49 protein-coding genes, 2 tRNA genes and 1 pseudogene (1 of these 52 running past the window's edge) are annotated in these 57671 nt (G+C 53.6%); 23 read left to right on the forward strand and 29 right to left on the reverse strand.

All coding sequences use genetic code 11. The features are described 5' to 3' along the window. Window positions 1-219 precede the first annotated feature (219 nt). Window positions 220-1077 (forward strand): bifunctional methylenetetrahydrofolate dehydrogenase/methenyltetrahydrofolate cyclohydrolase FolD, encoded by an 858-nt coding sequence (gene folD / locus OXG10_03275; GenBank protein MCY3826392.1) that lies wholly within the window; start codon window positions 220-222, stop codon window positions 1075-1077. A gap of 13 nt (window positions 1078-1090) precedes the next feature. Here the strand turns inward: folD and folK are convergent, their stop codons facing one another. After that, window positions 1091-1609 carry a 2-amino-4-hydroxy-6-hydroxymethyldihydropteridine diphosphokinase gene (folK, locus tag OXG10_03280; GenBank protein MCY3826393.1) on the reverse strand — a complete coding sequence of 173 codons (519 nt, stop codon included), beginning with the start codon at window positions 1607-1609 and terminating at the stop codon, window positions 1091-1093. Between the two features lie 39 nt (window positions 1610-1648). Here folK and OXG10_03285 point away from each other — a divergent pair, with 39 nt between their 5' ends. Continuing rightward, window positions 1649-1927 (forward strand): 4a-hydroxytetrahydrobiopterin dehydratase, encoded by a 279-nt coding sequence (locus OXG10_03285; protein MCY3826394.1) that lies wholly within the window; start codon window positions 1649-1651, stop codon window positions 1925-1927. A 28-nt stretch (window positions 1928-1955) separates the two neighbouring features. Here the strand turns inward: OXG10_03285 and OXG10_03290 are convergent, their stop codons facing one another. The 4 genes from OXG10_03290 to OXG10_03305 form a co-directional block, all read right to left on the reverse strand. Continuing rightward, on the reverse strand, window positions 1956-2222 hold the full coding sequence (locus OXG10_03290) for a hypothetical protein (protein ID MCY3826395.1): 267 nt from the start codon (window positions 2220-2222) through the stop codon (window positions 1956-1958). 22 nt (window positions 2223-2244) lie between these two features. Beyond that, entirely contained in the window at window positions 2245-5100 is a 2856-nt protein-coding gene (gene secA / locus OXG10_03295) for a preprotein translocase subunit SecA (GenBank protein MCY3826396.1), read from the reverse strand. A gap of 104 nt (window positions 5101-5204) precedes the next feature. Beyond that, window positions 5205-8741 (reverse strand): chromosome segregation protein SMC, encoded by a 3537-nt coding sequence (gene smc, locus OXG10_03300; GenBank protein MCY3826397.1) that lies wholly within the window; start codon window positions 8739-8741, stop codon window positions 5205-5207. A gap of 256 nt (window positions 8742-8997) precedes the next feature. Further along, window positions 8998-10590: a SurA N-terminal domain-containing protein gene (locus OXG10_03305; GenBank protein MCY3826398.1), complete on the reverse strand. Its 1593-nt coding sequence runs from the start codon at window positions 10588-10590 to the stop codon at window positions 8998-9000. Between the two features lie 151 nt (window positions 10591-10741). Between OXG10_03305 and cofD the strand changes: the two genes are divergently transcribed. Next, a complete protein-coding gene (gene cofD, locus OXG10_03310) occupies window positions 10742-11695 on the forward strand; it encodes a 2-phospho-L-lactate transferase (GenBank protein ID MCY3826399.1) in 954 nt (317 codons plus the stop codon). Between the two features lie 7 nt (window positions 11696-11702). On the opposite strand, the gene OXG10_03315 is transcribed toward cofD, so the two are convergent. Both OXG10_03315 and OXG10_03320 read right to left on the reverse strand, forming a co-directional pair. Continuing rightward, window positions 11703-12638, reverse strand: a complete 936-nt coding sequence (locus tag OXG10_03315) for a hypothetical protein (protein MCY3826400.1) — start codon at window positions 12636-12638, stop codon at window positions 11703-11705. Window position 12639: 1 nt separating this feature from the next. After that, window positions 12640-13932 (reverse strand): MltA domain-containing protein, encoded by a 1293-nt coding sequence (locus OXG10_03320; GenBank protein ID MCY3826401.1) that lies wholly within the window; start codon window positions 13930-13932, stop codon window positions 12640-12642. 216 nt (window positions 13933-14148) lie between these two features. Between OXG10_03320 and OXG10_03325 the strand changes: the two genes are divergently transcribed. Then, a complete protein-coding gene (locus OXG10_03325) occupies window positions 14149-15093 on the forward strand; it encodes an ROK family protein (GenBank protein MCY3826402.1) in 945 nt (314 codons plus the stop codon). Here OXG10_03325 and tilS read toward each other — a convergent pair. Genes tilS through pheT form a run of 4 tightly spaced genes read right to left on the reverse strand, consistent with a single transcriptional unit; the run spans window position 15090 to window position 19867 of the window. Then, window positions 15090-16502, reverse strand: a complete 1413-nt coding sequence (tilS, locus tag OXG10_03330; protein ID MCY3826403.1) for a tRNA lysidine(34) synthetase TilS — start codon at window positions 16500-16502, stop codon at window positions 15090-15092. The genes OXG10_03325 and tilS overlap by 4 nt on opposite strands. Beyond that, a complete protein-coding gene (locus tag OXG10_03335) occupies window positions 16471-17172 on the reverse strand; it encodes a DUF502 domain-containing protein (GenBank protein MCY3826404.1) in 702 nt (233 codons plus the stop codon). Before OXG10_03335 ends, tilS begins: the two co-directional genes overlap by 32 nt. Next, entirely contained in the window at window positions 17150-17437 is a 288-nt protein-coding gene (locus tag OXG10_03340) for an integration host factor subunit alpha (protein MCY3826405.1), read from the reverse strand. The genes OXG10_03335 and OXG10_03340 overlap by 23 nt, the downstream gene beginning before the upstream one ends. Window positions 17438-17452: 15 nt before the next feature. Then, complete coding sequence (pheT, locus tag OXG10_03345) at window positions 17453-19867, reverse strand: phenylalanine--tRNA ligase subunit beta (protein ID MCY3826406.1); 2415 nt, start codon at window positions 19865-19867, stop codon at window positions 17453-17455. Between the two features lie 737 nt (window positions 19868-20604). On the opposite strand from pheT, the gene OXG10_03350 reads away from it, so the two are divergent. Continuing rightward, window positions 20605-21468 (forward strand): hypothetical protein, encoded by an 864-nt coding sequence (locus tag OXG10_03350; GenBank protein MCY3826407.1) that lies wholly within the window; start codon window positions 20605-20607, stop codon window positions 21466-21468. 126 nt (window positions 21469-21594) lie between these two features. Here the strand turns inward: OXG10_03350 and mnmE are convergent, their stop codons facing one another. From mnmE to OXG10_03400, 10 genes are all read right to left on the reverse strand, one after another. Further along, window positions 21595-22989 carry a tRNA uridine-5-carboxymethylaminomethyl(34) synthesis GTPase MnmE gene (gene mnmE, locus OXG10_03355; GenBank protein MCY3826408.1) on the reverse strand — a complete coding sequence of 465 codons (1395 nt, stop codon included), beginning with the start codon at window positions 22987-22989 and terminating at the stop codon, window positions 21595-21597. A 123-nt stretch (window positions 22990-23112) separates the two neighbouring features. Then, on the reverse strand, window positions 23113-23796 hold the full coding sequence (locus tag OXG10_03360; protein MCY3826409.1) for a carboxymuconolactone decarboxylase family protein: 684 nt from the start codon (window positions 23794-23796) through the stop codon (window positions 23113-23115). A gap of 170 nt (window positions 23797-23966) precedes the next feature. Next, a complete protein-coding gene (locus OXG10_03365; GenBank protein MCY3826410.1) occupies window positions 23967-24596 on the reverse strand; it encodes a TetR/AcrR family transcriptional regulator in 630 nt (209 codons plus the stop codon). Window positions 24597-24687: 91 nt separating this feature from the next. Continuing rightward, a complete protein-coding gene (locus OXG10_03370; GenBank protein ID MCY3826411.1) occupies window positions 24688-25815 on the reverse strand; it encodes an SAM-dependent methyltransferase in 1128 nt (375 codons plus the stop codon). Window positions 25816-26265: 450 nt separating this feature from the next. After that, the gene (gene folE2 / locus OXG10_03375) at window positions 26266-27096 is read right to left on the reverse strand and encodes a GTP cyclohydrolase FolE2 (protein ID MCY3826412.1); all 831 of its coding nucleotides are present in this window, start codon (window positions 27094-27096) and stop codon (window positions 26266-26268) included. Window positions 27097-27222: 126 nt separating this feature from the next. Further along, a complete protein-coding gene (locus tag OXG10_03380; protein MCY3826413.1) occupies window positions 27223-27561 on the reverse strand; it encodes a nucleotide pyrophosphohydrolase in 339 nt (112 codons plus the stop codon). A 63-nt stretch (window positions 27562-27624) separates the two neighbouring features. Continuing rightward, on the reverse strand, window positions 27625-28434 hold the full coding sequence (locus tag OXG10_03385; GenBank protein ID MCY3826414.1) for an aminotransferase class IV: 810 nt from the start codon (window positions 28432-28434) through the stop codon (window positions 27625-27627). Between the two features lie 9 nt (window positions 28435-28443). After that, complete coding sequence (locus tag OXG10_03390; protein MCY3826415.1) at window positions 28444-29667, reverse strand: anthranilate synthase component I family protein; 1224 nt, start codon at window positions 29665-29667, stop codon at window positions 28444-28446. A gap of 49 nt (window positions 29668-29716) precedes the next feature. Then, complete coding sequence (locus tag OXG10_03395) at window positions 29717-31717, reverse strand: heterodisulfide reductase-related iron-sulfur binding cluster (protein ID MCY3826416.1); 2001 nt, start codon at window positions 31715-31717, stop codon at window positions 29717-29719. A 233-nt stretch (window positions 31718-31950) separates the two neighbouring features. After that, window positions 31951-33303, reverse strand: a complete 1353-nt coding sequence (locus OXG10_03400; GenBank protein ID MCY3826417.1) for a hypothetical protein — start codon at window positions 33301-33303, stop codon at window positions 31951-31953. A 295-nt stretch (window positions 33304-33598) separates the two neighbouring features. On the opposite strand from OXG10_03400, the gene OXG10_03405 reads away from it, so the two are divergent. Both OXG10_03405 and OXG10_03410 read left to right on the forward strand, forming a co-directional pair. Next, window positions 33599-36127: a TonB-dependent receptor gene (locus OXG10_03405; GenBank protein ID MCY3826418.1), complete on the forward strand. Its 2529-nt coding sequence runs from the start codon at window positions 33599-33601 to the stop codon at window positions 36125-36127. Window positions 36128-36235: 108 nt separating this feature from the next. Then, window positions 36236-36835 carry a DsbA family protein gene (locus OXG10_03410; GenBank protein ID MCY3826419.1) on the forward strand — a complete coding sequence of 200 codons (600 nt, stop codon included), beginning with the start codon at window positions 36236-36238 and terminating at the stop codon, window positions 36833-36835. Between the two features lie 34 nt (window positions 36836-36869). On the opposite strand, the gene OXG10_03415 is transcribed toward OXG10_03410, so the two are convergent. The 3 genes from OXG10_03415 to thiL are packed head-to-tail and all read right to left on the reverse strand — an operon-like array spanning window position 36870 to window position 40407. Then, window positions 36870-38096: a hemolysin family protein gene (locus OXG10_03415; protein ID MCY3826420.1), complete on the reverse strand. Its 1227-nt coding sequence runs from the start codon at window positions 38094-38096 to the stop codon at window positions 36870-36872. After that, window positions 38086-39423 (reverse strand): hemolysin family protein, encoded by a 1338-nt coding sequence (locus tag OXG10_03420; protein ID MCY3826421.1) that lies wholly within the window; start codon window positions 39421-39423, stop codon window positions 38086-38088. The genes OXG10_03415 and OXG10_03420 overlap by 11 nt, the downstream gene beginning before the upstream one ends. Window positions 39424-39447: 24 nt before the next feature. Further along, window positions 39448-40407 (reverse strand): thiamine-phosphate kinase, encoded by a 960-nt coding sequence (gene thiL / locus OXG10_03425; protein ID MCY3826422.1) that lies wholly within the window; start codon window positions 40405-40407, stop codon window positions 39448-39450. 261 nt (window positions 40408-40668) lie between these two features. Here thiL and dnaA point away from each other — a divergent pair, with 261 nt between their 5' ends. The 9 genes from dnaA to msrB all read left to right on the forward strand — a co-directional run bounded on the left by dnaA (window position 40669) and on the right by msrB (window position 50208). Beyond that, on the forward strand, window positions 40669-42090 hold the full coding sequence (gene dnaA / locus OXG10_03430) for a chromosomal replication initiator protein DnaA (protein MCY3826423.1): 1422 nt from the start codon (window positions 40669-40671) through the stop codon (window positions 42088-42090). A gap of 381 nt (window positions 42091-42471) precedes the next feature. Then, the gene (gene dnaN, locus OXG10_03435) at window positions 42472-43632 is read left to right on the forward strand and encodes a DNA polymerase III subunit beta (GenBank protein ID MCY3826424.1); all 1161 of its coding nucleotides are present in this window, start codon (window positions 42472-42474) and stop codon (window positions 43630-43632) included. 16 nt (window positions 43633-43648) lie between these two features. Next, window positions 43649-45115 carry a hypothetical protein gene (locus tag OXG10_03440; protein ID MCY3826425.1) on the forward strand — a complete coding sequence of 489 codons (1467 nt, stop codon included), beginning with the start codon at window positions 43649-43651 and terminating at the stop codon, window positions 45113-45115. Between the two features lie 2 nt (window positions 45116-45117). Then, window positions 45118-45750: a hypothetical protein gene (locus OXG10_03445; GenBank protein MCY3826426.1), complete on the forward strand. Its 633-nt coding sequence runs from the start codon at window positions 45118-45120 to the stop codon at window positions 45748-45750. Window positions 45751-45761: 11 nt separating this feature from the next. Continuing rightward, a complete protein-coding gene (gspN, locus tag OXG10_03450) occupies window positions 45762-46667 on the forward strand; it encodes a type II secretion system protein GspN (GenBank protein ID MCY3826427.1) in 906 nt (301 codons plus the stop codon). Between the two features lie 89 nt (window positions 46668-46756). Continuing rightward, entirely contained in the window at window positions 46757-47842 is a 1086-nt protein-coding gene (pheA, locus tag OXG10_03455) for a prephenate dehydratase (GenBank protein MCY3826428.1), read from the forward strand. A 26-nt stretch (window positions 47843-47868) separates the two neighbouring features. Beyond that, window positions 47869-48954 (forward strand): histidinol-phosphate transaminase, encoded by a 1086-nt coding sequence (gene hisC, locus OXG10_03460; protein MCY3826429.1) that lies wholly within the window; start codon window positions 47869-47871, stop codon window positions 48952-48954. Further along, window positions 48951-49805 carry a prephenate dehydrogenase/arogenate dehydrogenase family protein gene (locus tag OXG10_03465; protein MCY3826430.1) on the forward strand — a complete coding sequence of 285 codons (855 nt, stop codon included), beginning with the start codon at window positions 48951-48953 and terminating at the stop codon, window positions 49803-49805. Before hisC ends, OXG10_03465 begins: the two co-directional genes overlap by 4 nt. A gap of 7 nt (window positions 49806-49812) precedes the next feature. Then, on the forward strand, window positions 49813-50208 hold the full coding sequence (gene msrB, locus OXG10_03470) for a peptide-methionine (R)-S-oxide reductase MsrB (GenBank protein MCY3826431.1): 396 nt from the start codon (window positions 49813-49815) through the stop codon (window positions 50206-50208). 8 nt (window positions 50209-50216) lie between these two features. Here msrB and OXG10_03475 read toward each other — a convergent pair. Together OXG10_03475 and cofC are read right to left on the reverse strand one after the other, a co-directional pair. Next, window positions 50217-50288: transfer RNA gene (locus tag OXG10_03475), tRNA-Met, on the reverse strand. A 112-nt stretch (window positions 50289-50400) separates the two neighbouring features. Next, the gene (gene cofC / locus OXG10_03480) at window positions 50401-51075 is read right to left on the reverse strand and encodes a 2-phospho-L-lactate guanylyltransferase (protein ID MCY3826432.1); all 675 of its coding nucleotides are present in this window, start codon (window positions 51073-51075) and stop codon (window positions 50401-50403) included. Between the two features lie 142 nt (window positions 51076-51217). Here cofC and OXG10_03485 point away from each other — a divergent pair, with 142 nt between their 5' ends. From OXG10_03485 to hisH, 4 genes are all read left to right on the forward strand, one after another. Beyond that, window positions 51218-51496, forward strand: coding sequence for a type II toxin-antitoxin system RelE/ParE family toxin (locus OXG10_03485; GenBank protein ID MCY3826433.1), 279 nt, complete (start codon window positions 51218-51220; stop codon window positions 51494-51496). Window positions 51497-51527: 31 nt separating this feature from the next. After that, entirely contained in the window at window positions 51528-51851 is a 324-nt protein-coding gene (locus OXG10_03490; protein ID MCY3826434.1) for a HigA family addiction module antitoxin, read from the forward strand. Window positions 51852-51971: 120 nt separating this feature from the next. Then, window positions 51972-52559 (forward strand): imidazoleglycerol-phosphate dehydratase HisB, encoded by a 588-nt coding sequence (gene hisB, locus OXG10_03495; GenBank protein MCY3826435.1) that lies wholly within the window; start codon window positions 51972-51974, stop codon window positions 52557-52559. Further along, the gene (hisH, locus tag OXG10_03500) at window positions 52559-53179 is read left to right on the forward strand and encodes an imidazole glycerol phosphate synthase subunit HisH (GenBank protein ID MCY3826436.1); all 621 of its coding nucleotides are present in this window, start codon (window positions 52559-52561) and stop codon (window positions 53177-53179) included. The genes hisB and hisH overlap by 1 nt, the downstream gene beginning before the upstream one ends. Here hisH and OXG10_03505 read toward each other — a convergent pair. From OXG10_03505 to queF, 3 genes are read right to left on the reverse strand one after another with little or no spacing between them, the layout of a single operon-like run. Continuing rightward, window positions 53128-55167 (reverse strand): transglycosylase SLT domain-containing protein, encoded by a 2040-nt coding sequence (locus OXG10_03505; protein MCY3826437.1) that lies wholly within the window; start codon window positions 55165-55167, stop codon window positions 53128-53130. The two genes, hisH and OXG10_03505, sit on opposite strands and share 52 nt — an antisense overlap. Next, a complete protein-coding gene (locus tag OXG10_03510) occupies window positions 55167-55976 on the reverse strand; it encodes an ABC transporter permease (GenBank protein MCY3826438.1) in 810 nt (269 codons plus the stop codon). Before OXG10_03510 ends, OXG10_03505 begins: the two co-directional genes overlap by 1 nt. Window positions 55977-55997: 21 nt before the next feature. Further along, a complete protein-coding gene (queF, locus tag OXG10_03515; protein MCY3826439.1) occupies window positions 55998-56357 on the reverse strand; it encodes a preQ(1) synthase in 360 nt (119 codons plus the stop codon). 148 nt (window positions 56358-56505) lie between these two features. Between queF and OXG10_03520 the strand changes: the two genes are divergently transcribed. The 3 genes and pseudogenes from OXG10_03520 to OXG10_03530 all read left to right on the forward strand — a co-directional run. Continuing rightward, window positions 56506-56579: transfer RNA gene (locus OXG10_03520), tRNA-Gln, on the forward strand. Between the two features lie 231 nt (window positions 56580-56810). After that, entirely contained in the window at window positions 56811-57260 is a 450-nt protein-coding gene (locus OXG10_03525; GenBank protein ID MCY3826440.1) for a mobile mystery protein A, read from the forward strand. Between the two features lies 1 nt (window position 57261). Then, a pseudogene (locus OXG10_03530) lies at window positions 57262-57671 on the forward strand (mobile mystery protein B) (it continues 114 nt past the right edge of the window).

A 57671-nucleotide genomic window follows, 5' to 3' on the forward strand; every position in this document is an offset into this window, starting at 1 on the left:
CTTAAGGAGGAGTGTTGGGCAGGAATCAGGGAATCTTGAGGTGAAAACCCGGAGTCTGTCTGTGAAACTTGCTCCCCACCCCGGTATTACCCCCAAAATCCACTCACATGCACGGAATCACCGTGAGATAAATCCGGTCCAATATGGATTAACCCGCCGGAGTCGATTATACTAACAGTTTTCCAACCGGCCATCTTTCGAAAAAAAAGGGAACTGAACATGTCTAAAATCATGGATGGCAAAAAGGTCTCTCAAGACATTAAAGAATGGATCATCCGAAGGACCCAGGAACTTAAAGACCGCGCGGGAGTAGTGCCCGGTCTTGCTTCTATTCTGGTCGGCGACGATCCCGCGTCCGAAATATACGTGAGGAACAAGAGAAGGGCGTGCGGAAGATGTGGAATGCTTTCAGAAGAATACAATCTTCCGGAGGAAACCTCAGAACAGGAGCTTCTTTCGCTGATCGAGCGCCTCAACTCGGATGAAAAGATTCACGGCATACTGGTACAGCTCCCCCTTCCGGTCCATATGAATCCGGCAAAAGTGATAAGAACGGTGTCTCCTGACAAAGATGTCGACGGGTTTCATCCCGAGAACATCGGAAAACTGTTCCAGGAAAACCCTAGCGCCATCTCCTGCACCCCGTACGGAATAGAAAAAATTCTCGATTACTACGGCATAGAGATATTGGGCAAGCACGTAGTGGTCGTTGGAAAAAGCAACATAGTTGGAAAACCCGCGGCGGCCTTGATGCTTAACAGGGACGCCACCGTCACCATAGCCCATATCGAAACTCGAAACCTCTCGTCTATAACCACCATGGCGGACATACTGATAGTCGCAATAGGGGATCCGCAGTTCATAAAAAAGGAGATGATAAAGGACGGAGCGGTTTTAATCGATGTCGGAATCAACAGGAACGAGAGCGGAAAGATCGTCGGCGACATTGACTTTGAGGACGTAAAGGAAAAGGCCTCTTACATAACCCCCGTTCCCGGCGGGGTGGGTCCGATGACCATAACCATGCTCCTTTGGAACACGCTTGAGGCGGCGGAGATATTCGTGCTGGGCGAGTAGCCCCAAACCTGGGTCAGAGAAGCACCTCGGGGCCATCGGTTTTCGAAATCGCCTGCGAATCCCCGAGGCCGGAACAGATATCCCTTACCGCCATGTTCTTTGCGGGATGCCAGGCGGCCGGGTCTATCTCGAGGAGAGGCTCCAGGACAAATCTTCTTTCGTGCGCCCTCGGGTGAGGAATTACCAAGGAATCCGTGCTTATTACAAGGTCTCCGTAGAAGATTATGTCAAGATCTATCACTCTGGGTCCCCATCTCTTCGTCTTTTTTCTCCCGATCTCCTTTTCGATTGTCTTGAGGTAATCAAGAAGTTCAAAAGGGGAGAGTTCCGTTTCCGCCTTAACGACAGCGTTTGTGAATTTCGGCTGATCCTGCGGTCCCACGGGATCCGATTCGTAAAGGGAGGACACTGCCACCACGCGCGCGCGCTTTTCTATGCTCCTAAGCGCGCGGGTGAAATTCTCGCGCACGGGGCCGAGATTGGCTCCGACCCCTATGAAAACGATGTTCGGCGAAGCTTCGGGTTCGCTCAATGGAATACTCCCCCCGGTTAATATATAATGAGAAAATATATGGCACTTTTAACCGAAAAAGAAATTTCTTCCGCGCTCGAGGGCCTTCAGGGCTGGCAGAGGAAGGGAGAAGAAATAGAAAAGACGTTCGTTCTCAGAAATTTCGTCGATTCCATGGGTTTTGTGAACAAGGTCGCGCTTCTTTCAGAAAGGGCAGACCACCACCCCGACATCCTCATACGGTGGAACAAGGTTTCCATCACCCTTTCAACCCACAGCGAAGGCGGAATCACGGAAAAAGACCTGAGTCTGGCGGGGGAAATAGAAAAGGCGCTCTGACGCGAGTTCCACGCGCCGTCCGGGAAAGCTAGTCCGCATCCCTTATTTCGTAATCGTCCTCTCCGAGGGTAATGGTATCCCCTCCAGGTCCGCCCACGCGGGGATCGGTTTTTCTGCCCCTGCCCGGAAACAGCTTCCTCAAAAGCGAGGCTCCTGCTCCGAGAACTCCTAGCGCAACCAGAGCCAGAACGCCGAAAAACGCGAAAAGGCAGACGGCCACGACCACGAAAAGTGCAATGAAGGGAAGAGAGAAAAACGGAACTCTTCCCCTGCGAATGTAGATTTTTCCAGCCATTAAGACACCTTATTCAATATTATCACCGACCGCAGCACCTTTTGTATTTCTTGCCGCTGCCACAGGGACACGGGTCGTTCCGACCAACCTTCTTCTGCGTTCTCCTGACCGGGGTCTTGGCCTTTTCTTCAGCCCCTTCTCCCCGCCCGAGCACCATTTTCTTCTCCTCAAGCTCCCTTCTTCTCTCAAGTTCCTCGATCTGCTCTTCGCTCGCGGGCTGTATCCTGAAAAGATTGGAGCAGACGTCCATCCTGAACTTGTCCATCATGAGGGCAAACATGTCGAAGCCCTCTTTCGTGTATTCCCGAAGGGGGTCTTTCTGCGCATATCCCCTGAGTCCCACCCCTTCCCTCAGGTGATCCATGTTAAGAAGATGATCCTTCCAGAGATAGTCTATGTGCTGAAGCATGACGTAGCGTTCGACCTGCGAGAGGTTTTCAGAACCTATCCTCTCCTCTTTTTCCCGGTACGCGGCGGTCAGTTTTCCGGTGACTTCTTCCGTTATGACTTCGCCGTCCGCCTTGCCGGAGGCTTCTATCTCGATCTCCGTTCCGAAAATCCTCCCGATAACTTCGCAGAGCTCGGAGAAATCAGATTCCGGGCGGTCATCCCGCCCCGCCAGGTAACTGCCCACGGATTCCCGAACGATGTCTTCTGAAGACGTAAAAAGCATCTCTCTCAGGCTCTCGCCGCCCTCGAGAATTTCGCGGCGCTGCCTGTAGACGACGTCTCTTTGCGTGTTGAGAACATCGTCGTATCTCAGGAGATGCTTGCGGATGTCAAAATTCCTTCCCTCGACCTTTTTCTGGGCGTTCTCAATCGACTTGCTTATCATCGAGTGCTCAATCGGCTCTCCTTCCTCCCACCCGAGCTTGTCCATGACACCCGTTATCCTCTCCGAGGCGAAAATGCGCATCAGGTCGTCTTCAAGGGAAACATAGAATCTTGAAGATCCGTCATCTCCCTGTCTTCCCGCCCTTCCCCTAAACTGGTTGTCTATCCTCCTCGCCTCGTGTCTTTCGACCGAAAGGATATGAAGCCCGCCGAGTTCCTTAACTTTCTCCTTTTCAGAATCGCAGATCGATTTCGCCTCGAAAAGCGCTTCCTCGTGCTGCTTTGGATCTGCTTCCTCGGGCTGGACCCTGAACTCTTTCCTGAGAATATCCATTGCAAGGAACTCGGGGTTTCCGCCGAGCAGTATGTCAGTTCCCCTCCCCGCCATGTTGGTCGCTATGGTTATGGCTCCTATCCTGCCCGCCTGGGCGACAATCTCGGCCTCTTTCCCATGCTGCTTGGCGTTAAGCACGTTGTGGCTAAGACCCATCTTCTCAAGGTAGGCGCCCAGTTTTTCCGACTGCTCGATCGATGATGTGCCGACAAGCACCGGCCGGCCGGCGGAATTCATTTCCTTTATCTCAGCGCACGCGGCGTTGAACTTCTCGCGCTCGGTCCTGTAGACAACATCTTCGTAATCCTTCCTTATAAGCGGCTTGTGGGTCGGTATCACGGTGACGTCAAGATCGTATATGTGGCTGAACTCAAACGCTTCCGTGTCGGCGGTACCCGTCATACCGGCAAGCTTTCTGTACATCCTGAAATAGTTCTGGATCGTTATGGTGGCCATCGTTTGGTTCTCGCTTTCGATTTCCACCCCTTCCTTGGCCTCAACCGCCTGGTGAAGCCCGTCGCTCCATCTGCGCCCCGGCATGAGCCTCCCCGTGAACTCGTCGACTATCACAACCTTCCCGTCCTGCATCATGTAGTCGACGTCGAGGCTGAAAAGAGCATTGGCGCGAAGCGACTGGTTAACGTGGTGGAGAACCTTGAGGTTGACAGGGTCGTAGAGATTCGGGACGTCGAGCGCCCTCTCCGTCTTGGAAACCCCCTCCTCGGTAAGATCCACCTGCCTTGTTTTCTCGTCCACCGTGAAATCGGTCTTCCCGGAAAGCGTCTTCACCACCTTGTCCACCTTGTAGTAAAGATCGGTCGAGTCCTCCGAAGGTCCCGAGATTATAAGCGGGGTTCTCGCCTCGTCTATGAGAATGCTGTCGACCTCGTCCACTATGGCGAAATTGTGGCCGCGCTGAACGTAGCTCTCAAGGGAGAACTTCATGTTGTCGCGCAAGTAGTCGAAACCGAACTCGTTGTTGGTTCCGTAGGTAACGTCCGCCTGATAGGAATCCTGCCTGGTTGAAGGCTCGAGGCAGGTCTTGAAGGAATTTATGATGTCGAGGTTTTTTTCGGGAAGAACGTCGTTTGCCAGATACTCGTTTGGCCACGCGGTCAGGTTTTTCTCTACCGACTCTTCGGCCCGCTTGGGATCCTCCCAGGCAAGCACGTAGGAGGCATCGTGATTTATAACTCCCACCTTCATGTCCAGGACCATAAAAATCGGCGACATCCAGGTGGCATCCCTGGCGGCCAGGTAATCGTTTACGGTGATAAGGTGGGAGCCGAGCCCGGTGAGGGCGTTTAGGTAAAGGGGCAGGACGGCGACCAGCGTTTTTCCTTCCCCGGTTCTCATCTCGGCTATTCTGCCTCTGTGAAGAACCATCCCCCCTATCATCTGAACGTCGAAATGCCTCATGGCTATCGTTCTTCTCGACGCTTCCCTCACGGCGGCGAACGCCTCCGGCAGTATATCCTCAAGAGCCCTCTCCATCTCAGCGAAATACTTCTCGTCGGACGGGCTTCCGTTTGTGCCGAGACGGGAGTGTATCAGTTCCCGGAATTGCGAGGTCTTTGCGCGAAGTTCCGCCGTGGGAACCTTAACCAGCGTTTCTTCAAGGTCGTTTATCCTTTCTGCCAGAACGCCGAGCTTCTTCACCTCTCTTTCGTTCTGCGAGCCGACTATCTTTTTCAGGACGTAAGAAATCATGCGCCGAAGCGGTCTCCTTTAGCTAACGGTTCCCGGAACGTCCGGGAACAGCTCTCCTAAAACAGTCTAATAATCCGTGGGAAATAGACAAGGAATTTCTGGCTTCAGGCGTCAAGCTTCACGCTTACGACCCTCGAAGCGGCGGTACCGTCCGCGGTTATTCCTATAAGCGCGTCGGCCTCGTGCATGGTTTTTCTGTTATGCGTGATGACGGCCACCTGGGAATGGGCCGCTATCTCGCTCAGGATCTTGTTGAATCTCACCGTGTTCACTTCGTCAAGCGCGGCGTCTATTTCATCTAGGAACACAAAGGGAACGGGCTTTACCAGGCATGCGGAGATTATGACCGCTATGGCCGAAAGTGCCTTTTCCCCTCCCGAGAGCAGGTTTATCGGCTGGAAGCGCTTTCCTCCGGGCCTGATCATGACCTCCACTCCGGTTTCAAGCAGGTTTCTGGGATCCGTAAGCTCAAGGCGAGCCTCTCCGTTTTCGAAAAGCTTGCAGAAGGTTTCGCTGAATTTCCCGTTTACGGTCTCAAACGCCTCCCGGAACCTTGAAACTGACTCCCTGTCAAGCTTCCTTATAGCGCCTTCGAGGTAATCAAGCGCCCGGGCGAGGTCGTCGGTCTGGCGCTGGAGAAACCCGTTTCTCTCTTCAAGCTGCTCGTATTCCTCGGGCGCGAGCAGGTTCACGGGACCGAAATTCTCTACGCGCCGCCGAAGCGTCTTAAGTTCCCTCTCCGCATCGGGTATCGAAACATGGGAGAGATTCGGGCTTTGCGAGACATCGGGCGTAGCATCGCCGAATGTCTCCGCGTACCGTTCGCTCAGATACTCAAACTCATCCTCCGCACGCTCAAGCTGCGCCTGGGCCGAGGCAAGCCGCTCTCTTCGCGAGGAAAGTTCTTGTGATGCGGCCTCGAATTCCTCTTCGCTTCTGCGGAGATCCTCCGCGTAGTGCGACACCCTTTCCCTGAGTTCCCCGAAGGACTCTTCTCTTAAGCCTAGGTCGCTGCAGATCTTCTCAAACTCCTCTTCCGCCTGGCGTCTCGACAGGGCAAGCGCTTCGCTCTCCTGTTTTTTAAGTTCCCCATCCTTTGTTCTAAGGGAAAGCTTCTCGTTTATGACCGCCTTTATTCTCTCGGCTTCCGATATCTCGTGCTCAAGGGCCTTTTCCCTTTCAAGAACCCCGGCGTTCTCTATCCTGAGTTTCGTTACTTTCTCCTGAAGAGCTTTTTCCTCCTCGGCAAACCCGAGAGCCCGTTTTTCGATTTCCCCGTATTTTGATTCAAGGGCGCTTCTTTGGCCGTCAAGCTGCTCTATAAGCGACTCCATCTCCTCGACGGTGCGGTTTTTGCTCCCCAGCTTGCGCTCAAGCTCGTCGCGCTGCACCTCAAGGTTCCCGATTCTCGTCCCCATCTCTTCTATCCTGGTCTCCGCGTTCGAGCGGTCCTTTGCGTTCTCAACCGAGCTTATCTCGCAGCGCCGAAGAAGTTCCTCTACCTGCCCCCGGCGGCTCTCAAGCGCATCCATCTCCTCTCTAAGCGTCCTGCAGACAGATTCCAGTTTCTCTATGTCGGCCAAAAGGGTCTGTGTCTGCCCCTCAAGCTCCTCGATTTCCCTTTTTCTCTCAAACACCCCTGCCAGGGATTTTCCGCCCGTCACGGCCCCTTGGGAATCGACGTAGTCTCCCTCGAGGGTGGCGAAGCACGCGCCGTTTCCCGTCCGGTCCTTAAGCCTGATGGCTTCCCGCAGATCGGAAGTGACGTAAACTTCCTGCAGCATCGAGTCAACAAGGCTTTTCTCTATCACTTTCACGTCAAGGAGGCTGTTAAGGGAGGTCGCATCCGGCTTGCCGTTTCCGCTGGCCCTGCCGTTTCCGTTTGCCGAGCCGTTTGCCGCGAACCGTTCGGTTGCCGGTATGAAGGTTCCCCTTCCCGCGTCAAACTCCCTTAGGAGCTCGACCGCGGCGACCGCCTCCGTGCTCCCTTCGACCACTATCCAGTTGAGTTTTTCCCCGAAGGCCGCCTCGACCGCTCTTTCGTAGTTTCTCGGGACGGAAACGAAATCGGAAACAACCCCCAGCACGCCCCTCTGCTTGCGCTCGAGCACGAACTTGCGCGTGGCGTCAGGAAGCCATTCGTAGTTGCTCTGTATTTTGTTAAGGGCCTCCACCCTGGAGACGCAGTCTTTTTTCCTGCCTTCAAGACCCCTCAGTTCGCCGAGTTTTTTCTCATGCTCAACCCTGAGATCGTAAAGACGCGAATCGATTTCTTCTTTTTCTTTGGTGGCCGAGGTAAATTCGTCTTTTATTTCCCCTTCCCGGCGGCGGAGCGAAGCAAGTCTTTTCTCGCACTCGAGTTTTTCAAGTCCCAAGGCGGAAACCTCCCCCTCAAGCACCTCTTTTTTCTCCTCAAGCTCCTCAAGCTCCTTTGAGAAAGCACCTATCGTGCTTCCAAGCGAGCTTCTTCTGGTCATCACGTCAGAGACCAGGTCTGCAGTTTCCTCAAGTTCCTTTTTGTTCTGTTCCCATTCGCTTTTTAAGGTCACAAGGTTCTGTTCCTCGCGCGAAATCTCCTCTGAAGCGGAAAGACGCGTGGTTTTAAGTTCTTCTGACTGGAGCCCGGCGCGGCTGCTTCTCTCCTCCATCTCCGAAACTTCGCGCCCGAGGCTCTCTATCTCGGCTTCAATGTTCGTTACGTAGCTTGAAATCCCGGCGATCTCCCGTTCGATCGAGGCCCTGCGGTACTCGTTTTCCCTTTTCTGCGCCCGAAGCTCGTAGATCTCCTTCTCAAGGGACCCCAGATCCTGGCCCGAAACGGAATTTTTCTCCTTCGCCTCTTGAAGCAGCCCGCGCTTTTGCTCAAGCTCGGCATCTGCCGAGCGGACGAACTGTTCCGCCCCGAGCTTTTTCTCAAGAAGCGCTTCCTTGCGCTGCTGCGAGCCTGAGAGCTTGGCCGAGAGAACATCAAATTCAAGCGAGCGGGCCCGCCCGGTGAGCTCCTCGTACTCTCTGGCGCGCTTTGCCTGAAGCGCCACGGACTCAATACGGTCCGAAACCTCGCGCTTCATATCAAGGACGCGGGAGAGGTTCTCCCTGGTCGACTCTATCCTGCTTCTGGTTTCCTTTCTTCTGAGCTTGTACTTCTCGGTCCCCGCGACTTCCTCTATGAACTTTCTTTTCTCATCGGGCTTCGAAAGTATGAAGGATTCGACCTGGCCCTGTTCGACAATCGAATAGGCCCTCGCACCCATTCCGGTGTCAAGAAGCATCTCGGTTATGTCCTTGAGGCGGCACTTGACCCCGTTTATGCTGTATTCGCTCTCTCCCGAGCGGTAAAGTTTCCTCCGGATTCTGACTTCCTCAAAACCGAAGCCCTCGACCTCCTCAAGGACCAGGGACACGTCGGCCATGCCCAGGGGCTTGAGCTCGGCGCTCCCGTTGGAGATAACGTCTTCCATGCCCCCCGCGCGCAGCTGTCTCGGGTTGTGTTCGCCGATTACCCACCTGATGGCGTCGAGAATGTTGGATTTTCCGCAGCCGTTGGGACCGACTATCGCGGTTATACCCTCGGAGAAGTCTATTCTCGTCTTCAGGTAAAAAGATTTAAAACCTGCTATTTCAAGTGCTTTAATTCTCATGGGAGAATCGCGGCCCGGCATCGCTGCGTTCACGCGCGCCGCCGCCCGTTTCACGCAAAATCCTCGCCGTAACCGGGAAAGTTAAAGCTCCCGCATGCGTATTATAGAAGCCCTGACAGGGCCAGAATCCTGAAGAAAGCTGCCGGGATAATGCTTTCGGCAGTACGTGAAAAAGATTCCTTATCGATCAAGGCCTTCCGGTCAATATGAATTATACCACAATATCTAGAGGATTTACAACTTCCCGGTCGGGAAATCACCCTCCTTGGGAAAGAAGGTTCTTGTTGGGTGAGATCTTGGAGCTTTCTCTGAGGTTCTCAAGCAGGCGTTCAACCACAAGCATCTTTCGCAACGAGACCTCCTGGCGCCTAAGAGAATCCCTCTCGTTCCCGAAGTACCCGCTGTCGGCGGGCTTTGTCTTCGCAAGCGACACTATGTAGAAAGTCTCCCCCGACTTGTAAACACGATTGGGGGTAGGACGGTTGCTTCTCAGCCCGAAGACATCTGAAATGAAATCCCCCGATTCGACGTCCAGAGGATCCTCGGACCTTGAGAAAAAACCGGTGCGCTCCACCGAAAGACCCATGGACTTGGCCACCCCGGAGAAACCTTTGCCCGAGGCGGTTATTTTCGCGAGACTGTTCCCAGCGGATTCCCTGGCCCGATCGACGCCCTTTTCCCTTTTTAGGGCCTCGACAATCTCCCCGCGCGCGGACTCAATTCCCGACCGCTTTGAGGATTGAACCCGGGTTATCTCGAAAAACCAGGTGAAATCCCGAAGCACCACGTTTGAAAGCCTTTTTTTCTTTACCGAAAAGGCCTCTCTTCTTATGGCGCCGGGGATGTCTCCGCCCGCGCCTCCGAGAGTAAACTCCGCGGTTTCTTTCACCTCAAGCGAGCTTTTTTCGGAAAGAAGGTCTGAAAAGGAACGTCTTTTCCGGAGAAACTCCTCAAGGAACTGGTTGTAGAGAAGCTTTGATTTGCCCTCTACAAGCTGCTTTTTTATCTCCCCCTTTACGTCGTCAAATGGTTTCGGGGTCCCTTTGGAAAGAAATTCCTCCGGGTAAGTAGTGTAGTAGGCCTCGATTTCCTCGTCGGAAACCTCGGCATCCTCGGTGAAATCCCCGGGAGTGAGCTTTACGTAGCGCGCCGCGCGTTTCTCCGGCTCCCAGAAAAGATCGGTGTTTTTTCTGTAATACCGGGCGATCTCCTCTTCGCTCGGTTTCTGGCCCTCAAGGTAATCCCGGGCCGCAAACGAGACGTAGTGAAGATCGATTTTCTCCTCGCGCGTCCTGTAGATGCTCAAAAGCTCCTCGTCGCTTGCCGTTACGGAACTGTCAAGAACTGAAACGAGCTTCTCCACAAGGAGATCTTCCCTGTAGGAATCCTCGAAATCCTTCACGGTGCGGTTAAGCCCCCTTGAAATAAAGTCCCGGTAGCGTTCAAACCCCACGAAAGCGCCGTCCACCTGGAACCCCGGATCGTTTCTTATTGCGTCTGAAAGCTCCTCCTGGCTTACCCTGATCCCCAGTTCTTCGGCCTTCTGGGCGAGAAGCTTCTTGTTGACCAGCGAGTCGATCACGGAAAAATTCACGTATTCGAAAAGCTCGTCCGAGATCTCCTGGTCGCTGCGGCGCAGGCGGTCAAGCATCGAGTCCCTGAGATTATAGAACTCCGCGAGGGAAACCTTGTCCCCGTTTACCTCTACCGCAGCTCCGCCGCTTGGGCCTCTACCCCCTATACTTATTCCTCCCACGTATCCGAAGCCGATAACGAAGGTAAGGGCGAGCAGCAGAAGCAGGGCCTTGGTGAGAAGGCCTTGCCTGTTTTTTATGATATCGAATGCCAACGGGGTTTTCCTTGAAAAGACGAACTAAACTCTATATGAGCCGGTATCAACTTTCAAGCCGTCGCAGCGGGCCGCGCGGTCCCCGGCTTGACACGGATAAGGGGCTCAAATAGCTTACAGGTGAAATATCCGGGAGCACGGAGAAACTCAGATGATAACGGCACTTGGCGGCGGAAGCGGAGCCGCGAAATTCCTCAAGGGACTCACGGGGATAATTCCCCTGTCGGAACTTACCGTAATAGTGAACACCGCGGATGACATGGACCTTTACGGAATGAGGGTCTCTCCGGACATAGACACCATAATCTACAGGCTCTCGGGAAGCATAGACGAAAAAAAAGGGTGGGGGCTCCGCGGCGACACGTTCGAGTTTCTGGGCGCCGCCGCGAGGTTCGGTTTTCCGACATGGTTCGGGCTCGGGGACAGGGATCTCGCCACTCACCTGTTCAGAAAAGCCGTCACCGACGGGGGCGGGACCCTCAGCGAATCCACTTCAAAGATAGCGCAGCGCTTCGGCCTCGGGGAAATGCGCATACTGCCAATGAGCGATGACAGGGTCGAGACATGGATAGAGACGGACGCGGGCGAAATGCACTTCCAGGAATACTACATAAAGCACGCGATGCGCCCCGAGGTTCGCGGGGTCAAGATAAAGGGCGCACGCGAGGCTTCCGCGGCCCCGCTGGTTCTTGACTCGATAGACGGCGCCGACCTGGTGATCATATGCCCGAGCAACCCCATAATCAGCATAGGGCCCATACTCGAGATAAAGGAAGTTAGAGAAAGGCTAGTCGGCGCGCCGGGACTCAAGGTCGCCGTGAGTCCCCTTATGCGCGGAAAACCCCTTAAGGGTCCGGCGGACAAACTCATGAGGGGGCTTGGAATGGAAGCTTCTTCGACTCAGGTGGCCAGGCTTTACGCCGATTTTCTGGACGTGCTCGTGATTGACCGCTCGGATGCGGGAGAGGCGGCCGCCATAGAAGCTCTCGGGGTAAGCGTTTTAGTGACGGACACCGTAATCCCCGACGAGCAAAGCTCGATGCGTCTTTCGCAGGAAATTCTTAATTTTACAGAATCTTTGGGACAGCGGCGCGCTTCACCCTAGGGAGCGATCAGGAATCCTCCTTTTCTTCTCTCCACTGCTCATAATGTATTATGCCGTAGAAAAAGAACTGGGGTATACCCTTTACTTCCGGTGAATCGCAACTCGTCCGGAGCCTTGCTCCGTGGTTCATGACCACCGTGTTTATGCCATAAACCGTGGTGTCCCCCTCCACTCCGAACTCAACCGATGTATAGTCCTCCTGATCCTTCTCGAATTGCCACCTTATATCGTAAATGCCGAGTTTTTCTATCTCCTTCCTCAAGAAATAGTCGGAAACCTGCGAAGTCTGGGAATAACACGACCTTCCCCTGAAGCAGTCAAGAAATATCTCGCCGCGAAGGTGAGAGGAAACCACATCATCGAGATTTCCGCCGTTTACCCTCCCGTAATATATCCCCTCGGGAAGCATGATCATGTTGGCGGCGAAGCGGTGGCCCCCTACATGGCTGGTTCTCCACGCGGAAATCCCCTCTTTTTTTAGAAGTTCCTTGTAAACCCCCGATCCCGCGACCGCACAGCATCCGTCGTGGGCTCCGTGGGTGCAGACCAGAGCGAGCCTCTCTTCGCAGGAGAATTTTTCTATCTCCCCGGTGCTGACAAGCTCGGGGAGATCTATCGAGAGGAGGTCTTCGTATGTTTCTATTTCGAATCTGTAGAGTTTCGGGGAGAATTCAGAAGAGTGGGCGTAGTAAAAAGCAAGGTTTCCCTTGCTTGGCCCCGGCCCCCCTATCAGCTGAATCCTGGATTCCTCAAAAGACGAGAGAAAGCCTCCAAGATGCTCCTTTACCTCCTCCGGCACCGCGCTTTCCGGAAAAGCATCCCTTTTCCATACCCCGGAGTACTCAAGCAAAAACCAGTTTTTCACCTCAAGAGCGGTTCCGTAGAGATGTTCTCCGCTTTGGGAAGACATCTGGGAACATGTAAGTGTTTTTTCGTCGGTCATCTCATCCTCCTTGGCCCTGCCCGGCGTTTTTTGCCCTAAGCACCGTCAGGAATTCCCCCTTCGGCACCAGATAGAAGAACTTTCCCCAGTTTTTCATCACACCCGCGTGCCGGGAGGCATCTTTTCCCTCCCCCCAGAAAAGGTCGACGCGCCGGGCCCCTTTTATGGCTCCCCCGCTGTCGTGGTTAACGACAAAGCGGGAAACCGGTTCCCACTGCGACGGCTCGACTGAAGAGGAAGTTTCGAAGACCGGTCTCTCAAACTCCATGAACGCCAGAGCTCCCCTGGGGAAAAAAACCTTGTCGGTCGCTATGGTCCTGCCGTCGACGACTTCCGTTCCGAAAGAGGTTTCGGGTTTCCCCGGAAGTCCGCGGAAGAAAATGTAACTCGGGTTTTTGTAAAGGATATTCATCCTCTCCGCGTAGGAGAGGGATCTCAGGTGGCTTTCTATGGCCCAGAGGCTCATTTTTTCCTTCGGAATCCACTCGAAGAGAAATTTCCCTATTGCCACGTAATCGTGTCCGTTCTGGGCGGCGTAGCCCACGACCCGCTCCTCTCCGTCCGCGAACCTTATTTTACCCGAGCCCTGAATCTGAAGAAAAAACGCGTCAACAGGGTCTACCCACGCGATCTCAAGCCTTTTCCCCCGGAGCTTTCCCCCGGAGTCTATTTCGCTTCGCGAGTAATAGGGAACCAGTTCGGACGTCCTGCCGGGACCTCCGGGGGCAACCCTGCCGTAGAGGGACTGAAGCTTTTCCCAGGCGATCTTGTCCTCCTCAAGAAACGAAAGTCTCTCGAACCGCTCGACGAACCTGTCTATCCTCAAGCGCACCAGGTCGTCGGGAATCCCATAGAGCGGCTGGGTGTGCTGAAGTGTCCTGGTTCGGGAAGCGGAGAGCACCGGAGAAAAGTAAGAGGTTATAAAAACCTTGCCCCAGGGTTTTCCCGGAAAGCCGTAGAAATCGAAATTTTCCCTTACGTCCTTTATGAAATCATCCTTGGTAACGCCCGCCTCAAGCTTGGCGAGAAGATAACCGAGTGCAAGTGCGTAGTCTCCCGCGGAGACGGTTTTTTGTCCGAAAACGAGTTGGGAGTCCTTTTTCTGCGAAAGTTTCTCGACGCTTGCGCCGATGGATTCCTTCAGTCCCTCGGGGAAAAGGTCGTCGTCCATCTCGGGAAATGCGGGAACCGCCCGCATGGACTCGGGGCCCGGAATCTCCGGAGGTCTCTCGCAGGAAAGGTAGAGAAAGAGCAGGAAAACGGCTGACAGGACAGCTGCGGTTCTTTGGTTCATTTAAACCTGTTGGTTCTCTAAAGGAAAAATATACGACGCGAAACGCCCGCTAATCAGGATAAATTTATACCTTGTTACATGCGGCTTACGCAAAAATTCTGCGTCTCCGTTCTCTGCCGGGACGGATATTTTTCTGAAAAGACAGGGTAAAATAAAAATTTCGGGACAGTCTGGCCGCAGCAACCTGCGGTTTTTTGCAGTCAAGAAACGGAAAAAATGAAGCGGAAATTCCTTGGCATAGATATAGGGGGAACCAATATCAGGGGGAAAGTCATCTCCGAGGAGGGAGGCACGCTCGGCGAGAGAAAAACCCTCTCGGACGCCCACATGGGCATCTCCCGGCTCATGGAGAACCTGGCCGACTTCATAGAAGGATTTGCCGGGGAAGGGCTATCCGCAATCGGGATAGGAGTACCGGGGACCGTTGACCGCGCAAGCGGCACTCTTGTCCAGGCCCCGAACATAGCAAACACCAGGGATTTCCCGTTTACAGAAGTCCTTTCGGAGAAAATCGGAACCGCAACCCCCGTTTTTATACAAAACGACGCTTCCTGCGCGGCTCTCGGTGAATACCGGGCGGGGGCGGGCAGAGGATCAGGCTCGATGGTAATGATAACCTTGGGAACAGGGTTCGGGGGCGGAATAATCCTCGACGGCAAGCTCTGGCCGGGGGAAGACGGCTTCGCCGGAGAGGTGGGGCATATAACGATTAACCCGTCGGGACCCATTTGTGGCTGCGGCGCGAGGGGCTGCATTGAAACCTACGTTTCTCAGGTAGCGATAAAGAGAGTCGTCCGCGAGCACCCGGAACTCCGCGAAAGGCTCGCCGGTACCGAAGAATCAGCCCTCCCCGAGCGCCTGGCGGAGCTTGCGCGCGAAAAAGACCAAGCGGCCATCTCGGTATGGAACGATTTCGGGGCGAACCTGGGGGTGGGAATATCAATTCTCGTAAACATCCTCGACGTAAAGACGGTGGTAGTGGGCGGGGGGCTTTCGGGGGCCTGGGAACTTTTTATCGGGAAAGCCCTCGAGGAAGCCGAAAGAAGGTGTCTTGGGGGAGCCCAAAGGGGACTTCAGGTAAAAAGAGCGGCCCTGGGAGACGATGCGGGGGTGCTGGGAGCGTGTTACGTGGCCGAAACCGGGCTCGGGGAGAGATCCTAGGAGGCCCGGAGACTTTTCGCAAGGTCAAGCAGCTTCTGCGAAGAACCGCGAATCCTTATCCTGAGCCACGGACCCTTGGTTTCATCCGCTTTGAACCTGTTATCCATTCTTAAACCGCCCACCCAGACTATTCCATCGCGGGTTTCGAAAACCGGCACTTTTTTTCTAAGAAATCTAGGTATTTTCTCGTCAATGAAGAAATCCTTGAGCTTCTTGGCTCCCTTCATTCCGAGCGGAACGAACCTGTCTCCTTCGGAAAAGCTCCTGAGCGTTACGGGAAAACCGACTTTTTCGGGCGCGAAGTGCCCGACATCGGCCGCGCCCCAGAGGGAGGCGTCATCCGTAAGCTCAACAGTGACCTCAAGATCCCGGGAGATCCTGTGGGTACCGTGGTTTTTTATCTCGGTTTGCGGGAACTCGCGAAATTTCTCCTCGCGCGTGAAAAAGAAAACCCCGTGCCCCGCGTGAAAAACGACTCCGCCGGGAAGGTTTACCTCAGCAGAGGGCTCCCCGGAGCCAAGCACTTCGTCAATCGCGAAAAGATGCTTGGCGGAAACCGAGTTCAGGTCCCCCTTTACGGCCAGAATCGATTTTCTCATTACCGAGAACCTGATCGCCGGGGGCTCGCGAAGAAGTTTTTCCGTGTCTCCGAGCACGCCTCCTGCCACAACGCGGGCAATCTCCCGAAATCTTTTCTCGCCTTCGGCCGAAATGAAATCCGCTTCCGCGGCGCAGACCGCCGCCACACGGGAGAGAACCTGCTCGACGGCCGGATTATAGCTCTCAAGCAGGGGAATAAGTTCGCTCCTTACCCTGTTTCTCAAAAATTCGTCCGAACTGTTGGTAGAATCCTCCCTCCAGGGCTCTCCTTTTGACTGGAGGTACTCGATGACTTCATGCTTGGTGACGTTTATGAGCGGGCGTATTATGTTGCCGACCGAGGGTCTTATCCCGGCAAGCCCTCGGGAACCGCTTCCCCTTATGAGCCTCATTATGACCGTCTCCGCCTGATCGTTAAGCGTGTGCGCCGTGGCGATCCTCTGGGCAGAATATTTCGTCAGAACATCGTTGAAAAAGCCGTAGCGAAGCTCCCTGGCGGCGTCCTCGAGTGAAAGTCCGTGTTTTTTTCTGAAGCCCTCCGCGTCTACCCGCACGCATTCAAACGGAAAGCCGAGCCGCTTGGCCGCTTCCCTGACGAACTCGGCGTCTTCATCCGACTCGGCGCCCCTTAGCCCGTGATTGACGTGGGAAACGATCACATTTGTGCCCGGATAAAACTCCCGCAGGTCCCAAAGGGCAAAGAGAAGCGCCATGGAGTCTGACCCCCCGGACACTCCCGCGACGATCACGTCCCCGGGAGCGATCATTCCGAAGGAATCAACCGTTTTTCTTATCTTGGCCAGAAACATCGGAGTCGCTTTGAGAAATCCCGGCGGAAACTATGAGCCGAAACGCGTCTTCCACGGAAATATCCAGCTCCTGCAGGTCCTCTTCCGGAACCATAATGTAAATGCCGCTTGTCGGATTCGGCGTCGTGGGGACAAACAGGCTGACAAGATTATGGTCCGTCACGTTATGGTTCCTCCTGGCCTCCGTAACTCCCGTTACGAAAGCTATGGCATGAATCCCTTTTCTCGGGTACTCGACCAGCACGACCCTACTCATGCTCTGCATCTGGGAGGTGAAAAAAAGCGTCTGCACGACCTGCTTCACGCTCACGTAGAAAGTTCTCGCAAGCGGAATCTTCGAGATAAGAGACTCGCCGAACAGAATCATCCTCCTGCCAACGAAGTTCCTGGTCACAGCCCCCAGGAAAATGATCAGCAGTAGCGTGGCAAGGATCCCTATGACAAAAGAGATTCCCTGAAACACGTAGGGCGGAACATCTATGAAGTGGCGGAGTATCCCGGCAGGGCCGGTGCTGAAAAAGAAAAGCATCCACTTTATCAGCTTGTAGAGGACGAAAATGGTCACCCCGAAAGGGACGATAATCAGGATGCCGGCAATGAAGCTCTGCTTGAAAAAAGAAGATTGAGGAGGTTTTGAGTCTGGTATTTTAATCCCCCCGTTTCTGGTCAATCTTTTTCCTGAGAAACCTGCTGGGTTTGAAAACAACTGTCAGACGGGAAGGTATGTCTACTTCCTCTCCAGTGGAAGGGTTTCTTCCTATACGGGATTTCCTTCTCGTGACCCTGAAGGTTCCGAACCCTGGGAGTTTCACCTCTTCACCGGCTATAAGCTTCTCTCTCATCAAGTCGAAAAAAAAGTTTACTATCTCAGCGGATTCCCTTCTCGAAAACCCTATTTCCTCGTATAAAACGCCTGCCAGATCCTTCTTTGTCATGAAAAGCCCCCCTTTTTAGATCGAACGCAATTCGGCCCCTATTGTTTTTTCCAAACTCTTAAGAACATCCTGCTGAACCCTGTTAGCATCCTCGTCGGTAAGGGTCCTTTCCCTGTTTCGAAGAATCAAGGAAAGTGCAACACTCTTTTTTCCTTCTTCAAGGGAATCTCCCTTGTAAACGTCAAACACCCAAGCGTTTTCTATTATACCGGAATCCGCTTTTTTTATAACCGAAAGAATTTCCCGCACCGGAACCGTATCATCGACCACAAGCGCTATGTCGCGACGAAGAGAGGGAAATTTGGGAAGGGGGGAGAATTTCCTCTCGAAACTCGTATAGACGACCGAGAGAAGCGACAGGTCGAGTTCAAGCACGTACACGCTTTCGCTTATCTCGAGTTTTTCCAGAAGATGGGGATGAAGCTCCCCTACCATCCCCAGAACGTTTCCGTCGACCAGTACGGCGGAGGATTTTCCGGGCCAGAGGAATCCATGATCGGGGGAAACGGACTCAAACTCTATCCTTGAATCCACCGAAAGGACCTCCAGGCTCCTTTCAAGCACGCTTTTTATGTCAAAGAAGTCGAATTTCTCCCCGTCCCATATCTCTGGTGCCCTTTTTCCGGTGGCAATCGCCGCGAATTTCTTCACTTCGTTCGGCAACTGGTCCATGTCCTTGGGGTAAAACACCTTGCCGGACTCGAAAAGTCTTACGTCCTGATTCTGCCTTGAGAGGTTGAGTCTCACGTTTTTCACCAGGGAGGGAAGAAGACTCATCCTCATCTCCGAAAGCTCCCGCGATATCGGGTTCATAATGCGGATCGACTCCTCAAAGCCGAACGTCCTGAGAAGTTCGGGAGACTCGAAACTGTAGTTTATAGCCTCAAGAAAACCGTAGGAGACGAAAATGTCCCTGAGTCTTTTCTCCATGACGGTTATCACGCTGGGTTTTCTGGCTACCATGGGAACCTCCGGCAGGACGGAGGGAATGTTGTCATAACCCAGAAGACGGGCGACTTCCTCGACTATGTCCACCTCGCGCTCTACGTCCACCCTGAAAGTCGGAACCCGAAGCAAAAGCTCCCCGGCAGAGATGCTCAGAACTTCAAACCCGAGACTCTCGAGAAGTTCCGCTATCTCCTGGGAATCGGTGGATATGCCGACCAGATTGCAGACCTTGTCAACCGACATGGAGATCTCCCTTGGGCTAACCGGTTCGGGATACACGTCGATAATCCCCTTGGCAACTGTTCCCCCGGATAAGCGGTTTATAAGCTCGGCGGCGCGGTCAAGCGCAAACGAAACGTTGTTTATGTCTATGCCTTTTTCAAACCTGCTCGAAGATTCGCTCTTGAGACCGGTTCGCTTGGACGTTTTCCTTATCCCTACGGGAGAAAAGTAAGCGGATTCAAGCAGAACATTGCTCGTCGCATCTTCTATTTCGGTGCCGGATCCGCCCATGACTCCTGCAAGCGCGACGGGATGATCCCCGCTGCAGATAAGCAGATCCTCGGCGAGCAGCTTTCTCTCGACCCCGTCTAGCGTTTCTATCGTTTCCCCGTCACTAGCTTTTCTGACGGAGATCCGACCCCCTTCAAGCTTGTCGTAATCAAAAGCGTGAAGCGGCTGTCCCTGCTCAAGCAAAACGAAGTTCGTAACGTCAACGACATTGTTAACGGAGCGGATTCCGCAGTACTCAAGCCTCTCCTGAAGCCACGCGGGAGAAGGACCGATTCTGACTCCTTCAATGAGCCGGCAGCAGTACCTGGGGCACGCCTCCGCGTCCTCAACAACTACGGCGGCCCTCTCCGAAATGCTCTCCCCCTGCTCTTTTAAGGAGAAAACCGGTTTCTGAAGATTCTCGCCCAGTATTGCCGAGACTTCTCTCGCGATCCCGAAAATACTCATGCAGTCAGGACGGTTAGGGGTAATTCCCACCTCGAAGATAACGCCGTCGTAACCGATCTGCTCGTTCATGCTGGTTCCAAGTTCTGCCTTGGGCGAAAGAATCATTATCCCGTCTTCGTCGCCCGAGAGACCCATTTCATCCGCGGAACACAGCATTCCCTCGGAATTCTCCCCGCGGATATTGGAGCGTTTTATCTTAAGGCCTTCCGGAAACTTCAAGGTAGCGGGAAGAACGGTTCCAGCCCTGGCAAAAGCGACCTTGTCCCCTTTTTTCATGTTGTCCGCACCGCAGACAACCGTGTAGGGGGTTTCTCCGTCCGTAATCTCGCAGACGCTCAGCCTGTCGGCGTTCGGATGCTTCTCGATGCTGCTTATCTGGGCAACGCAGACATCGGCAAGAGCCTTGCCCTTGTCTTCAAGCGCTTCAAGCTCCAGGCCCGCCATGGTAAGCATTTCTCCCAGCTCTTCCGGAGAAACGTCGATTTTGAGGTAGTCGGTAAGCCATCCAAGAGGAAAAATCATAAATTCACCCGGCGAGTTAGGTTACACGGTATAAAAAACTGGTCAACAGTTAACCTGCTGAAAACAAAAGATTATTTAAGAAATTAAAAATAACCCCCAAACAATCATGACCAAACCCGGGGGACCGCGCAACCGGTCCCGCAAACAGGCGGGCATTTTAACCGGCTGAAGAGAAAAAACGCGGTTCCCGAGACGGGCAAAGAAGCGCGCGCCCCGCGTAAAATTCTCGGTAAACTTCTTAACTGTTAACAAATTATTAAAATTTCGTTTGGAGTTTCTTAATTCACTGATATGAAACACTTTTTCTTGTCGATAGATTGTGAATGGAATTCCCCGAACTCTGCAGGCCGTACTCTAACTCCCTTGAATAATTGAATAATTCTCCAAACGGCCCGATTCCTCTCACTCGTTCCGCCGAGTGCCCTGTGAAATGTTTGGAACTCATAAACCTAGATTGACAGGTCTTTAAGGATAAGGAGGTAACAATGCCTAAGACCCAAACTTTCCCTGTACGGACTGCTTGAATACTTCAATATGGAAGAGAAGGCAATGAAGCACATGGAAGCGATACGGTGGGAAGAAACAAGCACAAAAACTTCCTTAAATGGTTGTAATTCTCACAGCGATTTGATTTAATGCCTTGTGGAGGGAGCAAGGGCCTGAACCATCCTTGGAATCCAGAACCTAGTAAGCAGCTCTGGGTTTCGGCGCTCTCCGCATCTAACCTAGTGACTTATATGATGAAATTTGCTGTTCTGCTTCTTGCGCTCTTTCTTCTGTCCTGCGTGGGATCCGAGGGAGAATCGCCTTCGGAGCATAGACTGGACGGAGTTCTGCGCACAGACGCTCTCGGCAACCCGATTGAAGAGGGAGTCAACTATTACGGCTGCCCACGAGGCGGATGGGTCAAGGATCTCAGGGACTGCCCGAAGGCTCCCTACCTTGAGACCTGCAGGCCCGAGGAAATAGAGCAAGTGACAGACGAACAGATAGAGGAATTTCTGCTGTGGTTCAGCCGAGACGTCGTGCGATGGGCCTCGGCTCCGACGGTGCGGCTCTCCCGCGATCTCCCGGGCCACGTGCGCAGAGCGGTCATGGAGGCAATCTCCAGACTTAACACCGTGCTCCCCGACCCCTACGACATGAGGATCGGACAGGATGCCACAGATCCCGCCGAGCGCGTTCCCCGGGGGGAGATCCACGTCCACTTCGGATACACTCCCCAGTGGACCTGGCCCGACGGCTCGTTCATAGACCCCGAGCGCACGGGACTGTTCGGCATCGCGGGATACAACTCGGATGAGGACGGCCTCATTCACTCCCGCATATGGATAGGTGCGAACGCGGAGCAAAGCCCCTGTCCCGGACGTCAGGACGACGAACTCCTGAGAAAGGTGGCCCTCCACGAACTTCTCCACGCCCTGGGTTTTCCGGGACACGTGCCTTGGCCCCGATACGATACCATCATGGACTCGCAGATTGGCTGCAATCTCATGGACTCATTTGAAGAGGCGACTCTGCCCATGCCTCTTGACTGTGCGGCACTTCGGAAGATCTATTCGCTTGAAATAGGAACTCCGGTTGAAGACATTGCCGACTGAAAAACCCGAGTACAATAGGCCCGGCCGAAAAAAAGATTCGCAATATTCCTGAATGTCGTTAAACAACCCTTGTCAACTTAAGTATATAGTTCCCTAATGTTTCACGTGAAACATTCAGTTCCGTTTCTACTTTCCAATGCAGAATCTGGAGAAAATTCTGCCCAGAAGATCTTCCGTGGTGACTTCTCCCGTAATCTCGCCGAGCGAATTCATTGAGTTTCGCAGCTCTATCGAGAGGATCTCCGGATATTCGTTCCGCCCAAGAAGCTCAAGAAACATGCGCAGCTGGCTGCGGGCCTTCTCCATGGATTTTTTGTGGCGAAGGTTCGTAAGTACCAGTTCCGAGGCATCTGAGGCATGAGGCGAGCCCGAAAGGGTCTCAAACATGGCCTGCCTGAGCCGCCCTATCCCCTCTTTTGCGAGTGCCGAGGTTTCAACCGGCTTTTTTCGTCCAAGAATCCTCCGCAGCTTCGATCTTTCCAGCTTTTCCTCAAGATCCATCTTGTTGATCACGACAAGATGCTTCTTTTTGGCGGCGGTCTTGAGGATTTTTCTGTCCAAGGCATCAAATTCCGTGCTCTGGTCCAAAACGACGAGCACGAACTCGGATTCCTCGGCTTTCTTCAAGGAAAGCTCCACCCCGAGCCTTTCTATCCGGTCTTCCGTGTCCCTTATGCCGGCCGTATCAGTTATAACGAGGGGGATCCCCCCGATATTTATCCTCTCTTCGATAAAATCCCTCGTGGTTCCTGCTATAGGGCTCACTATAGCCCTCTGAGTCTCAAGCAGGCAGTTAAGAATGCTCGATTTCCCGACGTTAGGCTTGCCCAGTATTACCATCGTCACCCCGTCTCTGAACATTCTGCCCGTGTCGTAGCTGTCGATGAGCACCGAAAGTTCTTTTTCCACGGACCCAGACGCTTCCTTGAGGCGGTTTTTCGCAATGGGGTCTATATCTTCCTCGGGAAAATCGAGATTCGCCTCTATTTCCGCCAGAACGTCAAGAATTTGATCCTTAAGTTCGTTAACCTTGCCCGAAAGGGTCCCTTCAAGCTGAGCCTCGGCGTACCGGAGACTCTGTTCGGTCTGGGCGCTTATAATGTCAGAAACCGCCTCGGCCTGCGCCAAGTCCATTTTCCCGTTAAGAAACGCCCTCTGGGTAAACTCGCCCGGGGCAGCGAGGGTCGCCCCGAGGCCGATCAGAATTTCAAGTATCTTCCGGGGAACTATATATCCCCCGTGAGAATGTATCTCGGCCACGTCCTCCCCCGTATACGTATCGGGGGAACTCATAACCACACACAGGGCTTCATCCACCGTCCCGCCCGTTTCGGGGTCGATTATCTTCCCGAAACAGAGTTTTCTCTCGGAAAAACCCGTGTTCCCCACGGGAACGAAGATTTTCCTCGCGATCGAGTGAGATTCACCACCGCTTATACGGATTACGGCCACTCCTCCCTCTCCGGGCGGGGTGGAAATGGCGGCTATGGTGCTTTCGCGCTCGGGCACAAGTGATGACATGAAAGAGAATTTACCATATAAAGCCGCATTCGGTCAGAGGAAAAAAGCTAAAAAAACCCCGAATGTTTCACGTGAAACATTCAGGGCAAATTGAGGAGGATTTTCAAAAAAACCGTTAAAACTCTATTTTTCGAGACTCTTAAGCGTGTCCATGGCAATGCTGGTGTGCGCATAACAGGAACCTGCGGTCATGACCATGGCAACGTTTATGGCCTCAGCCATCTGCTCCGCAGTCACTCCGTCTGTATGCGCGTCCTTCACGGTTCCCCTTATACAATAAGGACATTTAGTCGCATGAGCACATGCAAGGCCTATTATTCCCCTCTTCATTTTTTTACTGAGGGCTCCATCGGCAAAGATTTTCTTGTGAAGCTCCATGAAGTGGGGAGAAATATCGCCGCTGCACTCCCTGAAACTGGCAATCTCCTTCGCTATGTCCTTTTTGAAGAAATGTCCCTCGGTAAGAGGGATGCCGCTTTCGAGGGTGTCCCAAGCTTCAAAAGCCAGGCTTGAAAACGCGAAAGGCCCACCCATGTTGAGCCTAAGTCCCACGTATATCGATTCGACTATTTCCTGGTCGCTTGCTCCCTCTTTTTTGCTGGCTCGAACCCTTGACCTTATGCAGTAAGGACAAGCCGTAATATGCGCTACGGCTACCGCGATGAGCTGTTTTTCCTTTGCGGTGAGAGCTCCGTCGGTAAAAACCGAATCATGATAAGCCATCCAAGAGTCGTAAAGATCCGGGTTCAGTTTTCTGAGATGAGCTATATCCCCACCGATCTGGGCCTTCATTATAGTATCAGACATACCGGTTATACCTCTCGTTGATTATTAGTTTCCCCGTCTTTTAAAGAACTGCGCTTGACCTAAGCACAGAAACTCCAAATCCTCGCGCGTAGAGTAACTGCTTCAGACCGGAAAATCAACAGGCCGGGCACCTGTGGAGACAGGTTTTGCCCAGACGGCAGGGATGCAGGTTACATTTCGTCGATTAAGCTCATCCACTCGTCAACTAAGTGCACCCACTCTTTTTTAAGAACGAGCCGTTTCCCTTGGCTGACCGCATCCTTTATAGGAGAAAGGGATTTCTTGGTCTTAGCCAGAAGTACGGCTCCTTCAAATTGAGAAAGCATGAACCTGGCCAGTTCCCCCGGATCAATATCCTCGTGAAAAAACCCCTGTTCCATCCCTCTTCTTAAACATCCCCCAATCAAGATTTCGAGTTCCTGGTAATAGTTCTCCAGAGCAGAACGGAATTTCTCGTTGATGGAACTCTGTTCTAATGCTATGTTTCCGAAAAAAGAGCCCCCATATATGGACTGCTCGAGAAGATGGCGGTGAGAAGAAAACGCCCTCTTGTAACAGTCCAGAAACTGTTCAACAGGACTGAGATCGGTTTGCATAATTTCCGAGATTTCACGGATCTGCTTTTCGGCAAGTTTCGTGAGAACACTCAATCCCAACTCTTCTTTGCCTTCGAAGTAGTAGTAGAAATTGCTCTTGGAAACGCCTGCTTTCTTTATGAGCATATCTATGGAAGTCCCGTCATACCCATAGAAATGGAAAAGTTCGGTGGCGGCCTCCATGATTTTATCTTTATTGCTCATAACGCTTAGTTGCCCCTAGTACTAAAGGTACTAAAACTAAACCCTTAAAAGAATCTGTTGTCAAGGGCTCTTTGAATAAATTGAGAAGTGATTACAACATGATACGCAACGGTCGGTCCTTATCGAGTTCGGCCAGTTCTTCGGGTGAAAGACCCTTTGACTGGAGCAGAACCTTGAATTTTCTCCCCATGAATTCAGGCATAAAAAGCGTCTTGGCCGCAAGACGGTCTCCCTGGTTCCGGGGTTTGTCGTATGTCTTGAAAATTTCGAGAATTCCCCAGTCAACAAGAAACTGCCCCTGGGTTGCATACTTGACGGTGGCAAGACCCAAGGTATCACCGACCCTCATAAGTTCGGAAAAATTAACGTCAGCTGTTATATCCTGCTCTCCAACCCTCGTGTAGGGGTCGGAACTCAGTTCATGGCGATAAAAGCACCTGAAGGTGCCTTTTCGTCTTGCGGGAGAGTAAAGCTCGGGAGCGAGAGATCCATAGTCAATGCATAGAACAAACCCTTTTTGAAGCGCCTCTCCCACCTCGGCAAGCCATTTCCCCGCCAGCAGACAAGCTTCCGCCTCTTCTCCTCGGTCATATCCTTCCAGATATCGGTTTGAAAAGTCATAAATCCCTTCCGCTTCGGGATTCCGGAGAACTTCCTCGATTTCCCCGTTGCGAAGAGAGAGAAAAACCTCCCGGATTTCCTCTCCGTCCGACCTAAGTCTGTGAAAGGGCAGAGAATCCAGAAATTCGTTGGCAATCACCACTCCGCGGAATCCGTCTTTCCCGATCTCCTGAAGATCGTTTATCCACCGAACCTTTCCGCGGTGCCCCTCGAGCTTTTCCCTGGCCGCGAGCACCGCTGCAGGGCTTGCTTCGCTCATCACGTAGTCGGTCTTTGAGTAAAGCCCAGGGTGGTTCCGGCTAAGGTCCTCGAGTATATCAAGGGCAAGCTGCCCGCCAGAGGCCCCGAATTCCACGACGGTGAAACTTTCCCCTTCCAGCAGAAGCGACGCCTCGGCAAGGAACCGCGAGATAGTCTCCCCGAAAGAGCGGTGAACCGATGGAGCGGTGTAAAAATCACCCTTTTTCCCGATCCTCGCCTTCCCCGATGAGTAATAACCGTGCCCCGGGTGAAAAAGGGACAGTTCGACAAATCTGCGGAAGGAAATCGGGCCGGATTCCCGTATCTCCTCTTTTATAATTTCCAAAAGGGTATGCATTTTTCCTCCGCCACGGAAAATAACAGTCAGGAGATAAAATTACACAGGTTTTCCATACTTTAAAAACAAGCTGAAATCCTTCCTTATCGCCCGAAAAACAAGGAAAAAGAACACATTACGGCGGATAAAAAAGATCTGGTACCGGCTAGTATCATTTCACACAGGGCTAAAAGAGACCTTTGCGGGCCGAAAAAAATTATCAAGCAATTTCAGATAGTTAGACCTGCTAAGACGCCGAGCACTAAAAAATTCCACAATCTATCAACAGAAAAAAATTGTTTGATATCAAGCAATTACGAAAATCTGGAGCTTCTCAAGGTTTCTGGCATGGTGCAATCTTCAAAAAGGCACGAGAGCGGGATCCTGCATTCACTATCAACTGGGGGATACGGGCTGATTGCGCCCGAAAAACAACCGGAAACAGCCGCCAGTCCGAGATTTTACGCCGGTTTACTTGCTCGAGAATCTTTTGCCGATACTGGCAAAGGCGTTATGGCTGTGAATGCTTTCGTAGTTAAGAACCCTGAGTTGGTAAGAGTCGAAACTGGGGTTGCCATGGAGTTCCGAAGCTATATTTCTCACGACATCCTCAACAAAGCACGGCTTGTTGTAAGCGCTCATTGTAACGTGGCGCTCATCTTCCCTTTTTAAAAGCGGGTAAAGCGGGGAAGAGGCCCCTCTTTCCGCAATCTCTATTATTTCCTCAAGGCATATCTCTATCGGGTCGTTTTCCTTCTTTCCTTCGTGCGTAATGGTTATGAAAACCTTGGAACGCTGGTTGTGAGCCCCGTAATCGCTTATCTCCTTGCTGCAGGGACAAAGGGTTTTGACCGGAACCACTACGCTCTGGGTAAGGCGTATGCCCTCCGGGTGCATTTCGCCGTGGTACGTGCATTTGTAAGGCTGTGGGGATATCTTGCCGCTTACAGGGGCATGCCGGTTGAAAAAGTAATCAAACTCTATTTTGACGTCGGAATCTTCCGAGCCCTGCCTGTCGCAGAGGGCGATCAGGAAAGAAGCCATATTTCCCAAGGAGAAGGACCCGTTGAAATCAAGGGCAGTCTCAAGCAGACGGCTCATGTGAATTCCCTTCTGGTCGGGGCCGAGGTTAACGCTCAGGCTCAGGGAAGCCTGAATATTCTGGTCCTTCTCAGAATCGATCTCGCAGCCTTTTATCTTAAGCGGAATCTTGAGGTCGCAGACGCCGACTCTGTCTATGGAGATATTCCTGTAGTCCTTTCTCGCCTGTATGTCTTCAATAGGCTTTTCTTCAAGTTTCATTTTCAAAGCATTTTCCTCTTTGTTCGATAGAGTAACTGCCGCAAATCAAAGGCGGGTTCTTCTCAGGACGGGGAAGAATACCACAATGAAAACCCTTTGCAACAACCAGAGCCCTCAACGGGGTCTTCAGCGAAGTTTGGGATTGTCCGAGTGCCGCTTCCCGTCTCTCTGTGTTTTCTTCTCAAAATTCTTTCTCAAAACCTCCGTAAGATCAACTCCCGTCTGGTTCGCTATACATGTTAAGACGAAGAAGACGTCTGCAAGCTCGTCTCCGAGTTCCCGGCGATTTTCATTCCCCTTGAAACTCTGCTCCCCGTATGTCCTGGACATGATTCTCGCCACCTCTCCCACTTCCTCGACAAGCTGCGCGAGGTTGGTAAGCTCGGAGAAGTACCGCACTCCCACTTCCTTTATCCACTCGTCAACTTCCCGCTGATACTCCCTGACCGTTATCTCGCCAGACATAAAACCACCCTCGGCTTCTTAGCGCCCGCAACAAATCCTAAAGTTTTTTCCGTCCCCTTAATTCTACCACCCGAACTCTGAAAGAAGCGATTCCCTCATAACCTCGTAACTACGAGAAACAGAAGGCATCGCGTCGCCGCCCACCCCGCTTACATAAACAATACCCGCAACAGCGTTGGTAAGAAAAGCGTAATCACTTGACAGAAGCTCCTCAAGGGGAAATTTCCCGCAGACGGGCTCATAGCCAAGCCGCCCGGCTGAACGCAAAACGATTTCCCTGGTCACCCCAGGCAAAACGGGGCACTCAGAAGACGGGGTGAAAAGCCTTTTCCCTCTGGTCCAGAAAACATTGTGGCACGAGGTCTCGGCCACCCTGCCGTCGGTATCGAGAAAAAGGGCTTCGCCAAAACCCCTCTCAATAGCCTCTCTCTTCGCCACGATATTTCCCAGATAGTTAAGCGTCTTGTGCGAAAAAAGGCTGCTCTGCGGGGGTCTTCTCTCGCTGCAGACCCAGAGAGAGAGGGCATCCGGGCTCTGCGCACGGGGTCTTACGGACACAAGAAGCGAAGCCGCCCGGGGACGTGAGTGATAAACCGCGCCCCCTTGGGCGAGAAGACAAGCTTTTACGTGCAGATCACCCCCGGGGGACGCTCCCACGGCATCCTCGATTCTGAGCCTTACCCGGGATTCCGGGGGAAACGGGATGCCGAGAAAAGAGGCTCCCTTTCTCATTCTCTCAAGATGCATGGAGAGGAAAACAGGCGGGGATCCCTTCCACCTGAAGCTCTCGAAAACCCCTTCTCCGTAAAAAAGAGCACGGAGCGCAGGCACATCCTCAAGCCTTTTCCCGTCGAGAAAGAAAAGTTCCTCCATATCCAATGATTATAGCACCTGTCGGGACGCGATTGATGTGAGGGCCTTTGCCTTGAGTTCCGTCTCCCCGTATTCGTCGTCCGCTTTCGAATCCCACACAATTCCGCCTCCGAACCAGAAATCCACCCCCTCGGAACTGTTCACCCCGGTGCGGATCGCGACGCTCATGGTAAAGTCCCCGCTCGGAGAGAACAGGCAGATCGCTCCGCAGTAAGGGCCCCTTTCATGGGGCTCAAGGCTGTCTATTATGCGGATAGCTTCCCTTTTCGGGGCCCCGGTAACGGATCCGGGGGGAAAAGTGCTGGCAATTATTTGAGAGAGTCCGACTCCCGGGCGAAGGCGCCCCTCGATTTCGGACTCCATCTGGAAAAGCGTACTGTAGCGGCGGACAGTAAAAAGCTCCCTTACCCCTATGGAGCCGTACCCGCATATCCTCCCGAGGTCGTTTCTCATGAGATCAACTATCATGAGGTTCTCGGCCCGCTCCTTGGGCTTTTTCCCGAGTGTCTCGGCAAGCTCCCTGTCGCGTCGTGGGTCGGGATCCCTGCGGACGGTCCCCTTTATGGGTCTCGTGGTAATGCTGTCGCCCCTTCTCCTAAGAAAAAGCTCCATGGAGCCGCTTACAAGCTCAAAACCCGGAAAACCGATAAAGGCGGCGAAGGGAACGGGCTGGGCACGGTAAAAATCCAGAAACCACGAAAGCGGCTCACCCAGGGGTTTGAAGCGGAACTTTCGCGAAAGGTTCACCTGATAAACGTCTCCCGCCGCTATATGCTCCTTTATCGCCGAAATCTTCCGGGCGTATTCTTCCCTCTCAATATTCGAGCGGGGAAGGGGCCCGGGACCTGCCCTCTCCCGCGGGAAGGCGGAGAGAACTTCTTCCCAGGGGGCTGTGTAAAAACTGTCTTCTTCGTAAAAATGGAAAAAAAGGAAAGGGAGCTTCTCCCTCTGCTTTGCGTCCGAGGTAGGAACCCCGGGAGTCGTGTAGCTTAGGTAGTCGTAGCTTATGTAGCCGAGAGCCGTGTATCCCTCGGCAGCCAGTTTCTCGACCAAACCGAGAGGGTCTTCCGAGAAAATCTCCTCCCCGGAGCGGGAAAACACCTTGGTCCCGTCGCTCGAGAAGCAGAGGGTGAGGGCAGGATCGCCGAAAATCCCGGCCGTGGCAGAGGAACCCGAATCGAACCATCCTGCGCCCGAGTCTATCAAAAGGGACTTTGGTCTGTGAAGCTTCATCGCCTCCTCCCTTTGAGACTCAAAGCCCGTCGAGCACCTGGGAACGCGCTTACGACGGGGGAGGCGCGTCGGCTTTAACCGAGCGGTTAAGGATTTCGGCTATGTCCTGGACGCCGATCTCCTCCTCCTTGCCCTTGAATCGCGCGGCGTCGTCAAACATCGTGTTGCAGAAGTAGCACGCCGTCGCCAGGGTGTCGGGGTTAATGTCCGCGGCCTCGTCGAAGCGGTTCCAGTTAACCCTGGGAGCCTCTTCCTCCATCCAGATCTTTCCGCCTCCGGCTCCGCAGCAGAAACTCTTTGTCCTGTTCCTCTTCATCTCCACCAGATCGATCCCCGGAATGCTTTTCAGTATCTCCCTTGGAGAATCGTAGACGTTGTTGTAGCGGCCGATGTAGCAGGAATCGTGGTATGTTATCTTCTCCTCGATCGGAGCGTCGGGGTTAAGTCTGCCCTCCTGGATGAGCTGCAGGAGAAAATCGGTGTGGTGGACGACCTCGTAGTGCCCGCCGAACTGCGGATATTCGTTCTTCATGGTGTTGAAGCAGTGGGGACAGTTTGCGAGAATCTTCTTCACCTTCAATTCATTCAGAGTCTCGATGTTCTGGACGGCGAGCATCTGGTAGAGGGCCTCCTCTCCGAGCCTTCTTGCGGGGTCACCCGTGCAGGTCTCCGCGGGGCCCATGACGGCGAAATTAACTCCCGCAATCTTAAGCAGGGTCACTATCGCCTTTGAGACTTCCTGGCCCCTCGGGTCGTAGCCCCCGAAGCACCCAGTCCAGTAAATCACGTCAAATTCGCTTGCGTTCTCGGCCGAGACTCCGAGGATGGGAACTTCCATCTCGGAAAGCCAGGCGCCGCGGTCGGCCTCCGGGAATCCCCAGGGGTTTCCGTTGTTCTGAAGCTTCTGAAGGGTCCTTGTGGCGGTTCCGCTCATGCGGCCCTCAAGGGTAAGGAACCTTCTCATGTCCATTATCTTGCCCATCTGGTCAATGAAAAGCGGGCACTGCTCAACGCATGCGTTGCACGTGGTGCATGCCCAGAGCTCCTCGGGCGTCACCCACTCGGTGTCGGGAAGATCGGGCTGCTCTTCCTGGGGTTTTCCGGCGAGTATGTCCTTCCCCTCGCTTGAGACGTAGTGGCGAAGCTTAACGACGATGTCCCTCGGAGAGAGCACCTTCTCGGTGTTCCACGCCGGGCAGTTATCCGTGCACCTTCCGCACTCGGTGCAGGTATAGGCGTCAAGTATGTCCTTCCAGCTGAAATCGGCTATCTTCGAGGAGCCGAAGTGGTCAAGATCCTCGGGGATTTCCTCGAAATCAAGCTTCGAGAGCTGCCCGCGGGGCTTCAGGCTCTGGAAAAAAACATTGAAAACGGCCGTAAGAACATGGCTGTGCTTGGAGTAGGGAAGGTAGTTGAGAAAGGAAAGCACTATGAGAATGTGGAACCACCAGAAAAACTCCTTCCAGAAAAAGGTGCTCCCGGTGCTCATGCCCTCGTAGAGCCCGGAAAAGGCCCCGGACACCGGCAACATCGCTGGACTCGTCTCGGCAAGCGCTATCCTCGCCCCCGTGGTGAGAAAGGCGGTGATCATGAGGCCGAATATAAGACCCAGTATCACGACCGCGTCGGGACCGTTAACCTCCCTTCTTCTCCCTATGGTGAGCCTGTTTATTATGCCCATGCCTATGGCCACAAGAACCAGGGCCTGCACTATGTCAAGGATCAGCTCGTAGACTCCCCCCATGGTTCCCGGGAAAAAGTGAAATCCGGGAACAACGCCGCTTACGAGCATCTCCACCGTCCCCACCGTTATTATGACGAACCCCCAGAAGATCATGGCATGTTCTATGCCGGCGAAACGGTACTTGAAAAGCCTCCTCTGGCCGAACACGTAGACGATGACCTTCCTTATCCTCTCGGGAATGTTGTCAAACCTGTTGTCTTCCTTTTTTCCGAGAGTGACAAGTTTTAAGAGAAGGCGGATGTTGTAGGCGAAAAAACCGAAGGCCGCTATAAGCAGCAGAAGCATTATCACGGATTTAGGGTTCATCTAGTTTCTCCGAAGCAAGACATGGAAAAAGCAGCATGAATTATATTGAATTCGCGGGGTTTTATCAAGCCGGGAGGAGAGTGCCGGCTTCCTCTTCCATGGTGCTGAAAAGGTGGCATCCGAATCTGTTCGGCAGAAAACAGATTCCCTGTTTCGCTACCCGGGACGTGCTCTCCCGGGCCAAATTTAACCTTTCCGGCGCCTCTCCCTCCGCCGCGCACACAGACCCCGGGTCAGGAGCCTTGCGTTGCGCCAAGACGCCTTCCCACCGAAGCCGCAAGAAACAGAACCGCTGCGATCAGAAACAGATTAAAAGTCCCGGCCTCAAGCTCGTTTCCGCTTCCGGAAGCAATCGCGCATCCTCCGCCTCCGCCGCTGCCGTCGCTGCCACCGCTACCCCCCTGTTCCGACCCCGGGTAAATACCGGAACCGAGAACATACTTCGTACCCCCTTCTATGCCGAAATCTGTACGTATGAAATACCCGATCTTGACCGATGTGCCGGGGGAGCGGCCGGGGATGGGGTTCCCCGCCTCACAAAACACATCTTCATCTTCCGGGGACGGCCCGGAAGCAGGTGCTGTCTCTTCACAGAGCACCTCGTCACCAATAACAGTCGGATCTTCCCAAAGGTAAGTGAGGAAACCCTCTCCCGGGGTATCGTCTTGCCTGTCTACCTCTTCTAAAATGCGTTTGGCAACTTCAACTCCGTTGTCATCCACAAGACGCAACGACCTGTCTTGAAGCTGCGGGGAGTTTCCGTTAAAAATCCCGTACATCTTATCCGTACCGGTAACTATATAGAAATATATGGAACCCGACTGCCAGGGCGGTTCCCTCCAGCACGGCATAAGCTGAATCATTCTCATCAGCGGAAGCCTTCCCCGGGAGTTACCAACCTTGGCAAACTCCTCGGTAATGTGCGCCTCAACCCCCTCCAGGTAACGCACTAGGCTTGACTCGTCATTCACCATGTCGGCGCTAAGCCAGCCCTTTCCGGAGAGATCGGGACACGCGTCAAGCGACTTGGAATGATCCGCTTCCCTCAGCTCATGATCAAATCCGCCAACGTGTATAAAGGAATCCCCTGCTTCGCCCGTATCGGAATCCCCAACGGCGCAGATATGCCTGCCGCCTCTCCCGGTCCTGTCGTCCTGAACGCAGACCACCTCGTCACCCGCTCCTTCCGCCATGTCCATCAGTCTCCGGAAAACCGGGATGCCTCTCAAGGATCCGCTCAGGGCCCCGGGATGCCTCCCATGAAAAAGTATGATGTCGCCTGACTGAAAAGGAGCGTCGGTCGCTTCCCCGCCAGTGGACTTGTTAACGGTAATTACGTACGTGTCGCCGTGGCGCCATACTCCGTTATTGTTTCTCAAGGCGTTTCGGAATTCTACTCGACCCTCATCACTTGTGACCCGCGGCTCCCGGTGCTCTTTCATGTGCAGCAAGAAATTTCTCATATCGTCCATGTCTCCCGCGCTCGCCTCCTTGGCAGTTACGCCATGGTGCGCAAAAGCGGGCGAGGTGGCGGAAAAAACAATTGTACAAAAGAAAAGCAGGGTGAGCGCAGCAAATTTTTTCATGATTCAAAATCCCTCTCTTTTTGCCAATACAAGCTATAAGTTCCGGTCAACTGCGGACCTCAATTCTTTGCCAGTTGATAATAACCGGATAGTCTTAAAAACGGAATTGAGACAAATTAATTCCTGTAATTTTAGATTCTTGCTTGATCAGGTCCGTGAATATCAGGGTTCTGCAGAGTTTGTCGGTTTTGCGGTGATTTTTGGGGAACAAGTGCCCGTATGCGGGTTCGGGAATCCAGAAACGCCGTTACGGACGGGCGCCGGAGGCTCAAGCGATAAAAAGGAGTAACAAAGAATGATTCATAAGTCTTATGAGGCAATTAACCGGGTTGTACCTTGGAATATGATCCTTGCAGTGCTTATCCTGGCGACGGGCCACTCCATGGCCTGGGATGCATCCGCAAGAGAAGGGAACCTTGTCGGTAACCGGCCGTATTCCGAAGCGATATCCGGCAGTCTGCACCCCGTGAAAGTTATCACCCGCAGGGACATTGAGCTCTCAGGCGTAAAGAGGATGAGGGATCTGTTGGGTCGGTCGGCTTTTAACAATTTCGGCATTGCAAGGCCGTTGCGCACTCTGACCCTGATTAACGGGCGTCGGGTCTCAGACGCCGGGGTTGACACAGACACCATTCCGATCGCGGCTGTCGAACGCATTGAAATCTTCGCTGACAGCACAAGCGCCCTGCATGGCGGGGGAGCGGTCGGCGGCACCATAAATATCGTTCTCAAGAAAAACTATGAAGGCCTTGATATCCAGCTAAACGCCGGGCGTCCCCGCGGTGAGGGCGCCGATTCCGAACACTTAAGCGTTCTCTGGGGCACAAGCGTTGGAGAGGGAAATCTTACTGTCGGGGCGGATATCTTCCGGCGGGACGAGGTACGCGACATCGACCGAGATTACAGCCGTGCCAGATATCAGGCCGGAGGTTCCTTCGCCGACACCGAAGGAGTGTCGTCTCTCGGCAACACGGTTTTCCTGGTAAAAGACGACGGAGGACGGGTCTCGGGAGCGCTGGGCGACTGCGACGAAAGCGTGTATACGGGGGAACTCACGGATCCTCCGGGCGGATTTTTCGGCACCGTCTGCGGGTTTGCCTATGCGGACATCGCGTGGCACCTGGATCGCAGGCAGGATGACCACGCGTTTATGAATTTCAATTATCCGGTAGGCGACGCAGCCGATATATACATTGAGGGACGCATAACCAGGGAAGAGCTAAGGAACCTGTGGGCGCCGGATCCGAACGTTTTCTCCCTTGCGCCGGATGAGGCGCTGAGAAACACCCTCATTGAAAGTGGAAACTTTGAAGGTCTTGACGAGAGCAATTTCCCCGAAAGTATCACGGTAGGCCACCGTTTTCTGGGGCACGGCAACCGCCTGTGGGTTTCGGACCTTGTAGATTATGATATTACGCTGGGGCTGCGAGGGGACATTAAGGACAACATAAGATATGACGGCTATGTTCACTACAATCGCTATGACTATGGCGTAGATGGCCATACGTTCATTAATGAACCCGTAATAAACGCCGCTATTGAGAGCGGAGATTACGACATCCAGAATCCGCTTTCCGAAGCCGAAGAGCACAGAGCCGCGATCAGCGAGAGCAGCGTGCGGAGCGAGTCCAAATACGAAGATGAACACCTTGAGGCGGGGGTGGCGCTTGACGGCCCGCTGCTTGAGCTCATGGGCAACAAGCTTCGCTGGAGCGCCGGTCTGCAGGTCGCTAAAGTGGAGCAAAGCAATTCCAGAGAATATTTTAATCTTCGTGGTGAGCCGGTTAACGCGGACGATGTATTGGGGGGATCTTCGCAGTCGCTTATGGCCGATCGTCGGCGCCTCTCAGCTTTCGGCGATATTCTGGTGCCTTTGGGAGATGCGGTGGACGTGTCGTTTGCCCTCCGCCACGATGATTTTGATGATGTCGGGGGAGCCTTTTCGCACAGGATAGCGACGCTTTACCGCGTAATACCCAATATCGCGTTGCGCGCATCATGGAGCGGGGGAGCGCGAGCGCCCGGACTTGCAGCCCTGCATGTGGAGGAATTTGTCTACTACCCGTATGTATGCGACGCTGACACGCCGACTCCCGATTGTCCCAGGGACCAAGTGCGGGTGGTCACAGACAGTAACCCGGAACTGGAACCGGACGAGGCCGAAAGCCTTGGCGCCGGTGTCTCCGCGGGCTGGGGTCCGTTCTCAGCCGACTTTGACTGGTTTCGTCTTCGTCTTCAGGAAACACCGGCCACTTTGAGCACGCAGTTCGTCGTCAGCCTGGAGAGAAGCGGGAGGCTTAGCGAGTATCCGGGACTGAGCGTGACGCGTTCTGACGGTCGATTAACAGAAATCCGCAACCCGCTGACCAACAGCGGAGAGACTGACATGGACGGGTTCACGGTTCGGCTCGGCGGCGATCTGAAAACCGATCTGGCGAATTTCATGCTCAATGCCAACTGGATCAGGATAACGAATTACGAGAGGCGCGTAGGAGTGGAGACGCAGCCCGGAGATATTCCGCGCAACCGTATTCATGTTCTGCTCCGCGCAGACCGAAACGACCTGACAGCGCAGTGGAACATGCACGCGGTTACGTCTTTCCGGAACGAAACCGACACTAAAACCTTCAGAAGGTGGATAGGGCACGATATCGCGCTTAGCTGGAGAAACGCTTTTGGCTTTAACTGGTTCGAGCTCACGGGAGGCGTTATGAATATCGGCAACGAGGGCCAGTCCCGTCCTGATTCCGATGAGGATCACATATTGTATCTGGATTCGATCCTGGGACGCACGTTGTTTCTAACCGCAAAGTTCGAGATCTGATACGCACAGCTGTTTTTTTCTAACGAGCTGCTGCTGGTAAAAAGACCTGACCCTATATAGAAACGTTTTCTTTTCGAAAAAACTACGTTCGTGTATTCTTACAGGAACGTGAAGATCTTTCTCTACTACGACTACATCTGCCCTTTCTGCTTTCTGGCCACGGAGAGGGTGCTTGATCTCGCAAGGGAGTTCAGCCTCGAAGCGGAGTGGCTCGGCGTCGAGATTCACCCCGAGTACCCGGCCGAGGGAAAAAGACGGAAAAAGACGGAGAGGACCATCCGTATCTCGGAAACCCTTGATAACGTGGCCGCCGAGGCCGGAGTGGAGATAAAGCTCCCGGGATTCGTAACCAATTCGAGGCTCTGCCTTGAGGGAGCGGAGTTTGCGAAGGAGAAAAACAACTTCTTGGAGTTTCACAAGGCCTGCTACACGGCCTATTTCAGGGAGGGAAAGAATATAGGTCTTCTCGAAACCGTTCTCGAGGCGGGCGAGAAGGCGGGTCTTTGCCCCGAGGAACTCTCAGAATCTCTTCGGAAAAGAAACTTTTCAGAGAAAATAGAAAAGAACATGGAAAGCGCCCGGGAGAACATGGTCCTCGGCGTCCCTACCCTTTACCTTGGTGAACTCAGGATACACGGGATCCAGCCGCTTGAATCATACAGAAAACTTATAGAAAGGGAACTCCTGCGGGAGCAGCCTCTTCACTGACCTGCAAACCCCTAGGAAATATCGGCAAAGCGGGTTATTCCCCCGTTCGCAGGTGAACCTCGCTTATCATCCTCGGGGTTGAGGAAACCACCGTGAAAGTTTTTCTTTCGAAAACTATCACGGTTCCGGGGGCGGGAATCGAGCCGTGTGTGTAGAGAAGGAATCCTGCCAGCGTCTCGTAATCCTCTTCCTCCGGAATGGCAAGCCCGAGGCCGTCGTTAAGCCGTCCTATCTCGACCGTGGGGTCTATGAGATACTGCCCGGCGCCGAGCCTTCTCCACGGGGTCTCGCCGGTGTCGTACTCATCCTCTATCTCCCCCACCACCTCTTCGATTATATCCTCGAGGGTTATGATTCCCACTGACCCCCCGTACTCGTCAACCACAACGGCCATTCCGGCGCGTCCCCCCTTCATCTCGTCCATAAGTTCGTTCACAAGCTTTGATTCCGGAACGTAGAAGGGAGGAAGGGCGTATTGCTCGACGTTCTTGTCAAGATCCTGCTCGCCGAGAACGTAAAACGAGTTGAGTATGCCGGTTATGTTGTCGACCCGGTCGCTGAAAATCGGAATTCTCGAGTGGCTTTTTTCCGCTATGAGCCTCCTGACGTCGCGAAGCGTGGACCTTCTCTCAAGCGCGTCCACCCTGACAAGCGGGATCATTATCTCTCCGACCGTGGTCTCGGAGTAGCCGAAAATCCTGCGAAGAACCCTTCTTTTGTAGTCCGAGCTCGGTTTGTCCTCGTCTTCTTCCATCACGTCCTCAAGCTCCTCGCGGGTTATGGAACTCATGTTCTGGCCCGGACGGTTCAATATCCCCCGGGTAAAGAGGTTGACGAAGAAAAGCACCGGGTAGAAAAGCTTGGAGAAAACCCAGAGCGGATAGATGATCCAGAGCACTATGGAGTTCCGCTTGCTCTCGAATACCGCCTTGGGAACCACCTGGCCGAAAACGACGATGAGCGGGGTGAGCACGGCCACCGTGTAGAGACCGCTTCGCTGCCCGAAGATCTCCTCGAAATAAAAGGTGAGCACCAGGGTGTTTATTATGAGCGAAAGGTTAACCCCTATGAGGGTGGTGCCGATGAAGCTTTCGATCTTCGAGTGGGCGTTAAGAACCAGCCCCGCAGCGGCGGAGCCTTCATCGGCGAGGGACCTCATCTTTATCTTGTCGCAGGAGATGAGTGCTATTTCCGAACCGGCGAAAAACGCCTGCAGAATCAGAAACAGCAAAATAAGAAGGACCACTAACTCAATGGACATCGCCGCGCGCCTCCTTGTTAACGTCAACCCTTATCTCGGAAATCCTTTTCCCTTCCCTGCTCTTTACCGTGAAAACCAGTCCGCCGAACCCTATTTTCTCTCCTTCGGCGGGCAGCCTCCCGAAAAGATCGAATACGAAACCGCCCATGGTCTCGTTTTCCATCCGAAGCGGGATCACGGCCTTCTCCAGTATGTCTCCCAGGTTCCGAAGCCCCGCCGAGCGCGCGACCGAGAAAAGGTAGTCGTCGTTGAATTCCTCTATCTTCATTCCCCCGGGAATCGTGATCGCTCCCCCGCGGACCGCGGGCGCAATCCTGTCGGGCACCGACCTTTCATCCTCTATCTCTCCGAAAAGCTCCTCCAGTATGTCTTCCATGGTCACCAGCCCGTCGAACCTTCCGTACTCGTCGACAACTATCGCTATGTGAATCCTGTGCATCTGGAGCTCCCGCAGAAGCGCCCCCGCGGGCTTGGAGCGGGGGATGAAATACGGCTTCCTCAGGCACTCGCTCACGGTGGCCGCAAGGTTGTGCTCGGTAAAATTCCACTTAAGAAGATCCTTGCCGTAGAGAACGCCCACTATGTTGTCCTTCTCCTCGTAAACCGGTATCCGGGAGCGGCCCATCTGGCGAACCCGTCCCACGGCCTCTTTGACCTCAATATCGTGGGGAAGCGTGAAGCAGTCTATGGCAGGAGTCATTATCCTGTGGGCAGGCAGGTCCTCAAGCCTGAAAAAGCCGTCGGCAAGGTATTTTTCAACCTCGTTGAGCACTCCCTCGTCCCTCCCCATTCCCACCAGGACTTCAAGCTCGTCAGAGGAAATGTCGTTCCCCTGCGCGCGGTGTCCAAGGCCCGCCCCGAAGGCCCTTATGAAAAAACCGGAGACAAACAGGATCGCCCACCTGATCGGGGTGACCGCGACGTGGAAGGAATAAAGGGGAAGGGCAACCGCCTTCGAGATCGTTCTCGGGAACTTCACCCCGGCGGTCTTGGGAACGATCTCACCGAACACAAGGAGCGTGGGAGAGGCTATGGCCAGGGATATGAGGGCTACTGTCTGCTCGGGGGTGTCCTGGAGATATTCTCTCGCCGTGAGAGCTATTACGCTTGAGTAGGCTATGTTGAATATCTCGTCGGCCAGAAGAACCGTAGTGATTAGCTTGTGGGAATTGGAAAGGAGCTTCCCTATGGCCGCAGAAACTCTGCCTCCCTGCTTCGATATGCTTTCTCTCTGCGGACGGCTGAGGGAGAAAAGCGCCCCCTCGCTGAAGCAGAAAAACGCTGAGCAGCACAGCAAAAAAAGAATCAGAATGAAATTTTCGCCCAAAAAAATCTTACCCCCGTGGATGAATCAGCAGAAGTGCTCAAACCCCGCGGTATCGTAAAAAACCTCCTCTCCCCCTTCGTCGAAAAACCTTATTTTTCTCCCGGCTGTAACAGAACCGATTTTCGAGATGGCAATCCCGCAGAGACGCGAAACCTCCTCTATCGAGGCGCGGTTCTGCGAAGAAGAGGTGAAAAGAAGCTCGTAGTCCTCCCCGCCGGAGAGCGCGAGGCGGTAGCCGTCCTCCGAGAACCTGCCGCAGAGGGAAAGAAATCCGGGGGAAAGCGGAAGGCTCCCGAGGCTTATCTCGGCCCCCAGCCCGTGGTCGGAAGTCAGCTTCTCAAGGTCGCAGAAAAGCCCGTCGCTCACGTCTATCATCGAAGAGGCTATCCCGCGTTTCGCGACCATCCTGCCAACCTGGAGGCGCGGCGTGGGCTCGATGTGTCTTGAAACGGCGCCCTCGCATCCGTCAATCCCGCAATCACCCGAGAGGGCCCTCAGGCCCAGGGCGGAATCCCCCAAGGTTCCGGTCACGTATATGTCGTCTCCCTCAGAAGCCCCCGAGCGCAGGACGATATCGTCGCTTGATGCCTCCCCAAGCGCCGTCATGTTTATGAAAACGGTTTGGGATTCCGAGAGATTCCCTCCTATAAGGCAGACATCAAACTCCCGGCAGCCCTCTGCCACCCCTTCCGAGAGATCCTCTATGAACTCCATTGAGTCCGCGCTACGACAGCCGAGGGAGCAGAGAAGGTACCTCGGCACCGCTCCCATCGCCCCTATATCGCTCACGGCGACGCAGACCGCCTTCCTGCCGAGCTGCCTCGGGGTCTGGGTTCCCAGGCGGAAGTGAACGCCTTCGACAAGGGTGTCCGTCGAGGCGACAAGGCATGCTTTGTCTCTGATTTTTACAACAGCGGAATCGTCCCCTATCCCCGTCAAAACTTCTTTCTGAGTAGCCTTGAACCTGTTGGCCAAAAATCTCAAGGCGTCTTCTTCACCCATTTGCAGTTAGAAATTGTATTGTAAACGCAGTTGCGTGTCAATTGAGCTGGGGCATCCAAAAAAAATTTTTTCTCCCCTGTACACAGGCACAGAAGCGGGGTTTCGGGCGGATGGAGAAGCTGTTTTTCTTGACACTAAAAACCGATGCAATTAGAATTAAATTCCACTTTCCGAAGGGTGGGTTGGGATCTTTTCTGAAGTATCCGTTTTAGGGTTGTTCTTTGCTTTTCAGGAGAAGAGCTGTTGAAAAAGACAGAGGAAGTTGCGCACGACAACCTAGCTGCTGAAAACTACAAATCGGAACAAAAAATAGAGTTTGACTGGGACGCCGTTCTCGAAGGCGTCAAGAAAGACCTTTACTTTCCCCCCTCATGGCTGTTTTCCATAAAAGTCGCAAAAATCGAGGGGAAGATGGTCACGCTTGAGGCGAAAACCCACTTCCAGGCCCTCTGGGTAAAAAACCACTACCTGCAACTGATAAACGACGCTGCCCGCAACCTCTACGGAAAAGAAGGCTTCCAGGTAACCATAGATGCGGGCGAGGAGAACTCCGTTGCCCGGGAAAGCAGAAAAGACAGGGTCCTGGACAACGGGGGAATCAGAGAACCGCACGATCCACAGACAGCAAGCTTTTTCAGTTCATCCAACACGTTTGACAACTTTGTCGTCGGGCCCAGCAACCAGTTCGCCCACGCCGCCTCATACGCCATAGCGGAGAACCCGGGAATGGCCTATAACCCTCTTTTCATACACAGCGGAGTGGGCCTCGGGAAGACCCACCTCCTCCACTCCATCGGGAACCACATACTCAAAAAGTACGGAACCCGCCTGAATACCTTCTGCATCTCGGCCGAGCACTTCACAAACGGGGTGGTGCAGAGCATAAAAACAGGTTCGATGGACAAGTTCAGGAACCTCTACAGACTGAACTGCGACGTCCTGCTGATAGACGACATACAGTTCATCGCCGGCAAGGACAGCACGCAGGAGGAGTTCTTTCACACGTTTAACTCCCTCTACACCGCAAAAAAGCAGATCGTCATAACTAGCGACAAGCCGCCGAGCGTGATGAAGAACTTCGAGGAGCGCCTGAAATCCAGGTTCGAGTGGGGGCTTACGGCCGACATACAGCCGCCGGAAGTTGAGACTAAGATAGCCATCATAGAGAGAAAGGCCGAGGAGGAACAGATCGAGATTCCGGCCGACGTGGCTTCGTTTGTGGCCCAGAACGTCCTCTCCAACATAAGGGAGCTTGAAGGCTCAGTGAACAAGCTCTTTGCCTACTCCAAGATGTTCAGAGAGAGAATAACCCTTGAACTGGCAAAGCAACTCCTCAGCAATCTGGTAAAAAAAGAGGCCCCGAAAATAATAACCATAGACCTCATCCAGAAAGAGGTAAGCTCCTTCTTTGAACTCACCGTGAAGGACCTGAAATCCAACCAGAAGCAGAAAAAAGTTTCTGAGCCCAGACAGATAGCGATGTTCCTTTCGAGAAAATACACCTCGTCGTCGTTCCCGGAAATAGGGAACAGGTTCGGAGGGAAAAACCACTCCACGGTGGTCCACGCAGTAAAAAACGTTGAAAAAAAGATCGGAAGGGATCCTTCGGTCTCAACCGCCGTCACGGCGCTCTCAACCACCCTCGAGAAGTTCATCACATCCTGAACCAGCCAGAAAACAGCCTGTCAGAGAAAACTGAAAATGCTGTGCAAGAACCCTTGTTTCCGCACAGTTATGGAACGAACAAAAAGAGAGGGTGTGAATACCTGTTGGGAAAAAGAAAAGTTATAAACACGGTCCTTAACCGAAAAGTCGAGGGGTTCTAGGGGATTTCACTGATTTCACCCTTTTCACAACAATTACTACTACTGCTACTGGAAAAGCTTTAAAGCTTATTAAAGATAGAAACAGTAGCGGAAAAGCACCGGGGCTTGTGATTTATGGTTTTGTAGGGAAAAGTGGTTATTATCATACGGAGAAGCTGTTTACATATAAAGGAATAAAGAAAAGAAGCTTTTTTCCGAAACCGGAGGTTTTTCTCTCAAGATGATGTTTAAAATCAAAGGCGGAGATTTTTCAAGAAAGCTGGGAATGATCCAGGGAGTCGTGGAGAAAAGAACGACCATGCCGATTCTCTCCCATGTTCTTATGAGTTCTACAGACAAAGGCCTGTTTCTGGAAGCTACCGATCTTGAAAACACGGCCACGGTTTTCTGCGATGTCGAGACTGAAGGAGAGTTCAAGATGGCGGTTCCCGCGGGGATCCTTTCGGATCTCGTGAGGGAGATCAAGGAAGAAGAGGAAATTTCGGTCACCGCTACCGAGAACAACTGGATCGAGGTGGTTACCAGCTCGGGTTCTTTCAAGATAGCGGGGCTCGCGGCCGACGATTTCCCCAGGATACCCGAGGTTTCTTCGGAGAACCTGTTCCAGTTTTCCTCCGAGAGGTTTGAGGAGATGATATCCAAGACGGTCTTTTCTGTCTCCGATGATGAAATGAGAAGAAGCCTCTCAGGAGTTTTTTTCGAAAAAAGAGGGGAGCAGACACTCAGGCTTGTCGCCACTGACGGTCACAGACTCAGCTTTGTCGATGAAAAAATAGAGAACCTCAACCTGCCGAAGGATATTCTGGTTCCCAAAAAAGCGGTTATGGAGATGAGAAGACTTCTTCGCCTCTCTAAGGAAGTCAGGGTCGGGAGCAGCGGAAACTTCTTCGTTTTCGAGTTAAACGACGAAAACCTTGTTTTCATTTCCAGGGTGATTGACGCTGAATTTCCGGACTACATGCAGGTGGTTCCGGTCTCGACGAAAAACACGGTCACGGTCGATGCATCCAAGCTTCTGGTTGCGCTCAGGCGGGTTTCCCTTTTTTCCGCGGACAACGTGAGGGGCGGGGGCAGGTTCGTGGAAATGGCCTTCGGCGAAGGGAGGCTGCTTCTAGGTGCCTATCTTAACACCGGCGAGGGGAAAGAGAGCATACCGGTTGAGTATTCAGGGGATGAGGTGAAGCTTGGTTTTAACTTCACGTATTTCCAGGATGTTCTTGATGCCGTGGGATCTTCGGAAGTGATAATAGGTTTTTCCGGCCACAAAAACCCGGTTTACTTGGTTCCCTGCTCGGAAGGCGAAAAGCAGGACGGCTACGTGAACGTGATAATGCCAATGGAACTTGACGCCAGAGCGGCGGAGGGGCAGGCGAGGGAATAATCCTCGTACCTTTAAGATGCTAGGTGGATTCATCGGAGTCGATTTTTCCGGCGGGAAGGTCAGGACCGTAACCGTAAGAAGGGGACTCAAGGGGACTGAAGTCCGCAAGGCCTCCTCCACCGGGGGGCTTGGGAGCGGCGACACGTCGGCTTTTTTCAAAGACGAAATTTCTCTCGGGACCAGAGCCGTTACCGGAATCTGCTCTTCCCCGCTTCTTCTCAGGGTTCTCAAATTTCCTTTCACCGATTCAAAGAAGCTCAGGGGGGTTTTCCGCTTCGAGCTTGAGAACTCAACCGGGTTCACCCTGGGAGAGGACGTGCTGTCCGACTACCACGAGGTGAGGAAACCGGAAGGGGCCGAGATCATCGTTCCCGCTTTTGAGAAGGGGGCGTTTGAGGACTATCTGGGCTCCCTGCGGGAGTCTGGTGTGGATCCGGACCAGGTGACTTTCACGCCGGTTGCGTTTTCTTCTCTGGGGGAACTTATTGAAGGGTCGAGACCGCTTCTCCTTATAGACGCCGACCAGGACCACCTCAATTTCTCGTTTTTTGACGAAAGCGGGCTCAGCAGGGTGAGGAACTGCGACGACGCACTCGAGAGAATGAAAAAATCCCTTGCCGCGGATGACCTCGACTTGGAGCAGATAAACAGCGACGAGGAGAAGAGGAAGGGGTTTCTTGAAAACTGCCGCTTCATCACAGAAGAGATAAGAAACACCATACGCTACTTTGAGGGAGAGACGGGAGAGGAGGTAAAGAACCTGGTTCTCACCGGAGGGATATGCGAGGTGGATGGAGTTACAAAAGAACTTACCGAGCAGCTCGGCCGGGAAGTGAAAAGAATTTTCATAGAGCAGCTCGGCCACAATGACTCTCCTTTTTTCGCAAGGGCGTATGCTCTTGCGCTTTACGGAGGTTCCTCCGGCAAGGGAGGAAGACTCAACCTGAGAAGGGACGGATACAGGCCGCGGGGGATGGCGGGGGGTTTGTTAAAGGAATTTCGGGTTCCCGTCGCCCTGTGCGCCGCCCTGCTTCTTGTGTTTGTTTTTGGGCGCGTGACGGAAGTGGTCTCCGCCAGGAGCAAGATGAGTTCCATACGCTCCGAGATGGAGATGGATCTCAGGAGGGAGTTTCCACAGGCCGCGGGGACGCAGGACCCGGTTGCTTTTTACAGGGGGAAGCTTGAAGTCATCAACCGAAAGCTCGACATACTGAAGCAGGTAAGAGGGGCCCACAGCCCGCTAGAGGTGCTGACGGCGGTTTCCGCCGCCATTCCTAGGGACGTGAGTTTCTCCGTTGACGAAATAAGGATCGAGGACGGGGGCAAGGCCAAGATATGGGGCAGGAGCGATTCCTACGAGGAGATAGCGTCGATAGAGAAAGCCTTCTCGGAGTCCGGCAGCTTCACCCAGGTGAAGATGGGACAGGTCGGAAAGGCCATCAGCAGCGGTTTGAAATTCGAAATATCAATGGTCGTCAGGTGAAAATGAAGGAGCTAGTGCAAAGACTGGTGCAGGGACTCAAATCCCTTCTCTCGGCGGTTCTGGGAAGAGCCGAACCCTTGGCGCGAAGGGTAAGGGAGCTCATAGACAGGGGAGAATTCTCCGCGAGGGATATCCGCGCCCTCAAGATAGCCGCCGCAGCCCTTGCCGTTTTCATACTCTTTTCCGCCTACAGGGCGGTTTTCCCCGGGGGTTCCGAGGTAAAAAGCGAGGTAAGCCAGGTGAGACTGCAGCTAAGCGAGATGAGGTCCATTAAGGAGGAGTACCGCTACTCCAGGGATCTCCTGGCCGAGTTTAGCGGTTCGATGAAGGAGGAGAGGGATGCGCTTATTTCGGTTGCGGAGAAAGCGCTCGTCAGAAACGGCATAGACCCCCGCTCATTTTCCATAAAGGGAACAAACCCGTCGGTTAGGGGAAAGGGAATAAACCGGGAAAGAGCAGTCCTGGTCAAGATAAACAAGGTGCCCGTCCCAAGGGTGTTCAACGTTCTCTATACCTTTCAGAGAAGCAAGACCATACTCAAGGTCTCGGACCTTAGGATAAAAACCAGGTTCGACAACCCCAACCTGACTGACGTTTCGTTCCGACTATCCACTTTTTCTTTCAGTGAATCGTGAGCGGAGAAAAGATGAAGATAAAGACCAGAATCAAAATACCGGAGAAACTCTCCGTCCGTCTCTACATCGGGGTTTTCTTCGCGTTTTTTCTGATTTTTCTTCTTCTGGGGTTTCCAAGGGACTCGGTCGAAAGAAGGATCATCTTCGAGATACAGAGCAATTCCCCGGTTCCGGTTCTGATAGGGGATGCGGACCTGAGGGGTCTTTCCTCGATTGAGCTCAGGGACATCCGAGTGATGCTCGGGGAAAGGGAGCCGCTTGTGATTGACAGGGCCAGGGTGAGCGCCGGGCTTCTGTCCGTTATTTTCTCCGATGACACCCGGATTTCCTTCTCCGTCGATGCCTACGGCGGGAAGATAGACGGCAAGGTTTCACAGAACATGAAGAAAAAAAGCGTCACAAGCGCGGAGGTGGACATAAATTCCGTCGAATCCTCGACCGTTTCACGTCTTTTTCTGGGGGACGGAGGGATTTCCGTCAGCGGGAAGATAGACGGGACCATAAAGCTTATCGGGGAGGGGGAAAGCGGAGGGATATCGAAGATGGAATACCTGGTGTCCTCTCCTTCTTTTTCGGTTGCCATAGGCAAGGTGCAGGGGTTTGAGGTGGGGGAGGAGTACAGGAACCTGAGCGTCGTGCTTCGCGGCACCGCCAACCGCTTTGAATCGCGGGTCGAGAAGCTTTCCCTCACGAACCCGCAACTATCCCTGCAGGCGGAGGGAAAAGCCCCGTCTCCGCTTCGCTTAAGAAAGGGGGCCGCCCTTGATCTCTCCGTTACATTCAGGCCTTCTCCGGAGGATGTGAAGCTTGCTCTTGTCGGCAGTTTTCTTGGTTCCCGCGGAGACGGTAGCTTCTCCGGAAGAATCCGGGGAACGCTTGCGGAGCCCAGGATTTTAAAGGGGAACGGAGGCAGTTAAGAGCCCCGTTTTTACCCCCCTGCGGGCTATTTGACTTTGCCCTACCCCCTCGCTATCCTTCTCAAAAATATTCTCCTTAAGACTGGATAATGGACTCCAAAAAAGAACTTTCCGACGTAAGAAAAAAAATAGACGCCATTGATTCCGAGCTGCTTGAACTTGTAAACAAGCGGGCCGAGCTTGCGATAGAGGTAAGCGCACTCAAGAAAAAGGATCTTTTGGGAATTTACGACCGGAGCAGGGAAAGCGAGGTGGAGGGCAAGATAGCGGAAACCAACACCGGCCCCCTCTCCGACGAGGACGTCCTTCTTATTTTCAGGGAGATAATATCACGCTGCAGGTCCCTTCAGCACCAAGAGAAAGTCGCCTACCTCGGACCCGCGGGCAGCTTCTCAAACCAGGCGGCGTTTCGGAAGTTCGGTGCCGCCTCGGAGTTTTTTCCCGTAAACAGCCTCGAAGATGTGTTCGAGGAAGTGCACAGCCAGAGGGCCGATTTCGGCATAGTACCCGTCGAGAACTCGGTTGAGGGCTCGGTGGGGGACGTGCTTGACATGCTCGTCCGGTGGGACCTTGACGTCTCGTCCGAGTGTTTCGAGCGTATTGAACACTTCCTGCTCTCCATTGATGGAGACGCCAGTAAAATAAGGACCGTGGCCTCGCATCCCCACGCCCTCGGGCAGTGCAGGAAATGGATTGCCTCGAACCTCTACGGCGTCGCGCTTCTTGAGACCCCGAGCACCGCGGCGGCGGCGAAAATAGCCGCGAGGGACGAGAGCGTCGCCGCGATCGCAAGCGAGTTCTCAGGGTCGATATACAACCTGAAGACAATACAGAGCTACATAGAGGACAGCCCGCGCAACACGACCCGGTTCGTGGTGGTGGGAAGGGAGAAACCTCCCCCGAGCGGAGAAGACAAGACTTCGATCGCCTTTTCCGTCAAGGATGAGCCGGGAGCGCTTCACGCGACATTTTTTCTCCCCTTTTCCGAATCCGGCATAAACCTCACCAAAATCGAGTCCAGACCCTCGCGCGACGGGCAGTGGGAGTACGTGTTTTTCGCCGACTTCTCGGGACACCGCGAAGAGGAGGCTGTAAAGGAGGCCCTAGAGAGGGTGGAAGCCAACTGCGTTTTCCTCAAAGTGCTGGGATCCTATCCCGCCGAAACACCGGGATGAAGGCGGGCTTGGCGGACGAACCCCCCATGGAACCAAGAGCAAGCGTAAAGAACCTTATTCCCTATATTCCGGGAAAGCCGATCGAGGAGCTCGAGCGGGAACTCGGAATCCGGGGCGCGGCCAAGATGGCTTCGAACGAAAACCCCCTCGGCCCCTCCCCGCTTGCGAAAAAAGCGCTTTCAGAACACGTCTCGAAGGTAAACCTTTATCCAGACGGGGGCTGCTTTGAGCTCCGCCGGAAACTTTCCGAGAAGCTTGGGGTTCCCGAGGACACGATAGTAATCGGCAACGGCTCGAACGAGGTGATAGAGATCGTCGCAAGGACCTTTCTCGAGCCCGGGGACGAGGCCATCTACGGACGCCACGCGTTTATCGTTTACCCGATCGTCACCCAGTCGCTCGGGTGCTCGCACGTCGTCTCCCGGATGCCGGATCTTGTACACGACCTAAAGGACATGCTTTCCCTAGTGACCGAGAAAACGAAAATCATCTACATCGCGAATCCGAACAACCCCACCGGGACGATAGTGAGAAGGGATGAGCTCGAGTGGTTCCTCGAGCGGGTTCCCGAGAATATTTTAATACTCGTGGACGAGGCCTATTTCGAGTACGTGGACGACCCCGAGTATCCGGACACGCTTCGCTACCACTCGGTCCGCGAATCGCTCGTGACGGTGAGAACCTTCTCCAAGATTTACGGTCTTGCGGGGCTCAGGGTAGGCTACGGGGTTGCGTCAAGGGAGGCGGTTTCCTACATGGACCGGGTAAGGGAGCCGTTTAACGTGAACTCGGCCGCGCAGGCGGCGGCCTGCGCAGCGCTTGACGACGATAGACACGTCGCCCGCTCAAGGGAGCTTAACCGCACAGCAAAGGAGTATTTGCGCGAGAAGCTGGGCGAGCTCGGGGTCAGGTACACGGAGTCTCATACAAATTTCCTTCTCGTGGATCTCGAGAGGGATCCGATGCCGGTTTACGAGGCGCTTCTTCGCGACGGGGTCATAACGAGACCGGTGGGCGGCTACGGACTTAAAACACACCTGAGGGTAAGTTTCGGCCTCGACAGCGAAAACGAAAAATTCATTGAATCGCTTGGGAGAATTCTCGGAAGATGACTTTTAAAAAAGTAGCGGTGGTGGGTCTCGGGCTGATAGGAGGCTCCCTTGCGGCTGCCCTTCGCGAATCGGGGGAAGTTGGGGAAGTCTTCGGGGTCGAGCGGGACGCGGAGTCACTCCGCTTCGCCCTTGAAAACGGAATCACGGACTCAGGCGCTTCCGAAATCGGCCCCGGCATGTCGGAGTCAGAAATAGTTGTCGTTGCTACCTATGTCGACACCATAGCGCAGGTGGCCGGGGAAGTTTCCGGATTCGTTTCCCCCGGCACGGTGGTTTGCGATGTGGGAAGCGTAAAGGCTTCTTTGGTAAGGGAAATGGAAAAGGGCCCCCGGAATATCCGCTTTGTCGGAGCCCATCCCATCGCGGGGAGGGAAACATCCGGCGTCATGGAGTCTGACCCCGGTCTTTTTTCAGGGAAAAGATGCGTTGTCACTCCCACGGAAAGCACAAACCCCGAAGCTCTTTCCATGGTGAAAACACTTTTTTCGCTCATTGGAAGCGAGGTGGTCGAGATGAATCCCGAATCCCATGACGAGATCTTTTCGCTTGTAAGCCATCTTCCCCATGCGGTCGCCTACTCGCTTGTGAGCGCGGTGGCTTCTGGGGGAGGAGACAGAAACCTTTTTGATTTTTCAGGCGGGGGCCTTGCCGACTTCACTAGGATCGCCGGCAGCTCCCCCGAGATGTGGGCCGGTATTTTTATCGAGAACCGCGAGGCGCTGCTGGGCGCCATCCGCGGCTTCGCGGGAAAGCTCGGGGAAATTGAAAAAGCCATCGCCTCCGGTAATGTAGAAGATCTGACAGTTCTTTTGAAGGAAGCCTGGGATTCAAAGAAGAATCTCGGGGAGTGAGAAGATAATGTCTGAGAAGATAGAGAAAACGGATGAGCAGTGGCAGGAGGAGCTCTCCCCCGAGGAGTTTCTTGTCACGAGGAAGAAGGGCACCGAGAGGGCCTTTACCGGAAAGTACCACGACCATCACAAAAAGGGCATGTATACCTGCGTGTGCTGCGGGCAGAAGCTTTTCCGTTTCTCAGAGAAGTTCGATTCCGGCACGGGATGGCCGAGCTTCTGGGAGCCCGTCTCGCAGGAGAACATAGAGGAGAAGACCGATCATTCCCACGGGATGACGAGAACGGAGGTTCTCTGCTCAAAGTGCGACGCACACCTGGGACATGTTTTCCCCGACGGCCCCAAGCCCACAGGGCTTAGATACTGCATAAATTCTGCCTCTTTGGATTTTGAAGAAGAGTAGCAGGGAAGTGGCGACGGGTGGGTTCGAACCACCGACACAGGCCTTATGAGAGCCCCGCTCTACCCCTGAGCTACGCCGCCCCCTAAAAAAAGGTAATTCGAAAAGCAGGAAATTATACCGGAACCCCATGAGGATTCAACGCACGGACACGAGGGTTCAGGGGAAATTGACGTAGCCTCGGTTCTGCCTAAATCAGCCGGCCGCCGCCCCGTTTTTTCCCGCTTCTTCCTTTATTAGTCCCAGTTCCAGAAGCTTCCTGTAGGTCTTGGTGTGGGAGCCGTGGTGGGAGAAGGTCTCTATGTCCCCGGGCTCGTCAATGTCGATGCTGATATTGAAGTTTCTGTAGACGTCGCAGGGCACGTATCTACGCTCGGCCTCCTCCCTGTGTTTCCTGAAACTGTCGTTTCCGAACATCGAAGGTATGCTGTCGGGAGGCTTTCTCAGTATTGCGTTTGTGCCGAACTCATCTTCTGAGGGAACGAGGATCACGGATTTGCCTTTCTTCTCTTTCTCAAGGACGGAATCGAGGTCCTCACCGGTTATTAAAGGGGCGTCGCCCGGGATTACGAGCACGGACTTTGCGCCCATTTTTCTGCAGACCTGGATCGCAAGATCAACCGAAGAGCTCTCCCCGAGCTGGCTCTCCTCCCTTATTACGTCAAACCCTTCCTCAAGGGCCATTTTCTCCGCTTTCCTGTCGAGAGTAACGACGACCTTGTTATCAGCGAGCTTCGATTCGCCGACCGCGGAGAACACGTCTTCCAGCATCACGTAGGCAAGTTCGGTTCTCTGCTTGTTGCTGAGCACCGATGCAAGCCTTTCGTTTGCCCTTGAAAGATCTTTTACGGGAACCAATATGAATTTCAAAACTGCTACCTCGCTGTGGCGGGTCTCCAACCACGCACTATTGTATCAATAAAAGTATCGCTTGAAAAACAGAAAAGCCGAGGGATTCTGAAGTGTTGCTTCGGGCATTGACATTTGTCACTTGACACATTACACTGCTTGAGTGATTAAATCGTTTCGTCATCGTGGTCTAAAGGCTTTATATAGAGGTGAACGTCCGGCGAAAATCGCGCCTGAGCACATTGCAAAACTTAAGCGTATACTGACTGTGTTGGACCAAAGCAGTGGACCAGAAGATATGAATCTGCCCGGCTTCCAGTTGCACCGACTCAAAGGTTCGTTAAAAGGTTATTATGCTGTTTCAGTTTCGGGCAACTGGCGGGTCACGTTCCGGTTCAAAGATGGCGATGCTGTGGATGTCAATTATTTGGATTATCATTGAATGGTCCATATGTGATTAAAGGAGAAAAATTATGGCAATGAAAGATCCTGTACATCCGGGCGTTATCGTACGCGAGGATTGTATGGAACCCTTGAATCTATCGGTTACCGAGTGCGCAAAAGTGCTTGGGGTTGCACGCCAGACGCTTTCCAATCTTGTCAATGCAAAAGCATCCGTTTCCGTTGAAATGGCCTATAGATTGTCGAAGGCATTTGGTTCGACTCCGAGAACTTGGCTTGGCATGCAGTTGGCATTTGATCTTGCCCACACGCAGGAGTTAGAAGAGAAGATCAAGGTAAAGCGTGTTTCTGTAGAGCGTGGATCAAAAGCGAGGACGACTCCGCAGTCGGGGTAAAACAGAGAATCCGGTTCGCACACGCTATCTTGGGCTTTATTGACAATAAAAGACCCCTGTATATAGAATGATTAGCGGAAACTAGCCGCTACGCCGCGAAGAAAGGAGCCCAGTCTAACAATGACCCGCAAAGCCGTTTTAAAAAGAGAAACATCCGAAGTCAGCGCCAGCGTCGAGCTTGATCTCGACGGAACCGGGAAATTCGATATCTCGACGGGGGTGCCGTTTTTCGACCACATGCTGAGCCAGCTCGCAAAGCACGGCTACTTCGACCTCACGGTCAAGGCCGAAGGGGACATCGACGTTGATTTCCACCACACCGTGGAGGATGTCGGGATAGCGCTCGGGGAAGCTTTCTCAGAAGCCCTGGGCGACAAGAGGGGAATCACTAGGTACGGGCACGCCGTAATCCCTTTTGACGACGCGCTTGTTGTTGTGGCAGTCGATCTCAGCGACAGACCCTGCTTTGTTTTCAAGGGGGAGATTCCCGCTGGCAAGGTCGGGGACTTTGACTCGGAGCTTGCCGAGGAGTTCTTCAAGTCCCTCACGAACTCGCTTCGCTGCAACCTGCACATCGAGTTTCGCCACGGAACGAACCTGCACCACATAATAGAGGGCATGTTCAAGGCTCTGGGAAGATCCATGGATGTAGCCTCGGCGCTTGACGGGCGCCGCGACGATATTCCCTCGACCAAGGGGACGCTCTAGTGATTTCCATAGTGGATTACGGGATGGGGAACTTAAGAAGCGTCGAGAAGAGCTTTACCTCCCAGGGCATAGAGGTCCGCGTTACCGAGGACCCGGGCGACATAGAAGGCTCAAGCGGCCTCGTGGTTCCCGGGGTCGGGGCTTTCGGCGACTGCGTGAGGAACCTTCGCGAGCGCTCCATGACCGGCCCAATAAAGGATTTTATCGAAAGCGGGCGGCCTTTTCTGGGCATATGCCTCGGCTTCCAGGTCCTGTTCGAATCAAGCGAAGAGGCTCCCGGAGAAGAGGGCCTTGGGATCCTCAAAGGGAAGGTCGTTCGGTTCCGTGTCGAGGAAAAGAAACTGAAGGTGCCCCACATGGGCTGGAACAGGGTGAGCGCGCCCGAGCAGACTCGCATACTCGAGGGGATACCGCAGCAAAGCTGGTTTTACTTCGTTCACTCCTACCACGTGGTTTCGGATGAGCCCGGCGCGGATGTTCTGCTTTCCGACTATGGGGGCGAGTTCGAGGCGGGGGTCATATCGGGAAATCTTTCCGCCTTCCAGTTCCACCCTGAAAAAAGCTCCGACTACGGGCTCATGATCTTGAGGAACTTCTCGAAGCTCTGCCTTGAGAACTGATCCTTCTCCATTCCGTAGACCGCCTCGTAAGCGGCGTAGCTCCTTATGATTTTCTTTACGTAGTTCCTTGACTGCTCAAAGGGGATTTCCTCTATGAACTCGTCAATGTCGAGCGTCCCGTTTTTCTCATACCACGTCTTGGCGCTTGTGGGGCCGCCGTTATAGCCGGCTAGGCTTATGGCGAAGTTGCCCTCGAAGATCTCAAGCAGCCAGCTCAGGTAATAGCATCCCAGTTCAAGGTTTATGTCGGGAGAGAAAAGCTGGGAAGCCTGGAAATTGCTAAGACCCGCCTTGGGTGCCGTCTCAAGAGCCGTCGAGGGAAGCAGCTGCATGAGCCCCCTGGCGTCGGAAACCGAAACCGCCTCCTTGTCAAAATGGCTTTCCTCTCTTATGACGGAATAGACCAGGAACTCATCAAGCGTGTATTTGCGCGAAAAAACCTTCACCCGCTCCTCAAAGCCCTTCGGGAAGGAGAGGCGGAGCGCCTCGGGGGACCTGACGCCGTTTGCCAGGGTTATTGAGGTTTTGTAATCCTGTGCCTGCAGGTAAAGCGAGGCGAGGTAGAGGCGCTGCGCGCGCGTTTTCGCCCGGGGCCGCAGAAGCTCGGCTTCCCTAAGGGCAAGATCGTATACCCCGGCCTTGACGAAGAAAAGAAATTTCTCGAGCGCGGGATTTTTCCCGAAAGGGTTTCCCGACCAGGCAGCGGCGGGAGGCGGGGTGTGAAGCAGGTTTTCCCCGAGCCTCATCTTCGCGAGAGCCGAGTAGTAGGTGATTTTCGGGGATCCGGCGAGTTCTCCAAGCGCGAACAGCGCCCCGGGCTTGTCTCCCGCCCGCTCGGATGCCCTAGCGTACCAGTAAAGAAAGCGCTCCCGGTCCCTCCCCTTCGCCCAGGCGCGGTCGGAGAAAGCCTCAGCGGCCTTTTCGTACTCCTTTTTACTATAGTGCATCCACCCGAGGTTCCACGCGCTTTCCCGGGCCTCTTCCCTTCCGGGGTATTTCTCGATAACGAGGCGGTAGAGCCGGTGGGCCTCTTCAGGCTCGTTGCGCAGGTGGCGAAGCCTCGCAGCCTTAAGAAGCGACTTGGACGTCCAGGAGCTTTTGGGGTTTAGCCTGTGGAGTCTCTCGAAAACGCCTATGGCCTCCTCTTCTTTCTCCATGCTCATGAGAGTCACGCCCCTCCAGTAAAAGGCCTTCGGGGAATCAATCCCCGAGAATACCTTCAGGGCTTCTGGAAACCGGGAAAGCCTGTAGAGGCAGATGCCGGTTTTCGTTCTTACCGCGTTTGTTCGCGGCGCTCCGGAGAAGGCCTCAAGCGCCCCCTCCCAGTTGCCGGCCTCGAACATGACGTCCCCTCTTTTTTCAAACTGCTGCGGCGAAGGGGTAAAGACTTTTCCGTTTTTCTTGTGAAGCTCGAATGCGTAATCCGAGAAGCTTACCTCCGGGTGCTCTGCCCATATCCTCTCGAATATCTCGGAGGCCGCGGGGAAGTCTCCCTGTCTCTCCTTTATTTCGCCGAGGTTTTTCAGGTAAACGGCTTTTTTCCACCTGCTGTCGGTCCGCTGGGCAAGATGGGAGTATGTTTTTTCCGCCTCCGCGTGACGATCGTTCTCGAGGTGGATGTCAGCAAGCCGCTCACGGGCGTCATGGCCGATCGCCGAGTCCGGGTGGTGTTTCAGTATCTTCAGGAAAAGCGCCTCTGCCCTCTCCTTCTGCCCGAGGCCTAAAGCCGCCTCCGCTTCGTAGTAAAGCAGATAATCCTCTATAAAGATGAGCTTATCCTTTATCTCGGCGAGAGCCCCGTGCACCTCGGCGTGCTGCCGCTCCCGGGCGTGGCAGTGAACCTTGAGAAACCACGCCTCGAGGGTTTTCTCGGTGGATTGCAGGACTTTTTCGCAGTCGACGTGGTTGGCGCGCGCGCCCTCGGCCGCGGCGGCGAGGAGAAGCAGGGCAAGGAGAAAGACGCTGAGAGCTGCTTTTTTCGGATCCATCACCTTGAGTTCTCCGTGGCCAGAAGGTCTCTTATGCCTTCCCCGAAGAGATTAAAGGAAAGCGCCGTTATGAAAATCGCGATGCTTGGAAACACTATAAGGTGGGGGAAAGTCCTTATTCCCTGCCACCCGGTGCTCGCAAGCGTGCCCCAGCTCGCCTCAGGCGGAGATATCCCGAGGCCGAGAAAGCTGAGGGTGGATTCCGTGAGGATTGCGTAAGGAACTGAAAACGTGACGGTGACTATGAGGGGACTTAGCGTGTTCGGAAGTATGTGCCTTGCGAGAATGGTACGCGGCGAGGCCCCGAGCGCCCTTGCGGACTCAACGTACTCAAACGACTTTATCTGCAAAACACTTCCCCTCACTATCCTCGCGACCCTCATCCACGACATCACCCCGAGAGATATTACGATGCCCGTAATCCCCGTTCCGATAACGAGCGTCAGAAGGACTATCAGCAGAAGGTCCGGGACGGCGTAGAACACGTCGACCGTGCGCATTATAAGCTCGTCCGTTTTCCCCCCGGCGTATCCCGAGACCGCTCCGAGAACCGTTCCGATGACAAGCGCCATCGCGGCGGTTCCGACGGCGACCGCTATCGATATCCTCGAGCCGTGGATTACCCTGCTCAGAAGATCGCGTCCCTCCTGGTCCGTTCCCATGAGGTGCACGGAATCGGGGGCGCGAAGCGCGTTTGCGAAATTCGTCTGGTCGTACTCGTAGGGGGAGAGGGCGGGCGCGAAAATCGCGACCAGAATTATAAGGAATATTATCGTTCCCGTGATTATTATCTGGGTTTTTACGTACATGCTGTTTTGGGCCCGGGACGCTCAGGCGTCCTTTCTGTGTGAGGCCCGGACTACCGTCTTTATTCCGCCGCGGACGTTGAAGTCGCCCGTCACCTCGACCGACCTCGGATCGCACGCGGAGACGAAATCGTTGAGGATCCTGTTCGTCACGTGCTCGTGGAACTCGCCCGTGTTCCTGTAGGAGAACATGTAGAGCTTAAGGGACTTAAGTTCCACGCAGAGCCTGTCGGGCACGTACTTTATTGTGATGGTCGCAAAGTCCGGCTGTCCCGTTTTCGGGCAAACGCAGGTAAACTCGGGACACGATATCTCGATTTCGTAATCCCTCTCCGGGTTTTTGTTCTCGAAAGTCTCGAGGATTTCCGGGCTCGGTTCGTCCATTGGCCAGAAACGCCGCGCGGCCTTTGCGGGCGCCACCTCCGTATCCGCTTAATTTATCAGATGTCAGCCGGTAATCAACCCCGGCCGCGGGAGTTTGCTTTGGTTTGACACCGCGGAGTTTAGAGTCAATAATCTTTTCTCCGCATTCTGGGGCATCGTATAACGGCAGTACAGCGGACTCTGGATCCGCTAGTCTAGGTTCGAATCCTAGTGCCCCAGCCAGCTTTTCGTCTTTGACAATTTTGGTTTCTGTAAAAAATGGGATTTAGCAAGCAGAACATATCTGCAAATATAGAAATTTGGCCACTTCTATATTCTTTTCAGCGTTATTGTCAAAGGGCTTTGGGAAATCAAGCCTAAATCTAGTCACAGATTATATTCTGTAATTTTATCCTTGACTTACAGCTTTTATCCTGTTAACATTGGTTTTACTTACAGAATATAGGCTGTGATATGACAAACAAATTTAAGTATATGCAATTGCAGACGCTGGATGACCACCTTTCCAGAGTGAATGTTTGCGACCGTCCCTCTGGCGGTTGGATTCGTGCTGTCCGCACCTCGCTTGGCATGAGCGTTCGTCAGATGGCGGAACGTATAGGCATCACACAGCAATCCGCCGCTCGTTTGGAGAAAAACGAGATCAATGATGCGATTACACTTAGGTCGCTTCGCAAGGCGGCTGAAGCATTGGATTGCAGGCTCGTTTATGTTTTTGTTCCAAATGATGGCTCCTTGCGGAACATCGTGCGCAAGCAGGCGCTCAGAAAGGCTCGTGATATCGTTGATCCTGTGGACCACAGCATGATGCTTGAAGCGCAGGATGTAGGCGACAGGCAGGAGAAAACCGCCCAAATCGCTGATGAGTTGGTGCGCAACCCTGCCATCAGTCTGTGGGACTGAAATGGTTCAGTATCGTTATACAGAGGGCCAGACCCCGCTTAGCGAGGAAGAGAAGGAACATCTCGTTCCCACCATATTAATGCGTGAAGATCTGGACCGTTTCGAGCGGAGAAATTTATCCTGAACCTTCATAAGCGCATGTTCGGTCGTGTCTGGAAATGGGCAGGTCAGTACCGAAAATCCGACAAAAACATCGGCGTCAACTATTCCCTCATCCAGACCGAATTTCGCAAGTTGCTGGACGATGCCGCTTATTGGCTGGAACACAATACCTACGGTGTTACTGAACTGGCCGTTATTTTTCATCACCGGTTAGTGAAAATTCACCTTTTTCCGAACGGCAACGGCCGACACGCGCGCTTGCTTGCCGATGTAATAGTTGCCAAATATGGTGGTGAAAAACTCACATGG

The sequence above is a fragment of the Candidatus Dadabacteria bacterium genome (assembly GCA_026706695.1).
In the GTDB taxonomy this organism is placed as follows: Bacteria; Desulfobacterota_D; UBA1144; order Nemesobacterales; family Nemesobacteraceae; genus Nemesobacter.

Excerpts from the sequence above, each read along its gene's own strand:
- OXG10_03380 (MCY3826413.1), bottom strand. The coding sequence starts at position 27,561 with ATGTCTGGCGAGATAACGGTCAGGGAGTATCAGCGGGAAGTTGACGAG.
- OXG10_03325 (MCY3826402.1), top strand. The coding sequence starts at position 14,149 with ATGAAGCGGAAATTCCTTGGCATAGATATAGGGGGAACCAATATCAGG.
- OXG10_03505 (MCY3826437.1), bottom strand. The coding sequence starts at position 55,167 with ATGGATCCGAAAAAAGCAGCTCTCAGCGTCTTTCTCCTTGCCCTGCTT.
- OXG10_03365 (MCY3826410.1), bottom strand. The coding sequence starts at position 24,596 with ATGAGCAATAAAGATAAAATCATGGAGGCCGCCACCGAACTTTTCCAT.
- OXG10_03415 (MCY3826420.1), bottom strand. The coding sequence starts at position 38,096 with ATGTCCATTGAGTTAGTGGTCCTTCTTATTTTGCTGTTTCTGATTCTG.
- OXG10_03445 (MCY3826426.1), top strand. The coding sequence starts at position 45,118 with ATGAAGGAGCTAGTGCAAAGACTGGTGCAGGGACTCAAATCCCTTCTC.
- pheA (MCY3826428.1), top strand. The coding sequence starts at position 46,757 with ATGGACTCCAAAAAAGAACTTTCCGACGTAAGAAAAAAAATAGACGCC.
- gspN (MCY3826427.1), top strand. The coding sequence starts at position 45,762 with ATGAAGATAAAGACCAGAATCAAAATACCGGAGAAACTCTCCGTCCGT.
- OXG10_03315 (MCY3826400.1), bottom strand. The coding sequence starts at position 12,638 with ATGACCGACGAAAAAACACTTACATGTTCCCAGATGTCTTCCCAAAGC.
- OXG10_03490 (MCY3826434.1), top strand. The coding sequence starts at position 51,528 with ATGGCAATGAAAGATCCTGTACATCCGGGCGTTATCGTACGCGAGGAT.
- OXG10_03395 (MCY3826416.1), bottom strand. The coding sequence starts at position 31,717 with ATGAACCCTAAATCCGTGATAATGCTTCTGCTGCTTATAGCGGCCTTC.
- OXG10_03385 (MCY3826414.1), bottom strand. The coding sequence starts at position 28,434 with ATGGAGGAACTTTTCTTTCTCGACGGGAAAAGGCTTGAGGATGTGCCT.
- OXG10_03525 (MCY3826440.1), top strand. The coding sequence starts at position 56,811 with ATGACAAACAAATTTAAGTATATGCAATTGCAGACGCTGGATGACCAC.
- dnaN (MCY3826424.1), top strand. The coding sequence starts at position 42,472 with ATGATGTTTAAAATCAAAGGCGGAGATTTTTCAAGAAAGCTGGGAATG.
- OXG10_03360 (MCY3826409.1), bottom strand. The coding sequence starts at position 23,796 with ATGTCTGATACTATAATGAAGGCCCAGATCGGTGGGGATATAGCTCAT.
- folE2 (MCY3826412.1), bottom strand. The coding sequence starts at position 27,096 with ATGAAACTTGAAGAAAAGCCTATTGAAGACATACAGGCGAGAAAGGAC.
- cofD (MCY3826399.1), top strand. The coding sequence starts at position 10,742 with ATGATAACGGCACTTGGCGGCGGAAGCGGAGCCGCGAAATTCCTCAAG.
- OXG10_03390 (MCY3826415.1), bottom strand. The coding sequence starts at position 29,667 with ATGAAGCTTCACAGACCAAAGTCCCTTTTGATAGACTCGGGCGCAGGA.
- mnmE (MCY3826408.1), bottom strand. The coding sequence starts at position 22,989 with ATGTCATCACTTGTGCCCGAGCGCGAAAGCACCATAGCCGCCATTTCC.
- hisC (MCY3826429.1), top strand. The coding sequence starts at position 47,869 with ATGGAACCAAGAGCAAGCGTAAAGAACCTTATTCCCTATATTCCGGGA.
- OXG10_03350 (MCY3826407.1), top strand. The coding sequence starts at position 20,605 with ATGATGAAATTTGCTGTTCTGCTTCTTGCGCTCTTTCTTCTGTCCTGC.
- smc (MCY3826397.1), bottom strand. The coding sequence starts at position 8,741 with ATGAGAATTAAAGCACTTGAAATAGCAGGTTTTAAATCTTTTTACCTG.
- queF (MCY3826439.1), bottom strand. The coding sequence starts at position 56,357 with ATGGACGAACCGAGCCCGGAAATCCTCGAGACTTTCGAGAACAAAAAC.
- OXG10_03290 (MCY3826395.1), bottom strand. The coding sequence starts at position 2,222 with ATGGCTGGAAAAATCTACATTCGCAGGGGAAGAGTTCCGTTTTTCTCT.
- pheT (MCY3826406.1), bottom strand. The coding sequence starts at position 19,867 with ATGATTTTTCCTCTTGGATGGCTTACCGACTACCTCAAAATCGACGTT.
- secA (MCY3826396.1), bottom strand. The coding sequence starts at position 5,100 with ATGATTTCTTACGTCCTGAAAAAGATAGTCGGCTCGCAGAACGAAAGA.
- OXG10_03370 (MCY3826411.1), bottom strand. The coding sequence starts at position 25,815 with ATGCATACCCTTTTGGAAATTATAAAAGAGGAGATACGGGAATCCGGC.
- folD (MCY3826392.1), top strand. The coding sequence starts at position 220 with ATGTCTAAAATCATGGATGGCAAAAAGGTCTCTCAAGACATTAAAGAA.
- OXG10_03510 (MCY3826438.1), bottom strand. The coding sequence starts at position 55,976 with ATGTACGTAAAAACCCAGATAATAATCACGGGAACGATAATATTCCTT.
- hisB (MCY3826435.1), top strand. The coding sequence starts at position 51,972 with ATGACCCGCAAAGCCGTTTTAAAAAGAGAAACATCCGAAGTCAGCGCC.
- msrB (MCY3826431.1), top strand. The coding sequence starts at position 49,813 with ATGTCTGAGAAGATAGAGAAAACGGATGAGCAGTGGCAGGAGGAGCTC.
- OXG10_03400 (MCY3826417.1), bottom strand. The coding sequence starts at position 33,303 with ATGAAAAAATTTGCTGCGCTCACCCTGCTTTTCTTTTGTACAATTGTT.
- OXG10_03405 (MCY3826418.1), top strand. The coding sequence starts at position 33,599 with ATGATTCATAAGTCTTATGAGGCAATTAACCGGGTTGTACCTTGGAAT.
- OXG10_03465 (MCY3826430.1), top strand. The coding sequence starts at position 48,951 with ATGACTTTTAAAAAAGTAGCGGTGGTGGGTCTCGGGCTGATAGGAGGC.
- OXG10_03340 (MCY3826405.1), bottom strand. The coding sequence starts at position 17,437 with ATGACAAAGAAGGATCTGGCAGGCGTTTTATACGAGGAAATAGGGTTT.
- OXG10_03285 (MCY3826394.1), top strand. The coding sequence starts at position 1,649 with ATGGCACTTTTAACCGAAAAAGAAATTTCTTCCGCGCTCGAGGGCCTT.
- OXG10_03320 (MCY3826401.1), bottom strand. The coding sequence starts at position 13,932 with ATGAACCAAAGAACCGCAGCTGTCCTGTCAGCCGTTTTCCTGCTCTTT.
- OXG10_03440 (MCY3826425.1), top strand. The coding sequence starts at position 43,649 with ATGCTAGGTGGATTCATCGGAGTCGATTTTTCCGGCGGGAAGGTCAGG.
- tilS (MCY3826403.1), bottom strand. The coding sequence starts at position 16,502 with ATGTTTCTGGCCAAGATAAGAAAAACGGTTGATTCCTTCGGAATGATC.